The following is a 57671-nucleotide window of genomic DNA, read 5'->3' as shown; positions in this document are numbered from 1 at the left end:
AAAATCAGGAAACAAAAAAAGGAACAAATAGCATTATAATATCGTCTATAAGTATAGAAAATAAAAAAGGAGGGATTTTTAAGTGTACAAAAAACTAATGATTATTGTAATCTGCGCTATTGTGTTATCTGTATCCGTTGTTTTAGGTACATTTGCAGCCAGCACTATTAAAATTTTTATAAACGACAAAGAAATTACAACAGATGTACAGCCTCAAATTATTCAAGGAAGGGTTATGGTTCCTTTAAAATGGGTTGTTCAGGCATTAGGCGCAAATGTTAAGTGGGATAACGAAACCAGGACCGTTATAATCCAGATGGCAGATCAGGGCAGTATATTATTATCAGAATCTGATAGCGGAAAAAAGATCAGCCTTGCCAAAGGGCAAGTTCTTCACTTAAGCCTGCCTGGCAACCCGAGCACAGGATATTCATGGAGTTATGTAAAAGAACCGGACCAGCTTGTCTTAAAAGAAATAAATCACGAATATTTTTCCGATTCAACGCTCGTTGGCGCCGGCGGCACGGATAACTGGGAATTTAAAGCTATGGATAGCGGCTCCACGACATTATCCCTGATATACAGCCGTCCATGGGAAAGTGTTCAGCCAGAAAAAACTTTTCAGATTGAGGTAACCGTGCAATAGAAAAGCAATTAAAATAAAATTCTTTATCCTGTTTTAATCGTGACGCCTTCCTTAAACGCTAAAGGGAAGGCTTTTTCCATATGCCTTCCCTTTAGCAATAAAAACAGCTTCAACTTTTTAAGACTTGCAAATACCGGGGCACAGGCAACTAATAAGAAGCAGGATAAGGATAAGAAAGATCAACCAGATTAAACTTTCACAGCATTCCCCGGGAACCCCGAAAGCCATTTTAAAAGCCCCCTTTCGCCATTTTTGTATATAATATGGCGAAAGCTTGTTAAAAGTTACCACATTAATTTTAAAGTAATGGGGAAATTTCCACCCGGTGAACCTTTCCACATACCCTTAACATAATATTGCATTATAAAACATCAAGGAGTGATAGTATGTCCGTCAATTGCAGTGAAACAGGGACACAGCTGATCATCAACACCAACCTGCGCAGGCTCAATTATTGCAGAGGTGATAAGACTCCCTCAAATTATCCGATAGCAGTAGGTAAATCCTCAACACCAACTCCAAACGGAAATTATCAGGTAGTCAATAAAACAATCAACCCGGGGGGGGTGCTGGGAACAAGATGGTTGGGGCTTAGTATACCAAATGGTCCTTATGGAATTCACGGAACAAATAATCCGGCCTCTATCGGCCAGGCAATTTCTAACGGCTGCATCAGAATGCACAACAGCGACATAGAAACGATTTTTCCCGAAGTATCTATAGGGACACCTGTGATCATCGTTTCGAGCCAGGAAATAAGTAAAAGTGAAGCGCCTGTTCAAGAACAATCCGGCGGTAAAACTTATACGGTGCAGCCTGGGGACACACTATGGCAAATTTCTATTCGTTTTGGTGTCCCCCTTGAAAATATTATCAAGGCAAATCCGAATATAAATCCGGACCAGATTTATCCCGGACAGCAAATAAACATACCGTAGTTCTTAAAAAAATGTGCTACCCGCCTGTTGTTTCTAATATATAACTCCTTAGGAAGGTGAACAACGGGTGGGTAAAGTATTATTCATGGGTTTGATCGCGGGGTTGGGTACATGTTTGGGAGCGCTTATTATTCTTTCTTTTCACCGTATAAAATATTGGCAGCTTTCATTGATGCTGGGATTCGCTTCCGGAGCCATGCTGGCGTTAACCTTTTTGGATCTTATTCCTGCGGCGCTTTATCAGTCCGAGTTGAGCCTGTGCTTGAAAGGATGCGTTTTAAGCCTGATCGTTATGGGCTCGCTTGATTTTTTATTAAACCGCTCACTGCTGGCAGGCAGTTCAGGACACAGATACACACTTCTTGGTTACTTCATTGCCCTTGGAATTGCGCTCCATGATCTTCCTGAGGGATTTGCCATCGCTGCAGGCGCAGCCGAACCAATATCGCTGGGTACTCTGCTTACCCTGACAATAGGGCTCCACAACATACCGGAAGGCATGGCCATGAGCGCGCCTCTGCGAGTAGGCGGCATGGGGGCATTCAGGATCATGGCAATTAATTTTTTAATCAGCCTGGTTACACCGCTTGGTTCGGCTCTGGGAATGATTCTCATCAAGGCTTCACCCGCTTTTATTTCCCTGCTTTTAGCATTTGCCGCCGGTTCAATGCTTTACATTGTTATTTTAAAATTACTGCCCGAGGCTTTTAGGGGAAGGTGGCCGGCATCCTGCCTGGGTATCCTTCTGGGCATAATTCTGGTTATCTTTTTTAACCTATTTTTTTAACAGCAGCCATGCCCCGCCGGCTAATAATAAAGTTCCTGCAACTCTGTACCAGTTAAAAGGAAGGCGTTCCATACCAAGAAGACCCAGGTGATCTATAAAGCTCGCCGTAAGGACTTGTCCAAGGATGATAGCTGTCGTGGCCGGGGCGACTCCTACCTTGGGAATGCTCCGGGCAACAGCATAAATAATTAAGACACCCAGCACGCCCCCCAGGTATGTATACCAGGGTGAACGGATTAACTGGGCTGTAGAAATTTTTGTGCTCAAAGAGAACAGTACTATTCCGATAGTGCCCAATCCTACCAGATGCACGAAAAATGTTGTTTCCAGCAGCCCGATTACTTTGCTTAGAGCAGCGTTTAAAGACCCCTGGAAAGCCATCAGCATACCTGCAACTGCGGCTATTATTAAAGCAAGCAATTTCTCAGTCACAAAAACGCTCCTTTTTAAATCTTCAAATATCTTTTCCCGCACCTAAAAATATATGCGGTTGATCATGTACCAGCCGCATACTTAATTAAGGCATTGGCCTCTCTTGTTGATGAATCTTTACTTGCTGATGTTACCGCTTTAAAGGCTTGGTGTCTATATAGATGTGCTTTATCCCGCACCAAACCGTGAATCCCATGAAGGAATTGTGTTTCTCCTTTTTACTTCAGTTGTTTTACCGGCCTGCTGGCTCTCAACAACTGCTTTTGACTCCCCGGGCTTTGATTTTTGATCCTCGGTCTGGGGAGCACTTTTTAATAAGCCCCTCAGAAGCTTTAGCAGCAGTGCGGGGTCCATCTGATTGCCTGACTGTGGAGTAACCATGTTCAGTAATGCCGCAGGATTAAACGGAAGCCCGCCTTGAGCGCTTCCAGTATTCTCCTCGCCAGTTTTCTGCTGCACACCCCCGAGCATACTGCCGAGCATGCCAACCAAAGGATTAATCCCAGCCAACTGATTTGAAGCAGCCTGAGATGATTGTTTATTCAGTAAACTGACTATACCAAGCAGGTTTAAAAGGCTCAGCATCAGCATCGTATCAACCGGATTACCGGTATCCGGTTTCGACTGCAATTCAAGTATTTTATAAAGCGCATGTTCAAGGTTATGGTTGTTTATATTTCCTTCTGACATTCCGATACCTCCCTGACCATTATATTCAAAAGGGCTTCCAAAAGTTTTGACTTTTTCCTTTATATAAAAATGTCACAGGATACGCAACCGGTACGTAGTATACTAAAGGAACTTTTAGGTAAATAGATTTATCTTTCATTAAATTTTGCAGAAAGGAGGAATTTAGATTGCCCCAGATCTTACAACCAGACAACCCATACACATTGTTTTTAATTTTGATTCTGTTAATCCTGTCATCTATGCCTGAAACTGAAACTCATTTGATTTTCCTTAAATCTGTATTAGAAACTGCGCAGTTCTCAGCACGCACTTTTCAAACCGGCATGGGAGGCCTATACAGTTTAACCCAGCTTGCAGCCAAATGAGATAGCGGGGAAATTATCGAAATGGAGGTATATTTATTTTGGATAATCAAAGTGAAATTAATAATTTGCTCCTTGCTCCTGTACTGCTCATGATGTGCATAAAACCGGATACCGAAGAAAAGCTCGGTTACCTGGTCTCTTTAATTGATGCCGTGTTTTCTACCATTCAAACATTCCGCTCGGGGCTGGAAAACTTTCAAACCAGTATGACCAAAGCTTTTCCTGGTTCCAATGGTGATCAGCAAAATGATCAGCAAACTCCGGAAGCTTAACTGAAAGAAATGAACCGGCTCCAGATTTATCAGGCGGCGTCTATTTATGCCTGCCGGTGCTTTTAATGACGCCGCCTGGCTAAATCATTCCATTTTTAATCGAAGCCTTATCCTCCCTGCGGTTCAGTCTTTGTTTCGGGTTTGCCCGGCTTCTTTTGCCCCAGAATATTAACTATCCCCATGAGGTTTAAAAGGCTCATCAGAATAAGCAGGTTATTCTGATCTACACCTGAACCACCGCTTCTTTCCAAAATAGAAAACAGGGTGCTTTCCAGCCCGTAAGTTCCCTGCCCTTGATCCATATCTAGTCACCTCTACTTACAAATGTATTGCAGACAGCGCTGGAATATTTAAAAATCTCCTCCAAAAAAAAGAAAAGCTGCCTAAACAGCTTCTCCCATTATTCCCGTTGAAAGCAATTTGTCTTGTTATTTAAAACGAACAGCCGCCAAATCGACATCGTCGATCTTAACAGTACTGGCATTCCCGGTATTGGGCTGAAAGAGAAATTCGACAACTGCCGTGGTAGCATTACCCGGCGCTTCGGGAATGTTAATCATAAATTGCTGATAGGCAGTATCCGAGATAGCCGAGCACGGATAATTATTGCTGGCCCCGCCGACCGGCAGCCCGACTCTGTTAAAGAAACGCACCTGAGCAGTTAGCGTATAGTCGCTATTGCCGAACTTATCCTCTCTTGCCCAGAAAGACAGCTTATGAACCATTCCTGCGCGAATCGGAATTCTTACTGACTGGAACAAAGCGGCCTGCTGACTCGGAACCATACCTAGCTCGGCGGCGTAACTACCCGTATGAGCTATGGTAGTCCGACCGACATTTGACGCTCCCCAGAAGATGGGAACGTTTCCAGCCCATTGCTCCAGGCCGGGATCTTCCAGCAAGTTTCCTTCCGGACCTTCTTCAGGATTGGGACAGGTTTGGACATAAATTTGGCGATTTTCAACAATTTTTAGTCTGATTATAACTACCCCGGTCTGCTGTAACCTGCCGCCCCTGATCAGATCCCATTCTACATCAATCCGCGGCTTGAAAAATTTAATTTCTACTTCGTCCTCGTCAAGAACGGGTTGAGGACGTCTTAATTCCACCATTTTAGAAAAATGGATTTCCTCTTGGAGATGTTTGACAACGTCGTCTTTGTTAACATAGTAAATTTGCTTATGAAGAACACCGCTGACAATAACTTTCTTTACAACCGCTATACCGCCGACACAATGACTGAAATGGCCGTGCCACTCTTTCGGGATTACCATATTCCAGTTTCCTAGATGCTCATGAATAAAGACTGGATCCGTCTGCAGATTCATAACCCAGGCGTCAATGTGATCGACTTTCTTGCAGAGTTCGGGCAGATGAACTGCTTTGTCAATAAGTACCTGCGCTTCTTCATCAGCCAGTACTACCGGAGTAACAACCTTCATACAGGTTACCTGTTCCGGTTCTGTATACTCGTACTGCATAGGCATACACTAAAACCTCCTTATACAATTTATTTTTTATCCTTTTGCCGGGGGGGTACAAGGCACTTTAATAACCTGCCCCACCTTTAAATTCTCGGGGTTGACCCCCGGATTGGCCTGTATGATCGCATTTACCGTCGTCCCATACTTTTGAGCTATCGAATAGAATGTATCTCCCGATTTGATGGTATAGTCGATTATTTCTCCCGGTGGGCAAACCGGCGCCGGGACTTCAGTTTCGACTACAACATCCTTCTGCATAGTTTCAATGGCCTTGGCAGTCACTTTAATGACCAGTTCAATAGTAATATGACAGAGTTCATAACCGGCAGTAGCATACTCGCTGGTCACGGTAACATCGATGTCCATACCCTCTTCCACTCCCGGTATCTCAACAAAGGTATGGAAGGGGATTTTCCGGCGTATAACGTGTACAGGTTGTTCCGGAAGGCCGGCAACATAAGTTACTTCAACAAACACATCGCCCCGGATGATGACTTTATCCTTGAGTATTCTTGTTTCTCTCACTTCCGCTTTATCAACCGAGGTTTTTAAAACTTTTTCGATAACCGGTTCGGGTTCAGGAGTTGAAAAGGTATCCCGCAATACAACCTGGGTGCTGTCCTCGCCGACGACATGATCGATTTTCAGCCTTGCCATTTTGGCATGTGCTCCGGATATCTCAGTAATCACTTTAACTCGTTTTGTCTCAAAAGCCCTTGCTGTGAGCATTAAAACTACGTCTGCCGACAAACGGTCGGGAGTGTGCTGGTCAACATCTGCGCTTTCCACTAACACATCAACTCTTACATCCGAGTCTGAGCGAACACCGGGCACTTCAATAAAATCATTAAACGAGAAGGTCCTGTGCATTTCATGTACCGATTGTTCAGGCTCCATGGCAACGTATATGATGTTGATTTTTACATTACCGTCTACAATTATCTTGTTCTTCAGTACCCGTATGTTGGTAACTTCTGCAGTGGTCATAGTGTCAAGAATTTTCTCAGCCGAAGGTTTTTCCTCCGGAACATGGAACACATCACTGGCTACCACTTGCTTGGTCTTACTGGCAACAACGTGGTCAATCTTAATGGTCTCAGATTTGCAGGTAGCTCCGGCAGGACACTCGGTCAAAATATCAACATCCTGAACTTCGGTAACTTTGGCAAACACTGAAAGTACAGCGGCCACATCAAATACCCGGACATCATCACGGCTGGGAGCAATGTTTACATCCTCAATTTTAGCCCTTACCATCACTTCCATCCCCGGCTCCGCGTCGGGCACGTCAACAAAGGCTGTAAACGGTATCTTTGCGTGCATATGATGAACGGAATGTGCTGGCTCAAAGGTAATATAAACTACCTGTAAGATTATATTTCCTTCAACTATAACTTTGTCAGGCACTACTTCTGTTTTTTCGATATTTACCGTTTTATCCGTAGAAAGAATTTTGTCCACATCCGGCTTTGCTTCAGGTACGGTTACTTTGCCACGAACCACAACCTGCTGCGTTTCTTCGCTGACTACCTGGTGAACGCGCAGCTTTTCTGTGGTCTGTGCATTTTGCGCCATATGCATACTTCCCCCTTTCAAAAATAATCTATTAATATATATATGAGTTACAGAAATAAATGTGCGGTAAAGAAAACTTTGCTAAAAAAAATTAGAAAAAGATATCGGACCGGCTGGCGGTAAACTATGATAAAAGGACATTAACTTGTTCACAGGAGGGTTAAACAAAAAGATGCCGCTATTAAAAGCCGGCGCTTTTCTATATCAAGAAGGGTAAGGTAACACAGGGACGGAGCTGTCTGCAGTTTTAAGGGAATAAAAAAGCACCGCTTTTAACGACGCTTTTTTACTTAAAGTACAATATAATAACCCAAACCTAAAGATTCCATAAACCCGGGGTTAAAACTTTCAATGACAATATCTGAGGTTTTGACCAGCTTTAAAAACACTTCTTGCCCTTCCGACCTGGTTATATCAAGCACCAGGCCGCGTTTGCTGGTATTGTGGTAAAGATACTTCAAACTTCCTTCCCGATCGGGCTTGTCCTTGTAAAAAGGCCAAACAAACCTTGTCGGATCCCCTTCCGGGGGTTCGATGTGGATTACGTCAGCGCTCAGATCGGCAAACATCTTACCTGCGTATGCGCCATACTGGCTGGCAAACTCAAGTACCCTGATGTCTGCAAGTGAACCCATCTTTTCACCTTCCCTCTGATTTTTTTATTTTTTACAGCATACAGAAAAGGGGTCTGCTATTTCGGCAACCCCTTCTCTATACCCGTAATGGACTATGCGGTTAACGGCCGGGTCCAGCAGAGGATGGGCTGCCGCCACCTTCAGCAATCCCTTATCATTTTTGCCCGGCTCCGTAATTATTGTGGTAATCCGGGTCCTTAATCTTTATCATAAATAATTTGACTGACCGGTTAAGTCAAAACAGCTACAATAATTTTGTATTTTTAACAACAAAAAAGTAAGGTTTGGCATTATTTAATCCTGGCAAGCCTTAGATTATTGCCACAATCGTGCCTTCGCCGGATCAAATAAGGGAAGTCAATGCCTCAATTGCGATTTTGAGCCTTTATTCGAAGACGAGTGAACCCGAGGTTAAGCGAGGGAAGTGTTTGAGGCGCGTAAGCGCCGAGTTTTGACCGAGCCCGAGGGTGAACGAGTTCGTACAAGTATAAGAGGCGAACATGAGCACGTAGGCAGTTGACCTTTCTTAAAGGACTCAGGGGACACAGGAGTACCGTCCCCCTGTGTCTGGGAGTACCGTCCCCCTGTGTCTGTGGGCGATTAAAAAAGCGCCGCTTTTCACGGCGCTTTTTTTCTCTTTGATGTTTGTTTCTTTATCTGCCTTTATACTGCGGAGGTCTCTTTTCGGCAAAAGCTTTGCGGCCTTCCAGCCTGTCCTCGGTGTCACGCAGAATACCCCAGAGCATGTAGTCGTACATGATTGCTTGGTCAAGGGGCAGATCAGCGCCTACAATACATGCCTGCTTGGCTGCTTTAACCGACAGCGGAGCGTTGGCTGCAATCTGGGCGGCAATCTTCATCGCGTTTTCCATAAGGGCTTCCGGCTCAAACACATCGCTGATCAAGCCGATCCGGTAAGCTTCCTGGGCATTGATGCGCTCTGCGCCAAGGATCATCTTCATGGCCACAGCCTTGGGAACAGTCCTGATCAGGCGCTGCATCCCGCCAAGCCCGGGCAGGCTGGCCACTTTAACTTCGGTAAGGGCAAAAGAAGCCTTGGAGGAAGCTACTCTTAGATCACAGGCCAGAGCCATTTCCAGGCCGCCGCCGATGCAAAAGCCGTTGATGGCCGCTATAGTAGGTTTCCACATCTTTAAACCTGACAGATAGGTTTCCCAGTCGAAGTAGGTGGCGACGAAACTTTCATCCGCCATTTTGGCTGTCTTCTTGAGATCGGTCCCTGTACAGAAAGCCCGGTCACCTGTTCCGGTGATAACTACCACCCGGACGTCCGGGTCCTTTTTGATCTCAAAACAGGTCTCGCGCAGCTCTTCCCATCCTTCCAGCGGCAGAGCGTTCAAGGCATCGGGATTATTGAGGGTAAGAATACCTATATGGCCTTCCTTGGTGAAAACCAGAGTTCCAGTGCTCATAATTTTACCTCCTTATTCATTAATATTATTTACAAATATTATTTACAGCTATTATTTACAGCATTCCTACTATAGTTTCATAAGGCTTTTCACTTCTAATAATCTGTCTGGCCGTCAGCCAGCGGTGAATTTCGGAGGGGCCTTCCACAATACGCCAGACACGGCATAGACGGTAGATGTACTCAAGAACCATCTCTTTGCTCAAACCGAGCGCTCCGTGCATCTGGATCGCTTTATCAGAGACTCTCTGCAGCATCTCGGTACCGTATACCTTCGTCATCGCGCCCTCGACGCGCAGGTCCTTTTCACCGGAATCGTACTTGCTGGCCGCGTGGTAAACCATCAAGCGCGCAGCGTGTATTTCGACTGTCGAATCAGCAATCATCCCCTGGATAAACTGACGGTCCCCGATAGGCTTGCCGAAAGTCTCCCGGACTCTGGCCTGGGTAAGCATCAGTTCCATGCACCTGGTAGCGGCGCCGCAGCATCTTGCAGCCAGTTCAATTCTTCTCACGCCAAGACGGTTCTGCAGGGGAACAAAAGCCTGCCCCACTTCACCGAGCACCTTGCTGTCATCAAGAACCACATCTTCCAGAAGCAGCTCGTAAACAAGCATGTCGCCGATGCACGGTATGTTGCGCAAAATTGTGAAGCCAGGGGTGCCCTTGTCGACCAGGAAAGCGGTAAAACCGCCCCTCTGCTTCTTCACCTTGTCGGTTACAGCGATTATAATAAAGAAATCCGCCTTGGGGCCAAAGCTGATCCAGAGCTTGGTCCCGTTTAGAACCCATTTGTCTCCCTTGCGGTCCGCCCGCAGCTGGATGCCGGCGGCGTCGCTGCCGGCGTTGGCTTCGGTAAGGGCTAATGCGGAGGTCTTCTCACCACGCGAGTATGGGAGCAAGTAATCCTCATACTGTTCCGGCCTGCAGGCGTTGGCGAGGAAGTCCAGGTTTGGGGAATCCGGAGGAAGGAAGATCCAGCAGATGGACCTGGCCATTTCCTCTTCCACAAGCATTTTTGCCAGCATGCCCAAGCCCTGCCCGCCGTGCTCTTCCGGCACGTCTATACCCCAGAGGCCGAGGTCTTTGGCTTTGGCCAGGATCTTCTTCTCCTCTTCGGGGGGAATTGACGCTTTCGCTTCAAAGCCCCGTTCGGATTCTCGTTCGATTACAGTCATCTCCAGCGGCATTATTTCATTCTCGGTAAACTTGCGGACCATCTTTTTAAGCATCACGAATTCTTCGGGTAAGGTAAAATCCATTAAGCAAACAACCTCCTTAACTTACATCTTTTCAAAGACTAATTTCAAAGATTAATTAAGTACACCCTTTTCTTCCATTTCCTTAATTTCTTCATCGGTGTATTTTAAAAGATCGCGCAGAACCTGCTGGTTGTGCTGCCCGATCATGTTGGCAGGCGTAGTTGAAAGTACAGGCGCCTTGGACATTCTCATGGGACTATGATTATAAAGCGCCACGCCTGCTTCAGGATGCATCAGGTATGTCCAGAATCCCCTTTGCACAAGGTTGTAGTCTTCGGTGACGTCGCGGCAGCTGTGCACCACCCCGGCGCGGACACCCTCCTTGACAAGTTCGTCCATCAGTTGCCTGTGCCACTTGGCGGAGGTCCACTCTTCAATCTTGGCGTCCAGTTCGTCCTCGTTGGCCTTCCTGCCCTCATTCGTAGCAAACTTCGGATTGTTGGCCCACTCCGGGTTGCCCATAACTTTCTTCAGGGATTCCCATTCCTGGTCATTGTATACCGCAATGGCAATCCAGTTTCTTTCTCCTTTGCAGTTATATAAGTTATGGGGAGCTAATTCAAGGTGGCGGTTTCCCATCCTCTGCTGGATCCGCCCGTTTACCGCATAGTCCATTACGGGTATAGCTGATACCATATTAACCCCGGCCTGTGACTGGGCCAACTCAATGAACTGCCCCTCGCCGGTCTTTCTACGGTGCCTTAAAGCCGCCATAATAGCAAAGGTAAGGTGGCCGGGAACAGGAACGTGATCGGTATAGTTGGTGCCTGTTCCGGACGGTTTCTGATCGGGATGCCCGGTTAGGAAGGTAGCCCCGACAAGGGCGTTGATCAGCGCTCCGAAAGCCATGAAGTCCTTGTGCGGCCCGGTCCTTCCCTGCGGCGGCATTTCAATATAGATGATATCGGGCTTAATCTTCTTAACATCTTCATAGCTCAGCCCCCATCTGTCCATGACACCGAAGGAAAAATTGTTGATGACAATGTCACTTATTGTAAGAAGGCGTTTGACTACTTCAATAGCTTCGGGCTTGGATAAATCCAGGGAAAGGCCCAGCTTGTTGGCATTCCTCGGTGAAAAGTAGCCGCTTCTTTCGACTCCGGGCTTTCTGTCTTTAAACGGCGGCGTCATCCTTAAAATCTCCGGACGCTTGTGCGTTTCGATGTGAATTATCGTGGCGCCCATCATCCCAAGGTTCTGTGTAGTAATAGGACCCGCTCCCACCCAGGAGAAGTCGCAGACAACAATTCCGTCTAATATCGGCTTAGCCAATTACTACACCCCCTTCCTTTAGAGCACCGACCTGTTCGTCGGCATAGCCCAGTTCCTTTAAAATTTCTACTGTGTGCTGGCCGAACGTCGGCGCAGGCTTCAAGCCCCATTCCATTTTTTCCAGGTAATAGACCTCGCCGGGATAGGTAACTTCCCCGCCCAGGCTCTCATGGTAGAGCTTCTTGAAATAGTTCCGGTAGTTCAATTGTTCATTTTCATATACGTCCTTGGGATCGTTAACCGGGTAGCAGACAGTGCGCCTTTTCTGAGTTTCAATGTATATGTATGTTTTGTCAAACTGCTTGATAAACGGCTCGGCTTTTTCCCTGAAAATCTGTTTTGCTTCGTCTGTAGCCCTGTAGGCCCGGCCTCTGAAGTCTTCACTGCCGAAAATTTCCGCTAGGTCGGGACGCCCTTCGTCTTTCATCCACTGCCAGAACGGATCCCAGAGGTAACGGTTGTCACCCATGGAGAACATGGCGCTGACATATCCGTCCTTGCATTCGTAAACATTCCTGCCGGCCTCGATTTCCTCGGTCGCCCTGCGTTCGATCTTTTCAAGATCCCAGTACTGGCAGGCGTTCTCGCAGGCGGTAACCACTGCTTCCTGCATGGAAATTTCAACAACCTGACCTTCGCCGGTCGCTTCCGCATCGTAAAAAGCAGCCATAGCTCCGCTGGCGGCATAACAAAAGGCCATCATATAGGCCTGTTCACCATAGGCCAGGGCAGGCTTGTTGTTGCCGGTACCGGCTAAATACAGCCATCCGGCCAGCGCGCTTACAGTCAGGTTTGACCCCGGAAAATCTGCGTAGGGACCTTCCCGACCAAAAGGTGTGATCGAAACATAAACGATCTTGGGGTTTACTTTTTTTAAAATTTCATAACCCAGGCTCAGGGATTCCATAAACCCGGGGTTAAAAGCCTCAATAACAATGTCAGCGGTTTTGACAAGCTCTAAAAATACTTCCTGCCCTTCCGGTCTGGTTATATCAAGTACCATGCCGCGTTTGCTGGTATTGTGGTAAAGATACTTTAAACTTCCTTCCCGATCGGGCTTGTCCTTGTAAAAAGGCCAAACAAACCTTGTCGGATCCCCTTCCGGTGGTTCGATGTGGATCACGTCAGCGCCTAGATCGGCAAACATCTTACCTGCGTAGCCGCCATATGGGCTGGCGAACTCAAGTACCCTGATGTCTGATAGCGAACCCATATTACTCTTTCACCTCTAATAATTTGTTTTCTTCGAATATAGCACAGAAAAGGGGTCCGCTATATTGGCAACCCCTTTTCTGCAGCTTTTCAATTATTTGGATCAGCCTGCGTACAGGCTTCTGCCTCCACAGATATAAACTACCTGGCCGGTAATGTAGCTGGACCCGTCGGCGGCAAAGAAGATTACGCCGCGGGCGATGTCGTAAACACTACCTATTGTCTGTGTGGGCTGCGCCTTGGTCAGGCGTGCTCTGGTCTCCTCCGGCAGCGCCTGCCACAGTGGTGTGTTGGTCAGGCCGGGGGCAACGCAGTTAACTGTAATTCCCCGTTTGGCCATTTCCAGCGCCAGAGAACGGGTCAGACTGACCACTCCGCCTTTGGAAGCGGAGTAATTGGCCTGTCCGATGCCACCCAACCAGGCACGGGAGGAAATGTTGATAACCCGTCCGTAATTTTGCTCCCGCATGTACCCCATTGCAGCCTGTGTGCATAAAAACATTCCCTTTAAGTTAACAGCTAGGACGGCGTCCCAGTCTGATTCAGTCATTTTCAGGAACCCTTTGTCCTTGGCAATACCGGCGTTGTTAACCAGGATGTCGAGTCTGCCGAAGGTGTCAACGGCCTTTTTGAACATCGCGTCGACTTCATCTTTTTTGGTTATATCCCCGACAACACCGATGGCCTCACCGCCGGCCGCTTTAAGCTCGCCTACGACGCGGTCCACACTGGCCTGTACGATATCCAAAATAACTACCTTGGCGCCTTCATTGACCATTGCCTTGGCTATTCCTTCGCCTATTCCGCCTCCGGACCCGGTAATCAGCGCTACTCTGTCTTTTATTTGCATTTTCTACCCTCCTCGCTTTATACGGATAAAGAGCTCCACAGGCTTCTTCCACCGCAGATAAAGATAACCTGCCCGGTAACGTACCCGGCATCGTCATCCACAAAGAACAATACGCCCTGGGCTATATCAGAAGGATTCCCAATTGCGCCCATCGGCTGCGCCTTAACTAAGTTAGCGATTTGTTCTTCGGTCAAAGCATCGTAAAGCGGTGTTTTGATTAAGCCAGGGCATATGCAGTTGACATTGATCCCAAACCTGGCCAGCTCTAAAGCCAGAGTCCGGGTGAGACTGACCACCCCGCCTTTGGAAGCGGCGTAGTTTGCTTGACCGACCCCGCCCAGCCAGGCGCGGGAAGAAATATTAACGATCCGGCCAAATTTTTGCTCCCTCATGTAACCTATCGCGCCTTGGCAGCAGAAGAACTGCCCTTTAAGATTGATATCTAGTACAAAATCCCAGTCCGCTTCGGTCAACTTCAAAATGCCTTTGTCCCTTGACACTCCAGCATTGTTAACCAGAATATCGATCCGGCCGAAAGTCTCAACTGTCTTTTTGAACATCTCGTCGACCTGATCTTTTTTGGTAATGTCGATGTTCATGCCGATAGCTTCGCCGCCGGCTACCTTGATTTCTTCCACGACTCTGTCGATCTTGTCTTGCACTACATCGTTGATAACTATCTTGGCCCCATTTTGGGAAAGCCTTTTGGCTACGCCTTCACCAATTCCGCTTCCGGAGCCGGTAATAAGGGCGACCCTGTCTTTAACTTTGACACTCATTCGATCATCCCCTTACTAATTAGTTAGAATATGTATGGTGCAGGCTGCGTTATCCAGACCGTACACTCCACCGCCTGTTACGTGTGTTAATGCTGCTTTGCAGCCCGGTACCTGACGGTCTCCGGCTTCGCCGCGCAGCTGCCAGGTGGCCTCTACGATTTGAGCGGTTCCCGAGCATCCTGTCGGATGGCCGCAGGACAGCAAACCGCCCCTCGGGCTGAAGACTACCTTCCCGCCGTAATCGGACTGACCGCTCTTCAGGAAGGGTATAGCCTCCCCATGCCCGCAGAATCCCATGGCTTCCAGGTATAAGACTTCACCGATGACGAACGCGTCGTGGCATTCAACCATGCTAATGTCGTCGGGTCCAAGGCCTGCCTCTTCATAGGACTCCTTAGCGCCGCGGATGGTGATTTCCATTTCCGTAAAATCTCTGAATGAATTCTTGAAAATACCGGAAGTAATGTGGCTGGCCGCAATCTTGACCATCTTTTTGCCCAGTTTCTCAGCTACTTCCTTGGTCGCCACGACAACGGCGGCGCCGCCGTCGGCATTGGGGCAGCTCATTAAAAGGGTAAGCGGGTCGGAGACCATTCTGGCGTTGACGACCTCTTCTACAGTGATCGGGGTTCTGAAGGAAGAATAGGGGTTATTCATCGCGTGCCTGCGGTTCTTTACTGCAACAAGCGCCATATCCTCAAGCGTGGCGCCGAACTCATGCATGTAACGGCGGGTTCTCATTGCGTAAATGCCAGGCATGGTTGCTCCCTGCAAACCTTCCGGGTCTCTTGAATCAGGAGCGAAAGCAGTTCCGCCGGCCCTGACGGAAGAAAGATGCTCAACACCAACGGCCAGGGCTATATCGCATGTGCCATCGGCAACGTGCTCGGCCGCCTTGTTGACAGCCATGGCGCCGCTTGAGCAGGCGCTTTCAACGTTGATCATGGGAACGCCGCCGAGTCCGAGGGAGCAGGCAATCCGCTGTCCGATGCAGATGGCGCCTGACAGCCCGCCCATGTTCCCTACGACTACCGATCCTATCTCTTTAAAGTTGATTCCGGCGTCTTTTACCGCCGCAAATATAGCCTGTCTGCCTAATTCATCCAGAGGCATCGGAGCTTTTCTGAATAATTGGGTCATGCCCGCTCCAATTATATAAACATCTCTTGCTCTTGACATCTTTTGACCTCCCTTTAATTATTAGCTATGTTTGTTATTGACTTTTTGATATTGCATTAAAATTCTCTTAAATTTAAAATCCTCTTAAATCGGCTTAAACCTGTAGCTGATGGTCTCGTTTCCATCTTTATCCTTGCGGATAACTCCCGCTGTCACTTCAACATCCATATCGACATGGAGCGCTTTTTGAATCGTTTCAAGGTCGCCTGTAACATCAATCTGGGCGCAGACGCTCACACCCTCCGGGAAATTAACAAATCCATAAGCTAACGGGGCTTGAAGACCCGGCTGTGGGATAGCAACTATTGTATAGGTATAAAGTTTTCCTGTCTTGCTGAGCGGCATCGGCTCCAGCTTGTCTGACCAACAATTCGGGCAAAACGGCAACTTGGGGAACCATGCCGAACCACACGAGCATTTATAGGCAACTAAGTACGGCTTTTCCCCTCCCTCAGGGATTTTAAGGATATCCGGATGAAATACAACCTGTTCTGCCAAGAACTACTCCTCCCTTTTTTTTGTTTTTTTAGATAATTATTTAGTTAAACATAAGTTTAACAACTCAGTCATAGCTTGTCAAGCGCAGTTAACAGTCAACTAGAAATCACCGCTTGAAAATGATGGAGGCTGAAATACGGAGCTGTTCCCGGCACAACTCGCGCACACGTTTGAAGTAAGCCGCGTACTCCTCGCTGCAGTAGTCGGGATACGTCCAGGGCAAAGGTTTGAAACTGCCCTGCGAATGCGAATAAATCAAGGTGAGGTCGCCATAGATACCCCTGCCCAGGTAGACCCTGTGGGCGTGATCCTTGGTCGTGGCCAGGATCAGCCTTGCCGGGGTAATGTAACCAGGATCAATATTCACCCTGCGCCGGCCGTCAACTGCCAGCTTATCTTCGATATGGTTGGCAAGCAGTTTCATTTCGGGAAGACGGCCGGGATCGGCAAGTCCGGCAAAGCTTATAAACAAACGTTTGAGGTCACTGCCCAACTCTTGTTCGTAATACCTGGTGAAATTAAACTCCACCAGTTCACTTTGCTGGTCAACCGGCCCCCACTCTCTTTCCAGTTCAAATTTAACGGTTTCAAACAATGATACATCCCGGGAAAGTAGCCCTGCCAGGATTTTTACAGGCTGCACTTCCCTTACTTGACCCATCTAAGCGCCTCCTCGCCTAAAAATACCTTTTTTAATTTTTCCAAAAATTAATACCACTGTTTAATTAGGACGGACTTACATTATCAAGGAACCTGTTGCGGCGGCCCTTGGCGCGGGCTTAAATATTTCAGCGCCGTCCGGGACCATGGTTGTAGATATCGGCGGGGGCACAACTGACATCGCCGTTCTTTCCCTGAACGGAATCGTTTGCAGTAAAAGCCTGCGCGTAGGCGGCGATAAATTTGATGAGGCAATCGCCAGGTATATCCGTAAGCGCCTAAACCTGAATGTCGGAGAACGCACCAGCGAAAAAATCAAGATGGAAATAGGTATCGCCGATGAGGAATTAATCTCCAACAGGTATATGGAAGTACACGGAAGAAGTTTAATCAACGGCCTCCCAAGAGCGATGCTGGTATACGATTATCATACCCATGAAGCCATTCAGGAACCGCTGGAGGCAATAATAGAGGCTGTTAAAGAAGTTCTGGAGAACACACCGCCGGAACTGGCGGCGGATGTTGTTGAAAAAGGGATTACCTTAACAGGCGGCGGTTCCTTACTCAAAGGAATAGACACCCTCTTGAGCAGGCATACCGGAATCAAGGTTCTCATTGCCGGAGACCCGCTTTCATGTGTAGCTCTGGGCGCCGGTAAAGCATTGAGGATGCTGGACGTTTTATCAGCCAGCGGCAAAAAAAAAAGCGCCCTGTTCCCTTTATCCAAAAGTTAGTCCATAAACCTGTTTAACTCGTCCAGCAAGCTTTCCATCTCTTCATGGGAAAGCTCCATTTTACTTTCCAGTTTGGTCATCTGCTGATCAAAAAAAGAATTGTTTTTCCTTATTCTTTCTATTTTTCTGTCCTGAATCTCAATCTCGCGGTCAAGTACGCCAAGGTCCATGCCCAGTCCGAATCTCAAATTAAAGAATTCCAAAACGGCTTTGCTCGCCCTTGGATCAACCCTGTCAGCCAGATAAAAAGGCACATTTACCAGAAAACCAGCCGCCGGAAGATCCCTTTTTTCGGCTACCCACAAAAGAAACCCGTTCATCGAAGGCGTCCCGCGATAATCAAGATCCATTTTCAGATCATAGGCGGCGAGATCAGCCTTTAAACGCGGCGAATTGAATATAGCAACGACTTCTCGCGGACTTGTCGTATGGGGCATCATGGAAAGCATCCCGCCCACAGTGTAAACTCCCTGCACATTAAAACTTTTAGCAACATCAAGAGTAAGGTTTAAAAGCTGATAACCCTTTGCAGACGGAGAATTGCTCTTAAAAAAGATCAGGTCTTTTTCTTCGGAAGAAAAAAATCTGCTTTCCGGAAACATGCAAATGTTATCTTTTATATCAACCCCGCCTAAAGTGAAGAATCCGGTCGGTTCAATATCCGCAAATTCCCTGGCCGACAGGCGTTTACTGATAAAATCAACAACCTGCCAACCTGTTTCGCCGGCATCAGGGCTCCAGCCGGAAACTAAAACAGGCGCTTTGTGTTTGGGGAATGCTTTCACTTTAACCATGTTTTCCCCCCTCCCTGAAAAAATCTTCCACTTCCTTGATGATTTTTTCCGTTTCGTCCTCGGTTATCGGGCCGGGATCAGCCCGCTTGATGTAATTTACATATTTTAATTTATCCAGCTCACTCCGGATGGGCAGAGACAGTTCATTATAAAGATGATCTATCTCTTTTTCCACATTTTTTGAATATAGATCAATATTTGTCCGGTCAAATTCAACCTTCAAACTAAAGGATAAAACATCAAGAATTGATTTTGAGGCTTTCGGATATAAAATTATGTGCCCGGGGAAATGAGCTATATAAATAGGGATTTCACCAAGCAGGCAGATGCCGTCCAGGTTTCTTCTCTTCGCCACGCCGATTAATACGCCATTAAGCCCGGTAATATTCCCCCTTCCTTCCCGCCCTCCGATATCACTCATCGCGATTGTGTTCGGATAACTCCTGGCTTGTTCAATGAGTTCCTCTTTATTAGGAATGGCCCAAACCCTGGGCGTCGAGGTATGATGGACCGGCGCAACCGCCGCTCCCGCAGTATAAAGCATTTTACAACCGAATTCCTCTGCCGCGTCAATTACCAGGTTGGCTATCTCGTATATCTCATCTTCACCGGAAGGTTGGGATTCGCCCAGGAAAAAAATCAGTTCCCGTCCTGCTTTTTTATGGTAAAACTTGTTTGCTGGAAAATCCATTCCCTGGACAATACCGTCTCTAACCAGAATTTCTTTCGGATAGAAATGGCGCCAGGATTCAATTTCACCGATTTCTTCGGCTTCCAGCTTATTTTTTAAGTAATTCACCGCAATCAAACCGATGTTGCCAATCCCAGGCCAGGCGGCAATCATATAGGGATCGTTGACCTTGGGTCTTTTTGAAAACTTCAGTTTATCTGTAATCTTAATCCCTTCTTTCCCTGTTTAACTTTTTTTCGAAGTTAAGTTGCGGCCAACTATGATCCTTTTTATATCGCTTGTACCGTCAGCGGATATTAAAAGCTGGGCATCCCTGTAATATCTCTCTATGGGGTAGTCTTTTATACATCCGTAGGCCCCGTAAATGTCCATAGTCCTGCGTGTACAGCGCAGGGAAGCTTCAGTGGTAAAAAATTTGGTTGCCGCGGCCTGGGTATCCGACATTTTACTGCCCTGCTCGATAAGCCAGGCGGTATAATACGCCATCAGCCTGCTTGCTTCCAGTTCAGCGTATATTTCAGCGATCTTAAACTGGATTGGAGCAAGATTGCTGATCGCCTTCCCATAAAGTGTTCTTTCCTGCGCAAATTTTATGGCAGCCTCCAGGGAAGCCTGCATCAAGCCCAGTGCGGAACCTGCCATACCGGTCCTGCCGTAATTGCTTATTCCTCTTAGGGCTACAGCCAATCCCCTGCCTTTTTCGCCAAACAGATTTTGTTTCGGCGCCTGGCAGTTATCTAAAATTATTTCACCATTGTAACAACCAAATAATCCGATTTTTTTCTCAACCCGACCCGGACGGAAACCTTTCTCTCCCTTCTCAACCAGAAAAGCTCCGAACTTTTTTGTTTCCTCATGCTTTGCTACAATGATTACGACATCCGCAATATGAGAGTTGGTAATAAATACTTTACGCCCATCTATACTATAGTATTCACCCTTATCGGAAACCTTTGTGGACATGCCTTCCAGGTCCGATCCCCCGCTTGATTCCGTAAATGCCGGAGTTATTAAGATTTTACCCTGGGCAAGAGCCGGGAAATACCTATTCTTTTGTTCGCTGGTTCCCATCTCCATCATCATACCGACGCCAATCTGCAGCACCTGCAGGGACATTGCTATTGCCGCGGAAATCCGGGCAATCTCTTCCAGCATAATCACCCGGGCGACGTGACCCATTCCCGTACCCCCGTATTCAAGGGGTACAGTAACTCCAAAGAATCCCTGCTCTCCCATTTTCCTGACCAGTTCCGGGGGCGTCTGATCGTTTAGCTCCATTTCGTCAATCAGCGGAGCAATCTCTTCTTCCGCAAATTGCCGGACGGTTTTTTTGAGCATCTCCTGCTGCGTATTAAGACTAAAATCCAACTTTATGTCTTCCCCTCTTTCGTAGATCAACCAACTATCCTACTCTGAAAATTAGTTTACATTAGGGAGGTCAACTGTCTACGTGCTTAATAATCGCCTCTTATGCTTGTACGAACTCGTTCACCCTCGGGCTAAGGTTTTAACCCGGCGCTATGCGTCTCAAACAGTAACCTCGCTTATCCCCGGGTTCTCTCGTTCTTTGAATTAAGGCTCAAAATCGCACTTAAGACTTTGGCCTCCCTTGCTGATGAACTTTCTGCATGAATGTCTAATATTAGAAACGTTGTTTCTTTTTCAATGTGTTAATAAGTACAGGTACTACCTCACGGTAGTCTCCAACAATTCCATAGTCCGAACGGCTGAATACAGGCGCTCTGGAATCGCTGTTTACGGCAACGATTACTTTGGCATCCTGCACGCCTACCATGTGCAAAACATCTCCTGAAATACCGACGGCGATATAGAGATCGGGACGGATAGTGGAGCCGCTGTGCCCGATCATCTGGCTTTCCTCAATCCAGCCGTTGTCCAGCGCCGGACGGCTTCCGCCCAACGCTGCCTGCAAGACTCCTGTCAATTCGCGCAGCAGTTCCCATCCTTCACGGGAGTCAACACCAGCCCCGCCGGCGACGACAACGCGTGCGGAAGTCAAAAGCGAAGGCTGAATACTTTCCTCAACAAACTCGACCAGGTCAAACTTCGCCGGCGGCAATTCGGGCAAGATACTGACCACCCTGCCGTCGTGCTCCGGAAACCAGGCCTGCTGAAAAACCCCGGGGCGCACAGTAGCAATTTGCGGCCTCTGCTCGGGAGTAACGATTACAGCCATCATACGGCCGCCAAACGCAGGGACCGTCTGAAGCAGGGCGCCGTTTTCGGTAAGTTCAAGATCTACACAATCAGCCGTACACCCCGTTCCCGCCAGAGCCGCCACCGCAGGAGCAAGATCCCGGCCTATAGGAGTCGCTCCGAAAATTACCACCCCGGGTTTTCCTTTCCTGATCAGGTCTAAAATAACAGGCGCGTAAAAGTCGCTCCTGTATCGCCCTAAAAGAGGATGTTCCAGAAGGAATACGGTGTCTGCGCCGGCGCTGATCAATACAGAAGAAGCAGTGCTTACATTGTCCCCGATTAACAGAGCGGCGACACGAAGGCTGAACTTATCGGCAAGCATACGGGCTTTAGCAATCAGTTCCAGGCTGACCTGTTTGGGGGCGCCTTTATATTGCTCAATAAAAACCCAGAGACTTTCTTTTCCTTCAATATCACCAATCATTTAAACACACCTGCCACTCCCGGTTGTTTAAACAGTTCTTCAACCCTGTCTTCTATGGAACCCTCCAATATCCTGGCCAGCCGTTTGGCAGGGGGGAAAAATAATTCCTGCACTTTAGTCGGCGAACCTTCCAGCCCGCTTTCCGATTTCGAAAGGCTTAGTTCTGCCGATGATAAAATAATAATCTCCTTGCTGCATGAAGCCATAATATTGAATAAAGTGGGGATGCGCGGCTTGTTAATCTGTTGGGTAACCGAGATTACTACAGGGGATTTAAGACTGGTTACGTAATGACCATGACTTGCAGCCGTCTTGACTTGAAAATAATTTTGCTCCACGGCACTGATCGAAAAAGCTTCTGTGAGGTGAGCGGCTCCAAGATGGGCCGCCAGTTGGGGACCGACCTGGGCAGTTCCGCTGTCTATACTTGCGGAACCGCAAACAACCAGATCAAAGTCAGGCATTTCTTTTCTAATCCCCGCAGCCAGCACCTTTGAAGTGGCCAGTGTATCTGCGCCGGCAAAATTCCGGCCGCTCAATAAAAAAGCCCTGTCTGCTCCCATGGCCAGGGCCTCCCTCAGGTGTTCAAGGCAGGACGTGGGTCCCATCGAAAAAACTGCTACAGTACCTCCCTGGTCCTGTCTTATTTTCAAGGCTTCTTCCAGAGCATTTCTGTCCACAGGGTTGATAATCAGTTCAATACCCTCGCGTTGAAGGCTTCCGTCTTCACGGAAAGTTATTTGTGACCACTGTTCCGGAACCGGAACCATCTTGACACAGACCGCAACCTGCACCTAATCTCCCCACCCTCTAAGCATTTTTAAGTTTTTATAATTTATTTCTTCATCGCCAGGTTCCGCCCGGCAATTACCCTCATGATATCATTTGTGCCGTCGGCGGGGACAAGCAACTGGGCATCCCGGCAGTATCTCTCCAACGGATAATCTTTCATGCAGCCGTATGCCCCGTAAATATCCATCGCCTTGCGCGTGCACTGAAGGGCAGCCTCTGTAGAAAAAAACTTTGCGCTGGACACCTGGGTATCAGATTTTTTCTTATGATCAATCAGCCAGGCTGCATTATAAGCCAGGAAACGGCTGGCTTCAAGGTCGGCGTATATTTCGGCAATCTTAAACTGGATCGGGGCGAGGTTGCTGATCGGTTTGCCGTAAAGGACCCTTTCCTGGGCGAACTTAACGGAAGCTTCCAGCGAAGCCTGCATTAAGCCAAGGGCGATACCCACCATGCCCATTCTTCCATAATTATTGATTCCCTCCAATGCAATTGCCAGCCCCCGGCCTTTTTCACCAAAAAGGTTTTCTTTGGGAATCCGGCAGTTTTCCATAATCAGTTCCCCTGTAATGCAGCCGTGAAAACCGATCTTTCTTTCCACCCTGCCGCGGCGGAAACCTTCTGTCCCGTTTTTAATAAGAAAGGCGCTGAAGTCCCTTTTAGCTCCTCCTTCATTTTTCGCTACGATTACCGCCAACTCGGAAATATGGGAGTTCGTAATAAAGACCTTACGCCCGGTGAGGCTGTAATAGTCGCCTTCGTCTACAGCACGTGTGGAAAGCCCTTCCAGATCCGACCCCCCGCTGGACTCCGTGATCGCCGGCGCAATCAGTATTTTGCCCTGGGCCAGTAAAGGTGAATATTCGGCCTTCTGTGCCAGGCTTCCCAAATCAATGACCATACCGGCGCCCATCTGCATAACCTGCAGCGCCATAGCTATTCCCGCCGAGATCCGTCCGACCTCTTCAACCATGATCATCCGGGCTAAATGGCCCATGCCCGTACCGCCATACTCCACAGGGATGGTCACACCCATAAAGCCCTGCTCCCCCATTTTTCTGACCAGATCAGTCGGGGTATTGTCGGTTATTTCCATTTCATTAACTAACGGAGCAATTTCATCTTCAGCAAATTGTCTGACAGCCTTACGTAAAAGATCCTGCTGGACGGTAGGTTGAAAATCCATAAAGAACCCCCTCCTATGAAAGACACTGTTCTTTAAAAAAGGTAATCATTAATTTATTATTCGATTATTTTTTATTTTTTTCCTGCTCAAAGGAACCATTATGAGGAGAATTGTCTTACGATAAGACAGGCATTTTGACCGCCGAAGCCAAACGAGTTGGACATGGCGGTCCTTACCGGGGCCTTTTTAGCCCGGTTCGGGACATAATCTAGATCGCATTCGGGATCCGGTTCTTCGTAGTTTATCGTAGGAGGGACAATTCCTTCCCGGATTGCCTTGACGCAGGCAATAAGTTCGGTAATTCCGCCCGCGCCCACTAAATGCCCTGTGGCGCCCTTGCAGGAACTCACAGGAATCATACCCGCATGGGAACCAAAAACAGATTTGATGGACATTGTCTCAACCCGGTCTCCAAGAGGAGTCGAGGTTCCGTGAGCATTAATATAATCTATTTCTTCGGGCGCTACTTGAGCCTTCTCCAATGCCATCCGCATGCAGCGGATTTCCCCGAATCCGTCCGGGGCAGGAGCAGTGGTGTGGTAACCCTCACCCAGGTTTGCGTAACCTAAAACCTCTGCCTGTATGAAAGCGCCCCTTTGCAGAGCATGGTCCAGCGTTTCCATAACAACTGCTCCCGCTCCTTCACCTAAAACCAGTCCATCACGTTTAAAGTCAAAAGGCCGGCAGGCTTTTTCAGGTTCATCGTTGTGTACTGACACCGCTCTCGCAGCATATAGGCCGCCCATTACCACCGCGCAGAACAGGGATTCCGCGCCCACCGCAATAATTACATCAGCCTCGCCCTGTCCAAGGAGCATGGAAGCTAGGCCCGCCGCATCCCCTCCGGAGGCGCAGGCTGTGCTTACAGTAAGAGCCGGCCCTTTAAAACCATAAGTAATGGCGGCGTGAGTAGCGGCGATATTGCCAAGCATTCTGGGTATGAAATGCGGGCTCATCCGGACCGATCCCGTCCTGCTGATCTTATCCTGCGCTTCAGTTATGGCCGGAATACCGCCGAAAGCCGTACCCAGAATTATTCCTACACGGAAAGAATCCTCTTTCTCCATGTTAAGGCCGCTGTGCTCAAGAGCCATTTTGACAGAAGCGAGGCCAAAGCGCATAAAAGTCTCCGTTTCCCGCACCAGCTTTTTGGGCATAAAGTTCTCGGGTATAAAGTCCTTCACTTCGGCGCCTATCCGGCAGGGTAATCCGGATGTGTCAAACCGTGTAATCATCCCAACTCCGCATTTTCCGTTTTTAAGGTTTTCCCAGTATTCTTCCAAACCAATACCAATTGGTGTAACCGCCCCCATACCTGTAATTACCACTCTCTGTTTCAAAGACAATTCACCCCTTTGGCTTTGTTTTTATAGTTTTTTTATAGTTTATTCCGGATCGGCCTGATCTCTTTCCTTTAAAAGTTTCCCGGCATACTCGACAAGCTTGTATTTTTTTATCTTGCCGGCGGCCGTAAAAGGAAGTTCGCTGGCCTCAATAAAAAACACATAACGCGGTATTTTGAATTTTGCCATGTTCTTCTTACAGTAGCTGATAATTTCCCTCCTGGTGGCCTTTTCGCCAGGTTTGAGTTCTATAAAAGCGGCGCCCACGTCACCCGCCACGGGATATGGAATTCCAACAAGGTAAACCTGGTTGACCTTCGGGTAGGTGCTGAGCACTTCCTCAATTTCCTTTGGAACAACATTCTCACCGTGGGTCTTGTAAATTTCCTTACTCCGGCCGGTAAACTGAAAAAAACCGTCTTCGTGCCAGATGACCAGGTCGCCCGTCCTCAGCCAGCCGTCTTTATCTATTGTTTCCGCATTTATCCCGGGCCGTTTGTAGTAACCCCTGATGACCACGTTCCCCCGGCAGACAAGCTCGCCCTCCACACCTCGTGGAAGCTCCTTCAAACTTACCGGGTCAACTACCTTGAGCTGATGATTTTGCCAGCCAAACTCCGGCAGCCCGCTGCAGTTGGGCGCCATCATCCGGCCTATGCGTGTGGCAACCGATTTTTCCGACTCACCCGGGTAACTCACGGTAATCATACCACCGCCCTCGGTTAACCCGTAGCCAGTAGCCAGGTTATCCAGCTGCAGGACTTCCTTCGCTCTCCGCCACAGGGGCAGGGGCGCCGGGGTAGCGCCGCAGAGAACAGAGGTTAACTGTTCAAGATTAAATCTGTCCACTTCCGGATAATTAACTAGGGGAAGCAGCATTGACGGAACGCAGATTATTTCATTGGCGCCGTACTTCTCCATTAGTTCAAACGCCTGGCTGATCACGAACTGCGGGTGGGAAATCACAGCTCCGCCCACAAAACTGGCTGCTAAAATCACATAATTCCAGGCAAAAATATGGTAAAAGGGCAGCGCGGAATAAAAACGCGTTCCGTTCTTGGTTGCCCTGGTTACACAGGTGGCGTACACGCCGCGCAAACACATGTCGTGGCTGAGCATAGCCCCCTTGGGCAGCGCCGTCGTTCCGGACGTGTACATGATATCAAAGATATCGTCGGGATAGCAGTTAGCTTCCTGAGCCCTGCTCAATTCCTCATCCTGCACGAGGGCGGCAAGGTCGTATAAACTGTTGAAGCTAAGAAACCCCGGGTAGCTTTCTCCTATAGGCGAAAAACAGATTAAATTCCTAATCTTCGGAAAACGGGAAAAGAGAGGAGTACTTACTGTTTCATCTGATTCAAGAGCTTCGGGGAACAGACCTCTCATAATTTTGATATAATCCTGCCTGCCCAGACGGTCGTTAAACATAATTGCGACAGCATCGGAGTCTTCAAGGAAAAAAGAAATCTCCCTTTCCGTCAGCAGCATGTTTAAAGGCACTGCAACCGCTCCAATCCTGGACAGGGCAAGTTTGAAAATAATAAATTCCGGATAATTCCCAACCAGCATGGCCACATGATCCCTGGGCCTTAGGCCAAGAAAGAGCAGCCCTTTGGCCACCAGTTGGGAACTTTTCTGTATTTCGGCGTAAGTGTATTCCCGATCCGGAGTGCAGATAAAAATTCTGTCTGCAAACAATTCTGCTGCATGGTCAAAATGCCCGGCTATCGTCCTGCGCGTCCATTCCGGGTACTCATCAGTCAAGTAACGAATTCGCTGATCGAGATCCGCCATTGCTTTAACCGGCCCCTTTCATTGATTTATGAACGGCGCCTTTACCCCAGGGCTAATCTTTCAGCGCCGCAAGGCTGAGCTTTTCCCAGAGCGTGGGATATCTTTTCTTAAGATCAAAGGGTTTGATCTTGGCATCGACATAAGCATGAGCGGTCATACCCTCAGCGGCCAGAATTCCGTCCTCCTTTCTGAACACTCGGTACCTAAACTCCATCCTGGCGCGGGTTAAGCTGGATAGCCAGGTTTCCAAAATTATTTCCTGCTCTGGCTTAAGAGACTGCTTGTACAGGCAGAAAGCCTCCACAGTAACCAGTGAAATTCCCTGCTCGTGAAAACAGGCCAGGTAGGGCAGTCCTATTTTTTTAAACAGTTCGATCCGGCCGTAGGAAAACCAGTCGAAGTACTTTGCATAGTAAGTAATCCCTGCTGCGTCACAATCCCCCCAGCCAACTTCCATTTCTTTCTGACAGAATACTTTTTTAGCGTCCAAATTCATCATCCAATCCTCCGGCAGTGCAAATATCAAAGTAAGCTTTTTCAGGGCTCTTCCTTTTTTATATATTATAGGTTAGCATATTGGCAAAAAAAAGTAAAATACGAAGAAACCCGAAATATTAACCGGCAGGAAATTTTACCAAATAAATAGAATTATTTAATAGAAGATTAGAAGGGAGGATGAAAGAGGGGTTTTATTGTTATAGTAATATTATTCAAGATTACCAAATTTTAATTCTAAAAGGAGATGTTAATACATGGCTAAAGTTCAGTGGTTAGGACATGCCTGCTTTAAAATTACATCCGGCAGCGGCAAGATAATCATTATTGATCCCTGGCTGGAAGGAAACCCTGCGGCTGCCTGCGGCGTGAACGACATAACCGCGGCGAACCTGGTGCTGGTCACCCACGATCATTTCGACCACATAACCAACGCCGTCCAGATCGTCCAGAAGACCGGCGCTACGCTGATTGCGGCAGTTGAGACGGCAGGCAAGCTGAAGGCCGCCGGAGTGCCTGAGCAGCAGGTAATCTTCTATGGAATGGGTATGAACATTGGCGCCACGGCGGAGGTTGACGGTATTTCAGTAACCATGACTCAAGCTTTCCACTCGTCCGAGTCAGCCAGCCCGGTGGGGTACATAATCAGGCTGGAAAACGGCTGCACGATTTACCATGCGGGTGACACAGGCGTCTTCGCCTCCATGGTCACTCTCGGTGACCTTTACCCGATGGACCTGGCCCTGCTGCCCATCGGCGGAGTCTTTACGATGGACCCGAAGCAGGCAACTATGGCTGTTAAGCTTTTAGGCGCTAAAAAGGTTATTCCCATGCACTATAAAACTTTCCCCATTCTGGTTCAGGACGCCGGTATTTTTGCCGATATGGTCAAAAAAGAAGTTCCGGAAGCCGAAGTGGTCATACTCTCGCCTGGGCAGGAATACACCACATAGAAAATTTTATTTAAAACCTCTTTTTCTCCTTAGAAAGCCTTTCTCCGGAAGAAACCTGGAAGGAAGGCTTTTACTTCTTTAACTTCTCTTAAACTACATATTCCGGCATAAAATACAAATACTAGCTGAACAGGCATTTCTTTATCAGAAAGGAATATACCTTGTTCAGAATCCGCTGGAAAAGCCGGTCCTCCAAAAAAGGTAACCCAAAAAATACAGCGCAGCAAAGCACCGGCGGTCTGAGTAATCTCGGGCGGAACAGCGCGCAAAACCTGGCGCACCAAGAGCCGCTGCCGGAGATCAGTTCCTCCGTCATGCAGCCGGACTGGCTGAACCTGTCCCTGACAGGTTCTCTGCAAAAAGATATCCCTTCGCTCAAGGCGGTTTTTAAGAACTGCGACGACGTCATTTTTCACGAATTTAACCTGGGGCAAAACAGGGAAATCCGCCTTGCCCTCATTTGCGTGGACGCGCTCTCCAGCAGCGAACGCCTGAGCCGGGAGATCCTGATCCCGCTGAAAACAAAATTCGGGGAACCGGCAGCCGGCGACAAGATTACTATCGAACAAGCTTTTGAATATATTAAGAACAGCGGCGCCGCTGTTACTGAAACTGAAGAAACGGCCCAGGTGGAAACTATTGTTGATCATCTTCTTTCCGGAGAAGCCGTCCTGCTTGTGGAAGGCTCTTCAAAAGCCCTGATCTTGGATACCAGGGGTTATAAAACCAGGGATATCACCGATTCACCCTGGGACCGCTCTGTACGCGGCTCACGTGAGTCTTTCGTAGAGGACCTTTTTACCAACACCTCGCTCCTGCGGCGGAGAATCAAAAACCCTGCCTTAAAAGTCGAAACATCCAAAATAGGGAGAGTAAACAGAACCGATCTGGCCGTAGCCTACATTGAGGGCATAGTCGATCCGGACATTGTTGATGAGGTTAAAAAAAGGTTGTCCAGGATTGACATCGACGGGGCGCTGGAAGGAGGACAGATCGAGGAATTTATCGAAGACAGCCCCTACAGCCCCTTTCCGACTGTCTTTCACAGCGACCGGGTGGACAAGGTCGCCGCCAAGCTGATGGAAGGACGCGTGGCCATTATCCTTGACGGCACTCCCTCGATAATGACCGTCCCGGCTCTTTTTATTGAATACTTCCAGAACACCGAAGACTACTACCAGCGCTACATATTTTCCAGTGTGGTGAGAATCCTGCGCCTTTTCAACTTTTTCCTGAGCATCTCAGGTTCCGCTTTGTATATCGCGCTTTCAACATACCATCCCGAATTGATACCCACTTCGCTTCTGCTAAGCTTTACAGCCCAGAGGGAGGCGGTGCCCTTTCCCCTGTTTGTGGAAGTCTTTTTAATGGAAGTGACTTTTGAAATCCTGCGCGAGGCCGGCCTGCGCATGCCCCAGCCCCTGGGCCAGACGGTAAGCATAGTAGGCGCCGTCGTGCTCGGCGAGGCTAGCGTGCGTGCGGGAATAGTGTCTGCGGCAACGGTGATCATCATCGCGATCGCCGCGATTGCTTCCTTCTCTTTCCTGTACTCGTCGACGATTATCTTTCGGCTGATCCGCTTTCCTATGTTCATCAGCGCTTCGATACTGGGTCTGCCCGGTCTCGTGATCATGATTTTACTGATGATCTTCCACCTGACCAGCCTGCGCTCATTCGGAGTGCCTTACCTGTACCCGGTTGCGCCCCTGAGCGTTAACGCGCAGCAGGATACAATTATCCGCGTCCCCTGGTGGGCTATGCGGAAAAGGCCCTACCTTTTAACCGGCAATCTGCAGCGGGAGGCCCCCGGCCAGAAACCGCAGCCCCCGTCCAGCCCGCCCAGCCGGGAGGAATCTTAGAAGATGAAAACAGAAGTAATTGACCAAAGGCAGGCACTGGCGCTTCTGATAATCAACTTCATCTCCGAAGGCCTCCTTTTCGCCCCTTCCGCAACATTCCTGCTTGCCCGGCAGGACGCCTGGATGTCAAATATAATTGCGCTTGCCGGGGGGCTTTTAAGCGCCTGGCTCTGGGTAACCTTAAGCAGCCGCTTTCCCGGGAAAACGCTCTTCCAGGTGTTTCTGATCATCTTCGGCCGTTATTTCGGATTGATTGTGGCGGCTTATTATATCTGGGGATGGTTTAACTTTGCCTGCGACGCCCTGCGCGAGATTTCCGGTTTGATAACCGCCGGTTTCATGCCCAGAACTCCCATTGTTGCCTTTATTATAGTTTTTGCCCTCCTGAGTACTTACATCGCGCATAACAGGATAGAGAACATAGGCCGGGTTTCCCTAATGATAATCCCCTTTATTATTGGTATAGTTGTTATCCTGTTTATACTGTCTGCCAGCGAAATGAACCTGGTCAATTTAACCCCTGTTTTTGAAAACGGGATAGTCCCTGTTGTTAAAGGGTCCCTGGCGCCCATGTTCTGGTTTGTCCAAGTAATAGAAATTTCCGTCCTGCTCCCTTTCCTGGACAAGTCCAGGGGAGTCCTTTGGACATGCTCAAAAAGCCTTCTGATCAGCTTTTTTGTATTTGAACTGATTGCCTTCGGAATAATGGCCATCCTCGGTCCCAGCCTGTCGGCCCATACTCTGGCGCCCGTCCTGTACGGAGCGAGGATGATCCACCTGGCCGGTTTTCTGGAAAGGACGGAACTTTTAATCATGGTCGTCTGGATTGCCGGTTCAATTATAAAGATTGCCCTTTACCAGTGGACAGTCTCCCTGGGCGCTGCACAGCTGATCGGGATGAAAGACTACCAGAGCCTTGTCATACCGTTCGGCATATTGTTGATCTGCTTTTCTCTTTTGCTGCACCCCAGTATGGTGCACCTTTATAATTTTGCGGGTTACGTCTGGAGCGGGCCGTACGGGTTGGGATACCTTTTCTTAGGCCCTTTTATCTTTCTTCTCTGGGCTATGGTTACCGGGAAAGGGAGCAAGTCATGAAGAAGTTAATTATCTGTCTTCTGCTGTTTGCCCTGCTTTTTACCGGCGGGTGTTGGGATTTAAAAGAACTCAATTCCATAGCCACCGTCCTTGGCTGCGGCATCGACAAGGCGCCTGACGGTGATGTAATTTTGACCCTGGAGATGGCCATCCCCTCCGGCATCTGCCCGTTAAGCGGCGGGGCAGTGGGTTCCTCCGCCGGTACGGGTACTTACTACGTAGTCAGCGAGAAAGGAAGAACTATTCCCGAAGCCCAGAGCAAAATTAGCGAGCGGGTTTCCCGGACAATCTTCTGGGGGCACAACCTTGTAATCATTTTCGGAAAAACTGCAGCCGAGCAGGGTTTACGCGAAGTGCTAAATTTTCTTTACCGTAATTTTCAGCCCAGAGAGGCTTCTTGGGCATTGATCTCTAAAGGGGACGCGCGGGAAATCTTTGAAAAAGGCAGACCGGTACTGGAAAGGACCAATTCGCAAACCATAGACAAGCTGATGACTATCAACGGGATAGGCGTGGAAATTGTCCCCTTTCTCCGGGATATGTACAGGAGCGGCAGCAATCCGGCAACGCCGTCAATCACTCTGGTGAAAAAGGATCTGGTTGCGGGAGCGCAAAGCAGGGCGCTGCAGGAACCCGTCCCCGGCATAGAAGGCCTGGCTGTTTTTAAAAACGACAGGCTGAAGGGTTTTTTAAGCCCGGAAGAAACCAAAGGATTTGACTTTCTTCGCAACTTTCATACAAAGCCGAAAAGTTTAGTTTTTATTACACCCGGACTTGAAGAAAAAAAAGAAGTTTCCTTCCAGACGCTCAGGTGGACAACCCGGGCCGATCCCGTTCAGGAAGGAAACAACCTTAAAATCTTTATAGAAATCAATTTACTTGGCAATATCCTTGCCCAGAAGGGCCATGAAGATATCTACGATATGAAAGTCCTGAAAATAATCGAGGAAAAGGCTTCCGGGGAAGTTGAAAGACTTGTCCGGGCCGCTGTCGTAAAAGCGCAGGGAGAATACGAAACCGATATTTTCGGCTTCGGCGAAACCTACCGCAAAAAATACAGAAAAATGTGGCCAGAAGTAGGCCCCCGCTGGGACGAGGAGTTTGCCGGAGCCGAAATCCGCCTCAGCGTCAAGGTTACGGTGAGGAATACCGGGCTTGAAACATCAAGGCCGGTATTCGAAAAAGGAAAAGCAGGTGGTTAGCTATGACCATAAATATTATTTGGGCATTCTTTGCAGTCATTGCCATCGGCATTGCCTACTGGCTGCGGTCGCGCCCGCTGGTTAAAAACAAGCAGTGGAGGGATTTTACCGCCTTTTCCTTATTTATGCTTTTTGCCGCGGCGCTCAGCGTTGCCCTGATTATGGAGGCCAGCCTACCCAACCCGGCCGACCTGCTTTTTAGACTCTCCGGTTTCTATATCCGCTGGCTTCTTACAGGAATACCGGGTGAATGATCAATAATAGTTATCCTTTGTTTTTCATTCATTTATTTACCCCTAAAAATAAATATTCCGCAGGGCCGTCATCTTGTATGGCCAAGATGACGGCCCGCGGATAACACCGCTGCCTGATAAGGCCCGGCCGTTTATACTATCGGCCTGACATAAAATAGTATACCATGGACAAATTTCCCGCTGCAAGAAACAACGGTAAAATCTTAAATCCCCATCGCTTCCCGCACAAGGCTCATTGTTTCGGCAGCCTGAACTTTCGCTTTTTTATTTCCCTCCCTGATCACATCTTCAAGATAGCCTCTTCTGCCCATGATTTCAGACCGCCTTTCCCTAATCGGCGCCAGTCTTGACTCAATATTATCGGCCAGGGAACGCTTGCAGGCCACACAGCCGATTTTTCCGGCCAGGCAGTCTTCCTCTATTGAGACAATTTTATCAGTGCTGTAAAAACCGTGGTACTTGTAAACAGTACAGACCTCCGGGCGCCCGGGATCGGTTTTATGAATCCGGGCAGGATCGGTAATCATGCCGTTTACTTTCCCTTTCAACTCATCGACGGCTGCCGTCATGCCGATATCGTTGGCATAACTTTTGCTCATTTTCCTGCCGTCTATTCCGGGGAGAGTCGGTATCCTGGCCAATTTCGTCTGCGGCTCGGGGAAAACTGGCCTGTACAGATAATTAAACCGCCTGGCCACCTCCCTGGTAAATTCAACGTGGGGCGCCTGGTCCTCGCCAACGGGCACGGCATTGGCCCGGTACATTAGAATATCAGCCGCCTGCAGCAGGGGGTAACCTAAAAAGCCGTAGGTCATAATATCTTTACCCTGTTCTTTAAACTGGTTGATCTGATCTTTATAAGTAGGCACCCGTTCCAGCCAGCTAAGCGGCGTAAACATCGAAAACAACAGGTGGAGTTCGCAGTGCTCGGGGATGCTGGATTGCACGAAGAGCACGCTCTTTTCAGGATCGAGGCCCGCCGCCAGCCAGTCCGCAACCATCTCCTTTGTATTCTCCCGGATAAAACCGGTTTCATCAAAAGCGGTCGTCAGGGCATGTAAATCAGCGATAAAAAAGAAGCAGTCGTATTCATTCTGTAAATTAACCCAGTATTCCAGCACGTTTAAATGACCGATGTGCAGCCTGCCGGTCGGCCTCATCCCGCTTAAAATCCTTCCCTTGCTCTGCATTGATATCTCCTTTCCCAGTTTAAAATCTTTTTATTATTTTAAGATATTACTTGCGACAGTCCCTGCGCCAGTACGATTAACAAATTATACAACGGTATGATTATCGGCCTGATTATAAAACCGACCACCCCGGTAAACAGAAGCAGGATCAAAATCAGCGTTCCGTAATTTTCAATGGCGGAAAGCCATTCCTGCCGTCCTGGCAAAAGCCCGGCCAGTATTTTCGAACCATCCAGGGGCGGCACCGGGATAAGGTTGAAAATTGCCAGAACCAGATTGAGTAAAATAATCTTGTTGAAAATTTCATTGCCGTAAGGTATTTTCCAACCTCCCAGCCCAAGGAGAACTGCTCCCAATACGGCAATCAGCAGGTTTGTAGCAGGCCCTGCCAGTGAAACCAGCATCAAACTCCGGCGCATATCACCAACCAGGTTCAGGGGGTTGACCGGTACGGGCTTTGCCCAACCGAATCCAGCAATAAAAATCATGATCAGCCCGACTACATCAATGTGGGCAACCGGGTTTAAGGTCAGGCGTCCCATGTAGCGGGCCGTCCTGTCGCCGAGCCGGTCGGCAGCCCAGCCGTGGGCATACTCGTGAAAAGTAAGGCCGATTACGACTGCCGGAAGCAAAATTGCTATATCATAAAGAGTCGGAAAATTAAACATTACAACCCCCCTATTGATTCAGGTATTGCCGGACAAAAGCCTCTTCGTCCTCCCTGCTCTTTACCCTGCCCTCCAGGCGGGCCTGCCATACGGCGTCGATTGTACGGCGAAAGATTGGCCCGGGGCGGTATCCCAAACCCTTAATAAACTTCCCGTCTATGCTCGGACGGCTTTTGAGAACAAATTCCAGAAGGCTGCGCAATTGATCGCGCATTCTCTCCCCGGCCGCAAGAGCAACCAGCAGCGGATAAGCTTCACGGGGTATTTCCAAAATCAGCTTGGCGAGTTTGCCAACGTTTTCTTTATTGTAACTATTCCGGACCCCCGACAGAATAGCCGGGCAGCCGGTTATGGAGGCTACAACGTTTTCCGTCAGACGCTTTCTAAGATGATACCTTCCGCAAATGATCCGGGCAGTTTCCGGATCAAGCCTGTGCATAACGGCAATCAGATAGCAAAGCCATCTCTTGGAAGGAACGTAAATATCCCATTCCCGAAGTTTTTCCAGAGAATACCCTATATCTTTAAGGGCGGGTTCAACTTCCCGGTAGGGCACTTCAGGAAAAATAAATGGCCAGACCCCCAGGTTATCCAGGCGGGCCAGCATCTCACCCGATCGCTGTTCGGAAAAGATATGTTTTATTTCCTCCCAGACACGTTCCGAAGAGACCATTTTTAACACCTGTTGATCCACTGCTTCCACAAGGAACCTTAAAGTCTGGGATTCGATGAAAAAATTATAGCGCTGCTCGAACCTCACAGCTCTTAAAATGCGCGTTGGATCCTCAATGAAGCTCAAGTTGTACAGCACGCGGATCTGACCGCCCAGAAGATCCTGCCGTCCCCCGAAATAATCGACCAATTCTCCGAAGCGCTCCTGATCAAGATATATCGCCATGGCGTTAATTGTGAAATCGCGCCGGTAAAGGTCCTGGTGCAGTGTCGAGCTTTCCACTTTGGGCAGAGCGGCGGGATACTCGTAATATTCCACCCTTGCCGTTGCCACATCCACCTTAAAATCCTCGGAAAAGATTAGTTGGGCTGTCCCAAACTGCCTGTGCGCCCTGACCCGCACACCGTAAAATTCACCCAGCGCAGAGGCCAGCGCAATACCGTCCCCCTCAACAACCAGATCCACGTCAAGGTTTACGGTTTTAAGCAAAATATCGCGCACAATACCCCCGGCGGCATAAACCTGGCAGCCGAATCTGTCGCCGAGTTCGCCGGCCTTGTATAACAGTTCCCGGATAAAAGGGGGTAAAAACGCATCAAGGGTTCCCTTTACATTGGCCGGGTGAACCGGCAGGGACGAAGAATACATCACCTGATACCGGGACGGTATTTTCCCATGCAGGGTCTGCAGCACATCGGAACGCGAAACAATTCCAACCAAAAAACCACCTTCTACTACCGGGACCCTGCCGATGTCATGTTCAATCATCAATTCCCTTACTTCAGATACCGGCATATCCGGATGTACAGAAATCAACCTGTTTGTCATAAAACCTTTTACAGGAGCATGGCCGAGGCCATGGCGGATGGCTTTTTCAACATCACGCCGTGAAATGACACCCAGGAGCTGCTTTTCCCTTACTACCGGAAGGCCGCTGTGACCGTACCGGAGCATCACCTGTCCGGCCTCGCTGATCGGAGTGTTCGGACCGATAGTTTTAACCGGACTGGACATGATTCCGCGGCAGGTAAGAGGCGGGCGGACTTTCTCCCTCATAAAAGCCAGCAGCTTTTCCATAACCTCATTGATTTCAGAGCCTTTTAAAACAGCCGAGGCTGCCCCCGCATGGCCGCCCCCGCCCAGGCAGGCAAGTATTTCCCCTGCGTTAATCTGGAACACATTGCTTCTGGCGACTATATAAACGCGATCTTCCATTTTGACAACTGTAAAAATCGCATCGGGCTGTTCGATTTTTGAAAGTGTATGGGTCAGAATATCCAGGCCGACTATAAATTCAGGCGCCTCGGCATTGTAGGTTAAGATATTAAAACCGTTTATTTGATGGTGATCAGCCGATAGCAGCAGTTTCTTCAACAGGTTTTTTTGCTCCTGGGTGAACGGCCTGCCCAGGAAACCGGCTACTACTCCAAGATTGGCGCCCTTTTCCAATAAAAAAGCAACTGCCTGCACATCTCTGGCCGTAGTGCTAGTAAAAGTCAGCGCACCGGTATCCTCATATATGCCAAGGGCAAGAATCGTGGCTTCAAGCGCAGTGATTGGCACACCCTGCCCGCGTATTTTTTCGATCAGCAGGGTCGTTGTGGCGCCGACCATTTCAACCACTTCCAGATCTCCATGTAGGTCACCGTTTACCCAGGGGTGATGGTCGTAAATATGGATCTCAACTCCGGGTTTAAACGCATCGGCCAACTTGTCCAGCCGCCTGGGGTTCTTCGTGTCGACAATAATTACCCTGCTGACCTTCGAAAGATCTATATCCCTGACCGTGTAAAAATCCAGTATGTCCTTATGCAGAGAAATAAATTCTTCCACATTGGGTGAATGCTTGCCGGAAAAGACAGGCAGGGCCATAGGATAGATCTTTTGCGCCGCTACCATCGAAGCAAATGCGTCAAGGTCTGTCTTACTGTGCGTGGTTATAATTTCCAATCCGCGGGAACCTCACTATTTATTCGTTAACACAAGGGGACGGTTCTCTTGACAACAAAGGCATCATTAAAAAATACAGGGGGACGGTTCTCTCGTTCTTCTCTCGTTCTTTGAATGAAGGCTCAAAATCGCATTTAAGGCATTGTCCTCCCTTTACCTGGCGAATTTTCATCCTTTAGCCGGCGCTGCTTCGGCAGCATGGATATCTCACCATCTAATTATACACTATTCTTTGCATCTGGTAAAACCAGCCAATTATCCAATTATCTATTTAATTTTCTCATCCTGCCGAGGCAATGTTTTTCAACTGCCCGCCTTTTTTGACCAGCCTATCAGGCATCCGGTCATGGCTTATGATATCTTCATACGATTCCCTTTCCAGGATAAGGTCGGTAATCCCGTCATTAACCATCACCATAGCAGGCCTGGGGAGGCGGTTGTAATTCATGGACATGGCGTAATTATATGCTCCCGTGCAGCTAACTGCCATAATATCACCAGCCTCAACAATGGGAAGTTTTATATCCCAGATCAGCATGTCTCCCGATTCACAGCACTTCCCGGCTACTGACACCAGTTGAACTGGATCCTGTGTAATTTTATTAGCCAGGCAGGCCTCATAACGAGCCTGGTAAAGGGCCGGACGCGGGTTATCTCCCATCCCGCCGTCAACCGCAACATAAGTGCGTATCCCGGGTATTTCTTTGATTGCTCCAACTGTATAGAGAGTTGTCCCCGCCGGGCCGCAGATGGAACGACCGGGTTCTACTATTACCCTGGGAGTTGCCAGCCCTGACAGGCGGGCTTTTTCATCAATAATCCTCATTATGTTGTCAGCATATTCCCTTACCTGCGGCGGTCTATCCTCACCAGAATAAAAGATTCCAAGGCCTCCGCCAAGGTTAAGTTCCCTGGCCATCCAACCGGTATCTTTATAAACACTGGCACAAAAATCCATCATCACTGAAGCACTGTGATTATAAGAATCCAGCTCAAAGATTTGCGATCCGATGTGGCAATGCAGCCCCAAAAGGGTGATATTCTCCTTTGACAACGCTCTTTCTATAGCTGACAGGGCCTGGCCGTTTTCAATCACCAGACCGAACTTGCTGTCAATCTGCCCCGTTTTAATGTACTCGTGCGTGTGCGCCTCAATACCCGGCGTAAGACGCAGGATAACCTGTGCTTTGAGCTTATTCTCACCAGACAGATAATCTAAAAGTTCAAGTTCATATATATTGTCGACTACAAACCGGCCGACACCGGATTTAAGGGCAAACCTTATTTCTTCAGGCGATTTGTTGTTTCCGTGAAAATATACACGTCCCATTGGAAATCCTGCCTGAACAGCGGTGTACAGTTCTCCCCCGGAAACAAGATCAAGACCCAGACCCTCTTCCTCGACCATTCGGCAAACGCTTAAGGTGAGCAGGGCTTTTGCGGCATAAATAACGCCTGAGCCGTACTCCGCAGTAAAAGACCGGTAATAATCACGGCAGTTCTGCCTGAATAAACGCTCGTCAAGGACATACAGCGGTGTTCCGAACCTTTGTGCCAGTTCAACTGTATCGCATCCGCCAATTTCAAGCCGCCCCCGGCTGTTTATATTCATAGTCCCGTGAAATCTCATTAGAAATTCCTCCTGCAGCTATAACATGATTTACATAAATAAGCGGCCCGTTACAGGAAGGCCGCTAAAAAACTGATTAATCAAGCCTCCCTCCCACCTGAGATAGCGCTCCACCGGGCAATGAGGTTTGTTTGCCGCGGTAACAGTCCGGCGTCTTTTCGGCGCCGACCCAGCCCAAAAACCCCGGCAGCTTTCGGACTTCGGCGGGATGCCCTTTCTTTTTGCCCTAAACACATTGCCGGATATAAAAGACAAACTTACTCTTGCAGCCCGCTCCTCTACCTCACCCCTGGTGAAATGAGGCAATTTTATTTAAATTAGCTTAATTTTAGCATGACTGCAGCATCGCGTCAAGACAGAGGGATTGACAGACGGGTTTGATTCCTGTTTCCTGTATACTGTGAAAGATTACATACCTTGACAATGCCATTGTTATAGTTTATGCTTTTTATTAAGAACTTTTCTTAAAAAGCGAGGGCAAAAAATGATCAAGACAGATAATAATCAACCTGTTTATGTAATCAGTGTTGCTGCCAGATTAGCTCAGGTTCACCCCCGAACTCTGCGCATTTATGAGGAATTCGGCCTTCTTACTCCCTCCAGGACGGAGGGCAACATCCGTCTTTACTCTCAAAAAGATATTACTGTGGTCAGGCATATCCGGTATCTTACCCAAACCAGGTGCGTCAACCTGGCAGGAGTAAAAATTATCCTGAAAATAGAAGAGCGGTACGGCATAAACCTGGAGGATGAAGATTAAAAACACATTTATCAAGAAAAGCATATTAGTCTGTATAAATATACTACATATATGCTGTAAATATCCTTGACAATATTGTTGTTAAGTTTTATAATTTAAACATGGAATTCGAATGCAACAATCTGTCTCTTCATAATTAATATACATCCTGGCGAGGATAAGATTTAAAAAATAATCAAAAATATGATATAAGGGGGTTAAATAATGGCTAAAGCAGTAGGAATTGACCTTGGTACAACAAATTCAGTTGTGGCGGTTATGGAAGGCGGCAAACCCACGGTGATAGTTAACGCCGAAGGAAGCCGGACCACACCTTCAGTAGTAGCTTTTAAAGACGATGGTGAAAGGCTTGTCGGGCAGATAGCCAGGCGTCAGGCAGCCCTAAACCCGGAAAAAACACTGTTTTCAATCAAGCGTTTCATTGGACGGCGTTATTCGGAAGTCAGCGAGGAAAGAAACCTTGTAACTTATAAAGCAGTTTCAGGGCCGAACGACGCCGTACGCTTCCAAGTCGGCGATAAAAACTACGCGCCTGAGGAAATTTCAGCAATGATACTGAAAAAATTAGTTGACGACGCGTCAAAATACCTTGGTGAAAAAGTTGTCGACGCCGTAATTACCGTTCCGGCATATTTTAACGACGCCCAGCGTCAGTCAACCAAAGACGCGGGGAAAATAGCCGGTTTAAATGTGCTGAGAATAATCAACGAACCGACGGCAGCCTCTTTAGCATACGGAATGGATAAGAAAAATAACGAAATGGTCATGGTTTTCGACCTCGGTGGAGGTACCTTTGATGTTTCCATCCTTGAAGTCGGAGACGGTGTTTTTGAAGTTAAATCAACCAACGGCGACACTCATCTGGGCGGGGATAACTTCGACAAGGAAATAGTGAATTGGATGGCTGACGAATTCAAGAAGAATTACGGCATCGACTTGAGGTCCGACAAACAGGCCTTGCAGCGCCTTATCGAGGCCGCTGAGAAAGCCAAGACAGAGCTGTCCACAACGCTTGAAACAAATATCAGTCTTCCTTTTATCACTGCCGACGCCAGCGGACCCAAGCATCTGGACATGAAGCTTGCCAGGGCGAAATTCGACGATTTGACCCATTACCTGGTTGAACGCTGCCGGGGACCGGTTAAAACAGCCCTAGCCGACGCCAAACTCAGCGAGAAGGACATTGATGAAGTAATCCTGGTAGGCGGCTCGACGCGTATCCCGGCTGTACAGAAGCTTGTCCGCGAAATGACCGGGGGAAGGGAGCCGAATCAGGGCGTTAATCCTGATGAGGTAGTCGCCGTCGGCGCAGCCATACAGGCGGGTGTTTTAGTCGGTGAGGTAAAAGATGTCGTCCTGCTTGATGTTACACCTCTCTCCCTGGGGGTAGAAACACTGGGGGGAATAATGTCCAAGATTATCGAGCGAAACACGACCATTCCGACAAAGCGCAGCCAAATTTTCACCACCGCGGAGGACAGCCAGCCGGCTGTTGATATTCATGTTCTCCAGGGAGAAAGGGAAATGGCCAGGGACAACCGTTCGCTCGGACAGTTTAAATTGGACGGCATCCCTTTGGCGCCCCGGGGAATGCCGCAAATCGAAGTCACCTTCGACATAGACGCAAACGGCATACTCAAAGTCAATGCGAGGGATAAAGCAACGGCCAAAGAACAGACCATTACCATAACAGGTTCAACCAGCCTCGTCAAAGAGGAAATTGACCGCATGGTCAGAGATGCTGAAATGAATACCGAGGAAGATAAAAAGCGCAAGCAGGAAGTGGAAGTGCGTAATGAGGCGGACGGGTTGGCTTACCGTGTGGAACGGCAGCTGAAAGATTTTCAGGATAGTATCCCCGTTCATGAAAAGGCCCGTATCGAGCAGATACTTAATGATTTGAAAACTGCTTTAAAGGAAAATGCTCCGATTGAAAGGGTGCGTTCACTGCACGATGATCTCCAGCAGGCTGCCTACTCGCTGTCCGAAGCTGTCTATCAAAAAACACATGGAGAAAATGCCGCACCCGGTCCCGGCGGACCTCCTCCGGGAAGGCCAAAGCCTGATGATGTCGTAGACGCTGAATTTGAAGAAAAAAGCTAAAAAAGTTAAAAAGAAAAAAACCGTACGATCGCACAAAAAGGCGCGTTTCGTACGGTTTTTTTAATACAATTCCTATTCAGGAGCCTTTGGCAGATTGCTTAAAGCCCCTTTTAAATCTTCCTCCGGAAGCGGATAGTCAATTAGGTTACCGGACAGGAAATTGTCATAGGCGGCAAGATCAAGGTGACCATGCCCGCTCAGGTTGAACAGGATGGTCCTTGCCTCCCCTGCTTCCCTTGCCTCGATTGCCTCCACAATTGCCTGCTGAATTGCATGGGCGGACTCAGGAGCCGGAACTATGCCCTCACACTTAGCAAACTGAATTGCTCCCTTGAAAATCGAGGTTTGATCAAGAGCCCGGGCTTCGATTATCTTATCTGCCACCAACTGGGAAAGCAGCGGCGAACCCCCGTGATACCTCAAGCCCCCTGCATGAATGCCCGGCGGTATAAAGCCCGACCCCAAGGTATACATGTAAAGAAGCGGTGTAAAACCGGCAACATCACCGAAATCATAGGTGTGCAGTCCACGCGTAAGTGTCGGGCAGGCGGTGGGCTCAACAGCCACCATGCGTACTTTCGTTCCCTTGGTTATTTTGTCATAAGCAAAGGGGAAAGCAAAACCCCCAAAATTGCTTCCTCCGCCGACACACCCGATTACTACGTCCGGGTAATAACCAGCTTTGGCCATCTGTTCTTTAACCTCCAGACCAATCACGGTCTGGTGCAGCAGGACATGATTTAAAACGCTGCCCAGGGAATAATTGGTGTCTTCACGTCCGGCAGCCTCTTCAACGGCTTCACTGATAGCCAGGCCTAAACTGCCCGGTGTATCGGGATTCTCGGCAAGAACACGGCGGCCGGTATTTGTACGTTCGCTTGGACTCGCGTATACGCTCCCCCCGAAAATTTCCATAATTGAGCGGCGGTAAGGTTTTTGCTGGTAGCTGACTTTTACCATGTAAACGACGCACTCAAGGCCAAAAAAGCTGCAGGCCTGAGATAAAGCAGTACCCCACTGTCCGGCGCCTGTCTCGGTGGCCAGGCGTTTGATGCCTTCCTTCTTATTATAGTAGGCCTGGGCAAGCGCAGTATTCAGCTTATGGCTGCCCGCCGGACTTACTCCTTCATATTTGTAAAAGATGCGTGCGGGTGTATCCAGCGCTTTTTCGAGGTACCTTGCCCTGTGTAACGGAGAAGGACGCCACAAACGGTATAATTCCCTCACCTCATCAGGGATCTCAATCCACCTTTCCAATGTTGCTTCCTGCATAATCAGGCCCATTGGAAAAATCGGCTTTAGATCATCGGGTGTCAAAGGTTGTCCTGTCCCCGGGTGCAGCGGCGGTTTCGGCAAATTGGGCATGTCCGCCATGATATTATACCAGTGGGTTGGAATCTCATTCTCGGAAAGAAATACTTTCAGTTTCTCCATACTTTTAAAAGCTCCCCTCTTCTCAAGTAGACTATTGACCGATTAATATTATATTTTACTTTATAAAAAGATAATAAATCAAGAAAGTACAAAATAACATATTACTTTATTTAATCTGTAATTTCGGAAAAATATATCATTGACAAACCCTGGTTAAAAATATTATAATTAATTATACTCTCATAAGTCCTTCCTGGTTTTAAACTGTAGAGTATTTCAGTATAGTGTAATTCAGCCCGAACCAACAACTTATAACCTAATGACAGGATGTCTGTAATAAAGAGACGCCATCTTAAAAGTATTCAGGAGGTGGGGAAAATGCAAACGTCCCTGAATAGCAATCCTGTGGACAGCCTGGCAGTAATTTCTAACAGGGGCGCTTATACGTTCGCGGAGGAAAACGGCAAGCTGAAAACTACACGTTCCGTAAGCGGACTGGTATCAGCAGTTGAACCTGTATTGACCAGCAACAAGGGAATTTGGGTATCCTGGTGCGGAAGGCTGGACAACAACCGGAACAGTCAGGGTATCCTGGCAGCAATCCCAACTGACCAACCCCAGTACAATGTTCAGGAAATAATCTTAAATGAAAAGGACTACAACGCATATTACCACGGTTTTTCCAACAGTACTTTATGGCCCCTCGCCCATCAGATGATTGACAAGTGTGTTTTCGAAGGAGAATTCTGGCACGCCTACCGCAGGGTCAATTACAGATTTGCGCAAATAACAGTCCGCGTAACACAGCAGAATGATCTTTTTTGGGTACATGATTATCACCTTATGCTGGCGCCCAAACTGATCAGGCGCTACTATCCCCTGGCAAGAATAGCCTTCTTCTGGCACATTCCTTTCCCTCCGCTGGACGTTTTTCAGCTTTTGCCCTGGGGAAAACAGCTGCTGCAGGGTTTGCTTGGGAGTGATCTTGTAGCTTTTCATACGCGATCTTATGTAAACAACTTCCTTGCCTGCGTAGAACATTATTTCCCTGCTAAAATAAATCAGGAGAAGGGAACAATCAGGCTGCGCGACAGGAGAATAATGGTCAGGGATCTTCCTGTCGGCATTGACTGGCGCCGCTTTGAACAACTGGCTGCTAATCCGCTGGTCAGGCAGCGGGCACACGAAATCAGGAGCGCTATAGGTTCCGAATACCTGCTGCTCGGGATTGACAGACTGGATTATACAAAAGGCATCCCTGAAAAAATAAAAGCCCTGGGAGAATTTTTGAAAAAATATCCCAGGTACCGAAGCAAAGTGAGCCTGCTTCAGATAGGTGTACCCACCAGGAACGGCGCAGACACCTATGATCTGTACAGACAAAAGATCGCGCAGGTTGTCGGGGAAATTAACGGCCTCTATGATCAGGGCTACGGAGCAGTCCCGGTCAGGTACCTGAACCGTTCACTGGATGAAACTGAACTTGTAGCCCATTATCTGGCCGCTGATGTAATGATGGTTACTCCCGTGCGTGACGGGCTTAATCTCGTAGCGAAGGAATTTGTTGCTTCCCGAAATGACGGCAATGGAGTGCTTTTGCTCAGCACTTATGCCGGAGCAGCCGAACAATTGGAAGGCGCCCTGCTGGCCAACCCTTACGACTACGAACAGCTTGCAGTTAAAATCAAAAAGGCGCTGGAAATGTCTGCCGCGGAAAAACAAGAGCACTTAAGAATTTTAAAACAGTCGGTTGTGAATAAAGATATCCAATGGTGGTGGCAGACCAACCTGAAACTCATCGCTGTATCATCAATCAGGCCGGTTACGGAAGAAGGTATCTCATCCTCAAAAGCAGCCAGGTTATCTTAATACCTTTAATAATTTTCCTTCTGGACTGTCAAGCCGGTATCCAACCGGCTTTTTTGTTTGCCTCAACTACTCTGAGACACAGGAGAACCGTCCCCCTGTGTCTTTTTCCGCTTACTATTGCATGTTTGTCATGTCGATGATATAGTATTGGCAATAAAAAATTTATTTTTATAAAAATTCAAGAGGAGGTTATGCTTAAAAAGGTAAGGGAGCAGAGCTGTAAAGATAATAGAAACTGCTTTATTCCCAATTAAAAACTTTTCAAAGAGGGTTGGGGTTTTTGTGATGCGACAACCAATTGTCATCGATGATAGGAAGTCTGATCTCAGCAAGGAAGTGCTTCTGCACAGCGGTCAGGATGCTACTTTGTGCTATCAGTGCGGCAAATGCACTGCCGGTTGCCCGGTTGCTTTTGCAATGGATTTTACGCCAAACCAGATTATGAGAATGGTTCAGCTGGGATTGACAGATGATGTCCTGAATTCTCAGACTATACGCCTTTGCGCTTACTGCTCAACCTGCTCTGTCCGTTGTCCGCGCAACATCGGCGTGGCGGACGTAATGGACAGCCTGCGCATAATGGCCGCCGAAAGAAACATTTCCGGCACGGGCAGAAGCCGCAAGGTAAATATTTTCAACCAGGCCTTCTTAGATACTTTAAGCAGGTTTGGCCGGTCGCATGATGTCTTAGCCATGGTTTTATTTAATTTAAGAAGTCGTCAGCCTTTTCTCAACGCGAAACTTGGTTTAAAACTATTTAACAACGGAAAAATAAAGATTAAGCCGAACAGATTCAAAGGAGTTAGTGAAGTCAAGGAAATTTTTCAACGAATCAATAGATTAAAGAAAGGGGCTTAAGGGTAGTGAAAATTGCCTATTACCCCGGCTGCGCCTACGAAACCAGCGCCAGAGATTACGAAGCTTCAGCAAAGATTGTCTGCAAAAATTTAGGCATAGATTTGGTCGAGATACCTGACTGGAGCTGCTGCGGGGCTACCGCCGCGCACAGCACTGACCACCTCCTGGCCGTGTCCCTGGCGGCACGGAACCTGGCCCTTGTAGAAAAAATGGGCTTCGATACTGTCACAGCCTCCTGTTCGGCCTGTTACCAGAGGCTGGCCCTTGCTCAGGCAGAACTGGCGCAGGACAAAAAATTACTCGAACAGGTGAATGAAATAACAGGTTACGATTATAAGGCAGCGGTAAAGGTGAATTCGATCCTGGAAGTCATTGCGGGTTTGGATGAGGAAAGCATCAAGGCCAAGGTTACCAAGTCTATGAAAGATTTTCGTATTGCGACCTATTACGGGTGTCTGCTGGTCCGGCCGTCAAAAGTAAAGATTGACGACCCGGAAAACCCGACGATCATGGACAGGCTTATGCAAGCAACCGGAGCCCAGGTAGTGGACTGGTCCCATAAAACGGAATGCTGCGGGGCGTCCCTGTCGGTCACCAACAACGATATCGTCACTGCTCTGGTATCCAGAATCATCAAGGCCGCCAATGCAGCGGATGCCAACTGTATTGTTACCCCCTGCGCATTTTGCCACATGAACCTGGACTATTACCAGTCTTTTACTGCTCAAACAAAGGGCGCCTTAAAAGAGATGCCCATTTTTTATTTTACCCAGATCCTGGGGTTGGCTATGGGCTTCAGCAAAAAGGATATGGGTGTCGAATACAACATTACCGATACATCTGAATTAGTTAAAAAGGTTGTCTGAAGAAATACCTGAGAAGTGGTTAAAATTGTATTACAACGAGGAGCGATAATATGCAACGCATTGGTGTTTTTATCTGCTGGTGCGGTTCGAATATAGGAGGTGTTGTGGACGTACCCGCGGTAGCCCGGGAAGCTGCCAAGTTCCACGGGGTGGTCTACAGCGCCGAATATAAGTACATGTGCTCGGAGCCTGGCCAGGAGATGATCGTTTCCGCAATCAAGGAACACCGTCTGACCGGGGTGGTCGTCGCTTCCTGCTCTCCCACCCTGCATGAAATCACCTTCCGTAAGAATATTGCCCGTGCAGGCTTAAACCCCTATATGCTGGAAATGGCGAATATCCGTGAGCAATGCTCATGGGTACACCAGCACGAACCGGAAAAAGCCACCCAAAAAGCTATTGAACTGGTGCGCAGGGCGGTTGCCAAGGCTGGAAAACTGGAGCCGCTTTTTGAGAGCGCTATCCCGGTAACCAAAAGAGCGCTGATCATCGGCGGGGGTATTGCCGGTATCCAGGCTGCCCTTGATATTGCCGACGCCGGCAACGAAGTAATTATAGTAGAAAGAGAACCAACCATCGGAGGCAAGATGGTCTTACTGGATAAAACCTTCCCCACTCTTGACTGTTCGGCCTGTATCAGCACACCTAAAATGGTGAGCGCTGCCCAGCACCCCAACATCAAGATTTATACCTATGCGGAAGTGGAAGAGGTAAAGGGTTATATAGGAAATTTCTCCGTGGTGGTTAAACAAAAAGCGCGTTCTGTGAACAGCAAGTGCACAGGGTGCGGTATCTGCTGGGCAAAATGCCCCACTAAAAATATACCCAATGAATTTGACCTGGGAATGAGCATGCGCAAAGCTATCTATGTCCCCTTTCCCCAGGCGGTGCCCAACCGGCCGGTTATTGACCGTGAACGCTGCCGGCAGTTTGTCAAAGGCAAATGCGGCGTCTGCCAGAAGTTTTGCCCTACAGGCGCAATTGACTATGAACAAGGGGATGAGTTCGTTACCGAAAACGTCGGCGCAATCCTTGCGGCGACCGGCTATGATTTAATTGACTGGACCAAGATATATGGTGAATACGGATATGGAAAATATCCCGATGTAGTTACCGGCCTGCATTTTGAGCGGATGGTGAACGCCTCCGGCCCGACCGGCGGCAAAATCCTGCGCCCCTCTGACGGCGAACAGCCTAAAACGGTTGTCTTTGTTAAATGTGTGGGTTCGCGTGACGAGGCCAAGGGCAGGGAATACTGCTCCAGGGCCTGCTGCATGTACACAGCCAAACACGCCCACCAGGTTCTGGAGAAAATCCCCGGATCACAGGTGGTTATCTTTTATATAGACGTTCGCTGCGCAGGCAAGGCATACGAGGAGTTCTATTTAAAAACCTTACACGAAGGGGCCATCTACACCAGAGGAAGAGTATCCAAGATCTATCCTGAGGGCAACCATCTGATTGTCAAAGGGGCCGATACTCTTCTGGGCAGGCCGGTTGAAGTCGTTGCCGACATGGTCGTACTGGCTACGGCAATGATACCTTCCGCGGGTTCCGCTGATGTTGCCCGGACAGTTGGATTTACAGTCGACAAAGACGGATTTTTCCAGGAAGCCCATCCGAAACTCCGGCCGGTGGAAACAAATACCGGCGGTGTATTTCTGGCCGGCGCCTGCCAGGGACCGAAGGATATTCCCGACACGGTTGCCCAGGCCAGCGGCGCCGCAGCTAAAATAATCGGGCTGCTTTCACATTCCGAGATAGCCGGGGAACCAACTATCGCCCGTGTAAATGAGGCAATATGCTCGGGCTGCCTGGCCTGCCAAGGGATTTGCCCCTACCGTGCTATCGAACCCAAGGAAATTGTGGAAAGGCTGCCCGGCAAACAGGTAACACGTGTGGTAGCTTCCGTCAACAGCGGCTTGTGCCAGGGATGCGGCGCCTGCACGGTTGCCTGCCGTCCGGGAGCGCTCAACTTAAAAGGCTTTACCAACGAACAATTACTATCTGAGGTGGATGCGTTATGTCAATAGAAAACGAGTCCCAGGAAAATTGGCAGCCTAAGATTGTCGGAATTTGCTGCAGATGGTGCACCTATGCGGGAGCGGATCTGGCCGGCATAAGCCGGATGAATTACCCGACGACAGTACGGGTAATCAGAGTTCCCTGCTCCGGACGGGTTAATCCGCAGTTTATTATCCGTGCGCTTCAACAAGGGGCTGATGGCGTCTTTGTCAGTGGGTGCCACCCCGGCGACTGCCACTATTCTAGCGGCAATTACCATGCCAGAAGGCGTCTGCAGGTTTTGAAAAAGCTTCTGGAATTTGTAGGCCTGGAGCCGGAACGTTTTCAGTTTTACTGGATTAGCGGCTCCGAAGGAGCAAAATTTGCTGAAACTATGAAAAAAATAGACGAGCAAATTAAAAAACTTGGTCCAAATAAAAAACTCAAAAGATCTAACGTCTTTAAACAAGGAGATAGACCGGCATGAAAGGGATAGAGGAGCAAATCAGAGCAACCTCCAGCCAGCTGCTGGCCGCCGGGGATGTACAAATGGTCATCGGCTACGGGGCTGGAAGCGATAATACAAAAACCATGCCAGTATTCATCAAACGCGCCGAAGACGTCGGCAAACTGGTTTTCAACCCCTTTTGCGTGTCGAATCTGGCAAATTATTTGCTGCAATGGAATAACTTTGACGGGAAAATAGCAATAGTAGTCAAAGGCTGCGACTCCCGTTCAATAATCCGGCTCTTGCAGGATAAACAGATCGAACGGGAAAAAATAATCGTTCTGGGTGTAAACTGTCCCGGGCAATTAAAATCGGGACAAGCTGAGGCAAAAATGCCCGTAGATGCTATTGTTTCCGAAGCAACAGCGGACAATTCCGGTTTCAAGCTGCAAACCAGCGGCGGCCTGATTACCTTCAGCCTGGATGAAGGGCTCCTGGAAAAATGCCGCCAGTGCGAGTCCAGCCGTCCGGTAATTTCAGATCACCTGTTCGGAGAAAAAGGTTTTGAAGCTGACAAGGCCGACCTCCAGTTCAACGACGTAGCGGCCCTGGAAGACGCCCCGCTTGAAGAAAAAAGCAGGTACTGGGACAAATACTTTGAACGGTGCCTGCGTTGCTATGCCTGCCGCAACTCCTGTCCGGCCTGCAGCTGCCGGGAGTGTGTTTTTGATATGGTTGAACCGGACTGGGTGGCAAAAACGGTGAATCTTTCCGACAACACCGCTTTTCATTTGATCAGGGCTTTTCATGTAGCCGGCCGCTGCACCGATTGCGGAGAATGCGAGAGGGTCTGCCCCGCGGAAATACCCCTGCGGGTATTAAACAGGAAAATAATCAAGGACATCAAGGAACTGTTCGGGGCGCCCATGCCCGGCAGCGATCTTGAAGCCCTCCCGGCGCTGAGCTTTTACTCTCTCGACGATCCGGAAAGTCAAAATTAGGGGGTGATTTTGTGGCAGTTTGCAAAAAAATAACCAAGGATAACCTGGTCCAATTCTTGCAGGAACTAACCAAAGACCGTATCCTGATTGCCCCCGTCCGGGAACATGAACTTGTTTCCTTCAGCCCCGTGGCGGACGCCGGACAAATTGACTTTGCTTTTCAGAACTCGTTTGTGCCGCCCAAAAGCTGGTTTTTCCCGCAAACAGAACAGATCTTTTCCTTCCGCCTGGAGGAAGGCAAGTACGAGCTGTCAACACCTTCTTTGCCCGGCGAAGCTGTGCTTTTTGGCGTACATCCATGCGATCTTAAATCTATTTTGGCCCTGGATCCGGTTTTTGACGGTAAATTTGATGATAACTATTATTGCGACAGAAGGAAGAATACAATAATTATAGGGCTTGGCTGCCAGTCCGTGGGCAGAAATTGCTTCTGCTTTAAAGTTGGCGGCGGTCCCCTGGAATCAAACGGATCAGATATTTTCCTGATCCCAACCGGGGGAGATTTCCTGGCAGAGGGCCTGACCGATAAGGGAACTGAATTAATCAACAAATATTCACGGTTTTTCTCAGACAGCAGCGCAGAACAGATTGACAAGGAAAAACGTGAAGGCACAGACCGGCTGCTTAAACAACCGACAGGCTTAAAAGGCGATTTCAATCTAGCAAAGGTAAAAGCTTTCTTGGATGCAAATTACGAGATTCCGTACTGGGAGGAGCTTTCATACCGCTGCCTGGGCTGCGGGATCTGCACCTACCTTTGCCCGACATGCCATTGTTTTGATATTAATGATTACGCAAGAAGCGGCCTTGAAGGAGAAAGAATTCGCTGCTGGGATTCCTGCCAGTTTAAAGATTTCACATTGATGGCAGGCGGCCATAACCCGCGTCCAAGCAAAAAGGAACGGGTACGGAACCGCTTTTTGCACAAATTCAAATACCACGAAGACAGATACGGCCTTTTTGGCTGTGTGGGCTGCGGGCGTTGTGTTCAAAAGTGCCCGGTAAACATTGATCCCCGTAAAATCATTCTTGACTTGCAGGAGGTGGCCGGGAATGAGTAATTGTCAAAACCCCATCCTGCCGCGCATGGCGTATATTACTAATATCATTGATGAAACGAGCGATACAAAAACTTTTAAGGTTGAATTCGAAGGCGGCGGTAAAGGGGATTTTCTGCATGAACCCGGGCAATGCGCCATGCTCTCTATACCTGGCGTAGGAGAGGCCATGATTTCGATTACCTCCTCCCCGACTTATAAAGATTTTCTGGAATTTACCATTAAAAGGGTCGGGCGCCTGACCAACGTAATTCATCAGCTTGAGGTAGGCGATCAGATCGGTATACGGGGGCCGTACGGAAACAATTTTCCTTACAAACTCTTAGAGGGAAAAGACATCCTGTTTATCGCGGGAGGTTTTGCGCTGGCGCCTCTGCGTTCGCTGATCAACTATGTCCTTGACGATGAACACCGCAAGGATTACGGCAAGGTGGATATAATCTACGGCGCCCGTTCGGTGGACGACCTGTGTTTTAAAAGAGAACTGTTCGAAAACTGGCCCAAAAGGCAGGATACACAAATTCATACAACCATTGACAGAGCCGAAGAGGGTTGGGACGGACACGTCGCCTTTGTTCCTACTTACCTGGAAGAGCTGCAGCCGTCGCCTGAAAACAAGTATGCCCTGACCTGCGGGCCGCCGATAATGATCAAGTTCGTCCTGCAAAATCTTCAGAAATTGGGCTACCAGGATGATCATGTAATCACAACTCTGGAAATGAGAATGAAGTGCGGCATCGGGAAATGCGGCAGGTGCAATATAGGCAGCAAATACGTCTGCCTGGACGGACCCGTCTTTTTCCTGGATCAGTTGAAACAGCTTCCCCAGGAGTATTAATAAAATCAATAAAATTAAAGATTTTTAAATTAAGGCAGTCTGAACTCAAGGCTGCTTTATTTTTTACTGTTGATCACATTAATAAAATATACTTATTAAAAACATATATTCTATTAATATATTCTTTTTGCCATTGGCAGTGTTTAAATGTACAATGAATCATTAACGCTTGTTCAATCTATCGTATACCGGAGGGAGTTGTAATTAATGAAGGAAAAGGTACGGGAAGCATTAAATAAAGTCAGACCTCTTCTCCAAAGAGATGGCGGAGATGTTGAGCTTGTTGACGTTAATTCTGAAGGCGTAGTACAAGTCAGGTTAAAGGGAGCCTGTGGAGGTTGTCCGGCTGCTGCTATGACCCTGAAAAACGGAATAGAGCAAGTTCTGAAACAAGAAATTCCCGAAGTAAAAAGTGTTGTTGCAGTTTAGGTTAGTCTTTTTGGAAATATCTACGTTATAGAATAAACCGGCTGCATCTTAGGCAGACGGTTTATTCTATTCTTTTACGCAGATCAGCAGATCCTTGGCAGCGGAGCGCCGGCAAGCATATTTAATTTTCTTATGCCGCCAAGCGCAGTTTTGAGACAGACATCCCCCCTGCCCGGTCTTATTTCTCCAATGATGCAGGCTTCTTTTGCATCACAGTCATTCTTCAGATAACTTAAGACGCTTTCCGCCTCACGGGCTTCCACAATAGTTAAAAACTTCCCTTCGTTGGCCAGATAAAGGGGATCCAACCCCAGGAGTTCTGCAATCCCTTTGACAGTTTTTCCGACGGGAAGACTAGTTTCATCAAACCAGATGTCCATGCCGGAAGCCAGAGCAATTTCCTTGGCTGTAGTCGCCAGGCCGCCTCTGGTTAAATCGCGCATAAATTTTATGCCCTGAAAGCGTTTTATAAGTGGCTCAATTATCTTGTTTAAGGGAGCACAGTCGCTGAAAACCTGGTTCTCCAGGCCAAGGGACTCCCGCTGAAGCATAATGGCCAGACCATGTTCTCCCAACGGACCGTTAACCAGGACCGCGTCGCCGGGCTTGATCCGGAAGTAAGCCAGATTTGTCTCCGGCAGTACGTATCCTATGCCGGTAGTCGTTATATAAACTTTATCCGCCTGTCCCCTGCCGACTACCTTGGTATCCCCTGTAATAATCTGCACATCAGCCTCTTTACAGGCCAGGGACATTGATTCGATTATCCTTTCCAGCTCAGACAGCGCAAAACCTTCTTCGAGAATGAAAGAAGCAGCCAAATAGGAAGGTTTAGCCCCACTGACGGCAAGATCATTGACTGTACCGCAAACAGCCAGTTTGCCGAGATCACCGCCGGGAAAAAAGATCGGATCGACAACAAAAGAATCTGTCGTTACCGCCATCCGCCCCGGTTGAACCAGAAAACAGGCTGCGTCGGTCAGGCTTTCCAGAATCTCATTTTTAAAAAACGGCAAAAAGTATTTTTCCAACAACCGGTGGGTCAGCAGCCCTCCATCCCCGTGGCTGAGCAGCACTATGTCGTATTTATCCTGCAAAAACCTTCACCCTCTACTTTCCAATCTTATCTATATTAACTTAACTCGTATTGATAATAGGCTGCGCAGGCGCCCTCGGAAGAAACCATACACGGTCCCACCGGCCATAACGGAGTACATCTTTTGGCAAACAGGGGACAATCCCCGGGATTAATTTTCCCCTTCAAGACATCCCCGCATGCACAGCCAAAATTGCTTTGCGGTGAAACCGCATCAGTCTCAACAGGAAACCTGAGGCTGGCGTCATAATCCACATAATCCTGATTTATTTTCAGACCGCTGCCCTCTACAATGCCGAAGCCGCGCCAGCAGACGTCCGCAGGGCTGAAAACCTGGTTCATTATTTCCCTGGCCTTCTTGTTTCCTTCCTCCTGAACAAGCCTTGCATATCCGTTAACCGTCCGGGCTTGCCGCTGAATAATCTGTTTCAACAAAAGGCAGATTGCTTCCAAGACATCCACAGACTCAAACCCGGCAATTACAGCCGGTTTGTTATAATCGGCCGAAATAAAGTCAAAAGCCTTCCTGCCTGTTATAGTACATACATGGCCCGGCAGGATAAAACCATCCACACCAAGTTCGGGATCGTTAAGAAGCACACTCATTACCGGAGGAACAACCTTGTGTACGGAGAAAACAGAATAGTTGGGCAGGCCTTGCTTTCTCGCCTGCCTGATGCTCAGGGCGATAGCCGGCGTAGTTGTTTCAAAACCGATTCCCAAAAAAACAACCTGTTCTCCCGGGTATTTTTCTGCAAAATCAACTGCTTCCAATGGAGAGTAAAAGATTTCCACCTTTGCCTGCCGCGCCCGCTCCTGTTCCAGAGACGAGTCTGTCCCGGGAACGCGCAGCATATCACCGAAAGTTGCAATTACAACGCCGGGCTGACGCGATAAGAGAATTATCCTGTCAATGTCACTTTGATCGGTTACACAGACAGGACACCCGGGGCCGCTCTTCAGTACAAGGAAATCCTTTAACAGACTCCGGATGCCGCTCCTTGAGATAGCTACCGTATGCGTGCCGCAAATTTCCATTAAAACCGGCGGCCGTCCCAACTCGCAGGCTGCCTTTTCGGCAAGGCCGGTCAGTTCTTGTAAAATCCTTTTACCAATTTCGGGATCATTCCTGTTAATCAAAATAAACCTCCTCTAAAAGCTTTAAGGTTTCCTGCGCGTAATCAGCGTCGTTAATTTTTCCTATCGCGCAGCCTGCGTGCACCATCAGGTACTCACCCGGAATTACTTCCTCGTCTATTAAAAGAATGCTGACCTTTTTTTGAACTCCGAAACTTTCAACAACCGCCCAGTTCTCTATCTTGTCAACTGCTATCACCTGACCGGGAATACCTAAACACACTTTTCCTGCCACCTCCAGTTTGCAATCATAACCTGTCCCAATGCAATTCCTCCATCGTTTGCCGGCGCCTGGCTGTGAGTCAGAACCTGATAGCCGCGTGTCTTTAACACCCTTTTGACAGCCTGCAGAAGATATGAATTCTGCCAGGTCCCTCCGCTTAAAACTACTTTTTTCAGTCCAGTTATTGCAGCGGTTCTTTCCGTAAGTTCACAGATGATATAGACCATGGTCTGGTGAAATTTGGTCGAAATAATTTCAGCAGGCACACCGGAAAATTTATCTTTTAGAATTTCTTCCATCATACTGCCTGGGAAAACGATGCCATCGCTAATCTCATAAGAATATGGCTGAAAATAGATGCCTTCTTCGGGTTGCAGGGCTACCTCTCCCAGCTCAATTGCGGCCTGTCCCTCATAGGTGTTCTCCAGGCAAATCCCTGTGAGAGCGGATACCGCGTCAAAAAGCCTTCCGCAACCGGAGGACAAAGGCGAATTAAAACCTTTGACAACCATTTTTTCAATTATATCTACTTTTTTATCTTTAAAAAGGATTGCGGCATACTTTTTTCCTCTTTCCTGAAGAAAGGTTATCAGATAGGCTACCGCTGTCCGCCAGGGCTGCCGGATGGCCATTTCCCCACCGGGCAGTGGAACATAAGCAAGATGATACCGGCGTTTGAAGCCGGAATAATTACCGGTCATGGCTTCAAATCCCCAAAGGTTGCCATCGGGGCCGTACCCGGTCCCGTCCAAAATAATCCCGATGACTTCCTCGTTTTCCATTTCGTTGTCAGCCATGCAGCTGGCCAAATGAGCATGATGGTGCTGGATTTGTTCATATGCCGGAGCGTAAATTTTAAGGGCTACCTGCGCTGAGTGGTAACCCGGATGACTATCGTAGGCAACAATCTCAGGATTGACTCCAATGAGTTTTTGAAAGTTGGAGAGGCTGGCAAAAAGGTTCTCTTCGCCTTCCACGCTGTCGATTTCACCAATGTACTGGCTCATAAAAGCCTGCTCTTTCTTAAGCAGGCAAAAGCTGTTCTTCATCTCTCCGCCTACGCCGAGGATAACCGGGGCTTTGCTCCCCCGCCGGACAGATAAATAGCCCGGAACATATCCGCGCGACCGGCGGTAAATTTGTTCTTCCCCGTCAATAACCCTGACCAGTGAATCATCACACCTGTTGACTATTTCCCGGTCATGCGCCAGGAAAAAATCCGCAATTTCATGAAGTTCGGAAAACGCCCTGCTGTTTTCCTTAACCAGAGGAAGACTGCTGTAATTGCCGCTGGTCATTACCAGAACGTCGAAAGGCCCGTTTAACAAAAGATGGTGCAAAGGTGTATAGGGCAGCATAAAACCCAGTGTTTTAAGACCGGGAGCAAGCTCCCCCGGAAGCATGCAGGATATCTTCTTCCTTAAAATAACTATTGGCGCCTGAGGCGAACTAAGCAGTTCGGCCTCTCGTTGAGTGGTCAGACAATATCTCTGAACGGTTTCCAAATCTCTGCCCATTACCGCAAACGGCTTTGCATCCCTGCCTTTTCGCCTGCGCAAAACCTTTACGGCCTCGGTGTTTTTCGCGTTGCAGATCAGGTGAAAACCGCCCAACCCCTTCAGAGCCAGAATTTTACCCTCTTTCAGGATGTCCCAGCAGAGCTCCAGCCATCCCTTCGGGCCGTCAATTTTCACTCCCTGACGGTCAACAACCTCCACCCGGGGCCCGCATTTCGGACAGGCTATGGGCTGGGCATGGAACCTGCGGTCGACAGGATCGGAATATTCACGGGCGCACTCGTCGCACATCTTGAATACAGCCATCGAAGTTTTTGGCCTGTCGTAGGGGACCTCGTTGATTACAGTAAAACGGGGCCCGCAATTGGTGCAGTTTGTAAAAGGATACTGGTAATGCCTGTCCTGCGGGTCAAATATTTCTTTTATACATTCAGGGCATGCAGCCACATCCGGAGGTATTAAAGCTTCTTTATCATTCCCGGGCGCACTTTTGAGTATTTCAAAGGACTTGTACCCGCATGGAGGCAGCTCGATTTCCTGATAATTGCTGATCTTGGCCAGACGGGGAGTGTTTTCTTTCAGCTCTTTTAAAAAGTTGCGGATGTCCTGCTCCTCACCTTCAGCCTCTATAACCAGTCCTTCTCCTGAATTCAGAACACTTCCCTTAATACCCATAGTAAGCGCGAGGTTATAGACAAAGGGGCGAAAACCAACCCCCTGGACAACGCCTTTGATAAGAAGGCGGTAATGGGTAATTCTTTTTGTCTTAAAATCCGTCCTTCCGTCCAAGTCCACTCGCCCCCTTTTTCGAAAATTCGCCGGAAATATTATATTTCCTCCTTAAACTGTACTGCCTTCACTTCCCGGATGTTATTATTTTTACGTGAATATATATTTTATTATAAATATGCCTTCATAGACAACCTGTTTATTTTGGCAGCGTTGTTTAATCACGTTCCAGCTGTTACTATTCACAGCCCAAAAAATATACATGCAGAACAAGGCTAATTTCTAGCCTTTTTCTGCAGCATTAAGAATTTCTTTCAGTTTTAAAGGATCCCCTCTGCAAAGTCGAAGCATTGCATAGAATTCATTAATTCCGTTCCTGTAACACGTTTCAAGAGAGGATTTGATATTGGCATAGAATGATGTAGTTTTAACATTTTGCACCT

At 48.3% G+C, this 57671-nt stretch carries 55 protein-coding genes; 22 read left to right on the top strand and 33 right to left on the bottom strand.

Annotated elements, in window-relative coordinates; genetic code table 11:
- Positions 1–82: 82 nt before the first annotated feature.
- The 3 genes from DEH07_06400 to DEH07_06390 all read left to right on the top strand — a co-directional run bounded on the left by DEH07_06400 (position 83) and on the right by DEH07_06390 (position 2371).
- The gene (locus DEH07_06400; GenBank protein ID HBY04166.1) at positions 83–646 is read left to right on the top strand and encodes a hypothetical protein; all 564 of its coding nucleotides are present in this window, start codon (positions 83–85) and stop codon (positions 644–646) included.
- Between the two features lie 386 nt (positions 647–1032).
- Positions 1033–1584 carry a hypothetical protein gene (locus DEH07_06395; GenBank protein ID HBY04165.1) on the top strand — a complete coding sequence of 184 codons (552 nt, stop codon included), beginning with the start codon at positions 1033–1035 and terminating at the stop codon, positions 1582–1584.
- A 67-nt stretch (positions 1585–1651) separates the two neighbouring features.
- Positions 1652–2371 (top strand): ZIP family metal transporter, encoded by a 720-nt coding sequence (locus DEH07_06390; GenBank protein ID HBY04164.1) that lies wholly within the window; start codon positions 1652–1654, stop codon positions 2369–2371.
- Here the strand turns inward: DEH07_06390 and DEH07_06385 are convergent.
- Together DEH07_06385 and DEH07_06380 are read right to left on the bottom strand one after the other, a co-directional pair.
- Positions 2360–2803: a hypothetical protein gene (locus DEH07_06385; GenBank protein HBY04163.1), complete on the bottom strand. Its 444-nt coding sequence runs from the start codon at positions 2801–2803 to the stop codon at positions 2360–2362. The genes DEH07_06390 and DEH07_06385 overlap by 12 nt on opposite strands.
- A 168-nt stretch (positions 2804–2971) precedes the next feature.
- Positions 2972–3493, bottom strand: a complete 522-nt coding sequence (locus DEH07_06380; protein ID HBY04162.1) for a hypothetical protein — start codon at positions 3491–3493, stop codon at positions 2972–2974.
- Positions 3494–3660: 167 nt separating this feature from the next.
- Between DEH07_06380 and DEH07_06375 the strand changes: the two genes are divergently transcribed.
- Together DEH07_06375 and DEH07_06370 are read left to right on the top strand one after the other, a co-directional pair.
- Positions 3661–3858: a hypothetical protein gene (locus tag DEH07_06375; GenBank protein ID HBY04161.1), complete on the top strand. Its 198-nt coding sequence runs from the start codon at positions 3661–3663 to the stop codon at positions 3856–3858.
- Between the two features lie 38 nt (positions 3859–3896).
- Positions 3897–4130: a hypothetical protein gene (locus DEH07_06370; GenBank protein HBY04160.1), complete on the top strand. Its 234-nt coding sequence runs from the start codon at positions 3897–3899 to the stop codon at positions 4128–4130.
- 107 nt (positions 4131–4237) lie between these two features.
- Here DEH07_06370 and DEH07_06365 read toward each other — a convergent pair whose 3' ends face one another.
- The 13 genes from DEH07_06365 to DEH07_06305 form a co-directional block, all read right to left on the bottom strand.
- Positions 4238–4432, bottom strand: coding sequence for a hypothetical protein (locus DEH07_06365; protein ID HBY04159.1), 195 nt, complete (start codon positions 4430–4432; stop codon positions 4238–4240).
- Between the two features lie 126 nt (positions 4433–4558).
- Positions 4559–5617 carry a hypothetical protein gene (locus DEH07_06360; protein HBY04158.1) on the bottom strand — a complete coding sequence of 353 codons (1059 nt, stop codon included), beginning with the start codon at positions 5615–5617 and terminating at the stop codon, positions 4559–4561.
- A 30-nt stretch (positions 5618–5647) separates the two neighbouring features.
- Positions 5648–7189, bottom strand: a complete 1542-nt coding sequence (locus DEH07_06355) for a peptidoglycan-binding protein (protein ID HBY04157.1) — start codon at positions 7187–7189, stop codon at positions 5648–5650.
- Positions 7190–7479: 290 nt separating this feature from the next.
- Positions 7480–7824, bottom strand: coding sequence for a hypothetical protein (locus DEH07_06350; GenBank protein HBY04156.1), 345 nt, complete (start codon positions 7822–7824; stop codon positions 7480–7482).
- A gap of 653 nt (positions 7825–8477) precedes the next feature.
- Entirely contained in the window at positions 8478–9257 is a 780-nt protein-coding gene (locus DEH07_06345) for an enoyl-CoA hydratase (GenBank protein HBY04155.1), read from the bottom strand.
- 55 nt (positions 9258–9312) lie between these two features.
- Positions 9313–10518: a benzylsuccinyl-CoA dehydrogenase gene (locus DEH07_06340; GenBank protein HBY04154.1), complete on the bottom strand. Its 1206-nt coding sequence runs from the start codon at positions 10516–10518 to the stop codon at positions 9313–9315.
- Between the two features lie 51 nt (positions 10519–10569).
- Entirely contained in the window at positions 10570–11790 is a 1221-nt protein-coding gene (locus DEH07_06335; protein HBY04153.1) for a succinyl-CoA--benzylsuccinate CoA-transferase, read from the bottom strand.
- A complete protein-coding gene (locus DEH07_06330) occupies positions 11783–13003 on the bottom strand; it encodes an acyl-CoA hydratase (protein ID HBY04152.1) in 1221 nt (406 codons plus the stop codon). Before DEH07_06330 ends, DEH07_06335 begins: the two co-directional genes overlap by 8 nt.
- A 102-nt stretch (positions 13004–13105) precedes the next feature.
- Positions 13106–13852 (bottom strand): beta-ketoacyl-ACP reductase, encoded by a 747-nt coding sequence (locus tag DEH07_06325; protein ID HBY04151.1) that lies wholly within the window; start codon positions 13850–13852, stop codon positions 13106–13108.
- A gap of 17 nt (positions 13853–13869) precedes the next feature.
- The gene (locus DEH07_06320; protein HBY04150.1) at positions 13870–14631 is read right to left on the bottom strand and encodes a beta-ketoacyl-ACP reductase; all 762 of its coding nucleotides are present in this window, start codon (positions 14629–14631) and stop codon (positions 13870–13872) included.
- 15 nt (positions 14632–14646) lie between these two features.
- Positions 14647–15810 (bottom strand): propanoyl-CoA acyltransferase, encoded by a 1164-nt coding sequence (locus DEH07_06315; protein ID HBY04149.1) that lies wholly within the window; start codon positions 15808–15810, stop codon positions 14647–14649.
- 84 nt (positions 15811–15894) lie between these two features.
- Entirely contained in the window at positions 15895–16308 is a 414-nt protein-coding gene (locus DEH07_06310) for a hypothetical protein (GenBank protein HBY04148.1), read from the bottom strand.
- 106 nt (positions 16309–16414) lie between these two features.
- The gene (locus DEH07_06305; GenBank protein HBY04147.1) at positions 16415–16969 is read right to left on the bottom strand and encodes a DUF4416 domain-containing protein; all 555 of its coding nucleotides are present in this window, start codon (positions 16967–16969) and stop codon (positions 16415–16417) included.
- 79 nt (positions 16970–17048) lie between these two features.
- On the opposite strand from DEH07_06305, the gene DEH07_06300 reads away from it, so the two are divergent.
- Positions 17049–17702 (top strand): hypothetical protein, encoded by a 654-nt coding sequence (locus tag DEH07_06300; GenBank protein HBY04146.1) that lies wholly within the window; start codon positions 17049–17051, stop codon positions 17700–17702.
- Here the strand turns inward: DEH07_06300 and DEH07_06295 are convergent.
- From DEH07_06295 to DEH07_06255, 9 genes are all read right to left on the bottom strand, one after another.
- Complete coding sequence (locus DEH07_06295; GenBank protein HBY04145.1) at positions 17699–18496, bottom strand: hypothetical protein; 798 nt, start codon at positions 18494–18496, stop codon at positions 17699–17701. The two genes, DEH07_06300 and DEH07_06295, sit on opposite strands and share 4 nt — an antisense overlap.
- Positions 18489–19340 carry a hypothetical protein gene (locus tag DEH07_06290; GenBank protein ID HBY04144.1) on the bottom strand — a complete coding sequence of 284 codons (852 nt, stop codon included), beginning with the start codon at positions 19338–19340 and terminating at the stop codon, positions 18489–18491. Before DEH07_06290 ends, DEH07_06295 begins: the two co-directional genes overlap by 8 nt.
- Before the next feature lie 72 nt (positions 19341–19412).
- Positions 19413–20555 carry a hypothetical protein gene (locus tag DEH07_06285; GenBank protein ID HBY04143.1) on the bottom strand — a complete coding sequence of 381 codons (1143 nt, stop codon included), beginning with the start codon at positions 20553–20555 and terminating at the stop codon, positions 19413–19415.
- A 274-nt stretch (positions 20556–20829) separates the two neighbouring features.
- Complete coding sequence (locus DEH07_06280; GenBank protein ID HBY04142.1) at positions 20830–21831, bottom strand: electron transfer flavoprotein subunit alpha; 1002 nt, start codon at positions 21829–21831, stop codon at positions 20830–20832.
- Entirely contained in the window at positions 21828–22625 is a 798-nt protein-coding gene (locus DEH07_06275) for an electron transfer flavoprotein subunit beta (protein ID HBY04141.1), read from the bottom strand. The genes DEH07_06280 and DEH07_06275 overlap by 4 nt, the downstream gene beginning before the upstream one ends.
- Before the next feature lie 41 nt (positions 22626–22666).
- Positions 22667–23809, bottom strand: a complete 1143-nt coding sequence (locus tag DEH07_06270; GenBank protein ID HBY04140.1) for an acyl-CoA dehydrogenase — start codon at positions 23807–23809, stop codon at positions 22667–22669.
- 98 nt (positions 23810–23907) lie between these two features.
- Positions 23908–25149, bottom strand: a complete 1242-nt coding sequence (fabF, locus tag DEH07_06265; protein HBY04139.1) for a beta-ketoacyl-[acyl-carrier-protein] synthase II — start codon at positions 25147–25149, stop codon at positions 23908–23910.
- Between the two features lie 45 nt (positions 25150–25194).
- Positions 25195–26946, bottom strand: a complete 1752-nt coding sequence (locus tag DEH07_06260; GenBank protein HBY04138.1) for an AMP-dependent synthetase — start codon at positions 26944–26946, stop codon at positions 25195–25197.
- Positions 26947–26998: 52 nt separating this feature from the next.
- The gene (locus DEH07_06255; GenBank protein HBY04137.1) at positions 26999–27445 is read right to left on the bottom strand and encodes a 4-hydroxybenzoyl-CoA thioesterase; all 447 of its coding nucleotides are present in this window, start codon (positions 27443–27445) and stop codon (positions 26999–27001) included.
- Between the two features lie 253 nt (positions 27446–27698).
- On the opposite strand from DEH07_06255, the gene DEH07_06250 reads away from it, so the two are divergent.
- The 5 genes from DEH07_06250 (at position 27699) to DEH07_06230 (ending at position 32807) form a co-directional block, all read left to right on the top strand.
- Positions 27699–28394 carry a metal-dependent hydrolase gene (locus DEH07_06250; protein HBY04136.1) on the top strand — a complete coding sequence of 232 codons (696 nt, stop codon included), beginning with the start codon at positions 27699–27701 and terminating at the stop codon, positions 28392–28394.
- Positions 28395–28555: 161 nt separating this feature from the next.
- Positions 28556–30253 (top strand): spore germination protein, encoded by a 1698-nt coding sequence (locus tag DEH07_06245; protein ID HBY04135.1) that lies wholly within the window; start codon positions 28556–28558, stop codon positions 30251–30253.
- Positions 30254–30256: 3 nt separating this feature from the next.
- Positions 30257–31351 carry a hypothetical protein gene (locus tag DEH07_06240; protein ID HBY04134.1) on the top strand — a complete coding sequence of 365 codons (1095 nt, stop codon included), beginning with the start codon at positions 30257–30259 and terminating at the stop codon, positions 31349–31351.
- Entirely contained in the window at positions 31348–32553 is a 1206-nt protein-coding gene (locus DEH07_06235) for a hypothetical protein (protein HBY04133.1), read from the top strand. Before DEH07_06240 ends, DEH07_06235 begins: the two co-directional genes overlap by 4 nt.
- A gap of 2 nt (positions 32554–32555) precedes the next feature.
- Complete coding sequence (locus DEH07_06230; GenBank protein HBY04132.1) at positions 32556–32807, top strand: hypothetical protein; 252 nt, start codon at positions 32556–32558, stop codon at positions 32805–32807.
- Between the two features lie 203 nt (positions 32808–33010).
- Here the strand turns inward: DEH07_06230 and trpS are convergent, their stop codons facing one another.
- The 4 genes from trpS to lysA form a co-directional block, all read right to left on the bottom strand.
- Positions 33011–33997 carry a tryptophan--tRNA ligase gene (gene trpS / locus DEH07_06225; GenBank protein ID HBY04131.1) on the bottom strand — a complete coding sequence of 329 codons (987 nt, stop codon included), beginning with the start codon at positions 33995–33997 and terminating at the stop codon, positions 33011–33013.
- 38 nt (positions 33998–34035) lie between these two features.
- The gene (locus DEH07_06220) at positions 34036–34665 is read right to left on the bottom strand and encodes a site-2 protease family protein (GenBank protein ID HBY04130.1); all 630 of its coding nucleotides are present in this window, start codon (positions 34663–34665) and stop codon (positions 34036–34038) included.
- Between the two features lie 10 nt (positions 34666–34675).
- Positions 34676–37288, bottom strand: coding sequence for a polynucleotide adenylyltransferase (locus DEH07_06215; GenBank protein HBY04129.1), 2613 nt, complete (start codon positions 37286–37288; stop codon positions 34676–34678).
- A 280-nt stretch (positions 37289–37568) separates the two neighbouring features.
- Positions 37569–38918: a diaminopimelate decarboxylase gene (lysA, locus tag DEH07_06210; GenBank protein ID HBY04128.1), complete on the bottom strand. Its 1350-nt coding sequence runs from the start codon at positions 38916–38918 to the stop codon at positions 37569–37571.
- A gap of 484 nt (positions 38919–39402) precedes the next feature.
- Here lysA and DEH07_06205 point away from each other — a divergent pair, with 484 nt between their 5' ends.
- Positions 39403–39678 (top strand): MerR family DNA-binding transcriptional regulator, encoded by a 276-nt coding sequence (locus tag DEH07_06205; protein ID HBY04127.1) that lies wholly within the window; start codon positions 39403–39405, stop codon positions 39676–39678.
- Between the two features lie 204 nt (positions 39679–39882).
- Entirely contained in the window at positions 39883–41781 is a 1899-nt protein-coding gene (locus DEH07_06200) for a molecular chaperone DnaK (GenBank protein ID HBY04126.1), read from the top strand.
- Positions 41782–41853: 72 nt separating this feature from the next.
- On the opposite strand, the gene DEH07_06195 is transcribed toward DEH07_06200, so the two are convergent.
- Positions 41854–43215: a TrpB-like pyridoxal phosphate-dependent enzyme gene (locus tag DEH07_06195; GenBank protein HBY04125.1), complete on the bottom strand. Its 1362-nt coding sequence runs from the start codon at positions 43213–43215 to the stop codon at positions 41854–41856.
- A 267-nt stretch (positions 43216–43482) separates the two neighbouring features.
- Between DEH07_06195 and DEH07_06190 the strand changes: the two genes are divergently transcribed.
- The 9 genes from DEH07_06190 (at position 43483) to DEH07_06150 (ending at position 52526) form a co-directional block, all read left to right on the top strand.
- Complete coding sequence (locus DEH07_06190; protein ID HBY04124.1) at positions 43483–45024, top strand: trehalose-6-phosphate synthase; 1542 nt, start codon at positions 43483–43485, stop codon at positions 45022–45024.
- 285 nt (positions 45025–45309) lie between these two features.
- A complete protein-coding gene (locus tag DEH07_06185) occupies positions 45310–45882 on the top strand; it encodes a heterodisulfide reductase subunit C (GenBank protein HBY04123.1) in 573 nt (190 codons plus the stop codon).
- Between the two features lie 5 nt (positions 45883–45887).
- Positions 45888–46748 (top strand): heterodisulfide reductase subunit B, encoded by an 861-nt coding sequence (locus tag DEH07_06180; protein ID HBY04122.1) that lies wholly within the window; start codon positions 45888–45890, stop codon positions 46746–46748.
- A gap of 50 nt (positions 46749–46798) precedes the next feature.
- On the top strand, positions 46799–48781 hold the full coding sequence (locus DEH07_06175; GenBank protein ID HBY04121.1) for a disulfide reductase: 1983 nt from the start codon (positions 46799–46801) through the stop codon (positions 48779–48781).
- On the top strand, positions 48772–49239 hold the full coding sequence (locus tag DEH07_06170) for a hydrogenase iron-sulfur subunit (GenBank protein ID HBY04120.1): 468 nt from the start codon (positions 48772–48774) through the stop codon (positions 49237–49239). The genes DEH07_06175 and DEH07_06170 overlap by 10 nt, the downstream gene beginning before the upstream one ends.
- Positions 49236–50201: a dehydrogenase gene (locus DEH07_06165; GenBank protein ID HBY04119.1), complete on the top strand. Its 966-nt coding sequence runs from the start codon at positions 49236–49238 to the stop codon at positions 50199–50201. Before DEH07_06170 ends, DEH07_06165 begins: the two co-directional genes overlap by 4 nt.
- A gap of 11 nt (positions 50202–50212) precedes the next feature.
- On the top strand, positions 50213–51262 hold the full coding sequence (locus DEH07_06160) for a sulfite reductase (GenBank protein HBY04118.1): 1050 nt from the start codon (positions 50213–50215) through the stop codon (positions 51260–51262).
- Positions 51255–52097: a hydrogenase gene (locus DEH07_06155; protein ID HBY04117.1), complete on the top strand. Its 843-nt coding sequence runs from the start codon at positions 51255–51257 to the stop codon at positions 52095–52097. Before DEH07_06160 ends, DEH07_06155 begins: the two co-directional genes overlap by 8 nt.
- Positions 52098–52304: 207 nt before the next feature.
- On the top strand, positions 52305–52526 hold the full coding sequence (locus tag DEH07_06150; protein ID HBY04116.1) for a hypothetical protein: 222 nt from the start codon (positions 52305–52307) through the stop codon (positions 52524–52526).
- Positions 52527–52609: 83 nt separating this feature from the next.
- On the opposite strand, the gene hypE is transcribed toward DEH07_06150, so the two are convergent.
- The 4 genes from hypE to hypF are packed head-to-tail and all read right to left on the bottom strand — an operon-like array spanning position 52610 to position 57288.
- The gene (hypE, locus tag DEH07_06145; GenBank protein ID HBY04115.1) at positions 52610–53623 is read right to left on the bottom strand and encodes a hydrogenase expression/formation protein HypE; all 1014 of its coding nucleotides are present in this window, start codon (positions 53621–53623) and stop codon (positions 52610–52612) included.
- 35 nt (positions 53624–53658) lie between these two features.
- A complete protein-coding gene (locus DEH07_06140; GenBank protein HBY04114.1) occupies positions 53659–54765 on the bottom strand; it encodes a hydrogenase formation protein HypD in 1107 nt (368 codons plus the stop codon).
- Positions 54755–54982, bottom strand: a complete 228-nt coding sequence (locus DEH07_06135) for a HypC/HybG/HupF family hydrogenase formation chaperone (protein HBY04113.1) — start codon at positions 54980–54982, stop codon at positions 54755–54757. The genes DEH07_06140 and DEH07_06135 overlap by 11 nt, the downstream gene beginning before the upstream one ends.
- Complete coding sequence (gene hypF, locus DEH07_06130; GenBank protein HBY04112.1) at positions 54973–57288, bottom strand: carbamoyltransferase HypF; 2316 nt, start codon at positions 57286–57288, stop codon at positions 54973–54975. Before hypF ends, DEH07_06135 begins: the two co-directional genes overlap by 10 nt.
- Positions 57289–57671 lie beyond the last annotated feature (383 nt).

The sequence above is a fragment of the Desulfotomaculum sp. genome (assembly GCA_003513005.1).
Classification (GTDB): domain Bacteria; phylum Bacillota; class Desulfotomaculia; order Desulfotomaculales; family Nap2-2B; genus 46-80.
This window is presented reverse-complemented; position numbering and strand designations above follow the sequence as displayed.

Bases quoted from the DNA above. Each gene is read 5' to 3' on its own strand.
- DEH07_06340 (HBY04154.1), bottom strand. From the start codon at position 10,518: ATGGATTTTACCTTACCCGAAGAATTCGTGATGCTTAAAAAGATGGTC.
- DEH07_06200 (HBY04126.1), top strand. From the start codon at position 39,883: ATGGCTAAAGCAGTAGGAATTGACCTTGGTACAACAAATTCAGTTGTG.
- DEH07_06175 (HBY04121.1), top strand. From the start codon at position 46,799: ATGCAACGCATTGGTGTTTTTATCTGCTGGTGCGGTTCGAATATAGGA.
- DEH07_06155 (HBY04117.1), top strand. From the start codon at position 51,255: ATGAGTAATTGTCAAAACCCCATCCTGCCGCGCATGGCGTATATTACT.
- DEH07_06240 (HBY04134.1), top strand. From the start codon at position 30,257: ATGAAAACAGAAGTAATTGACCAAAGGCAGGCACTGGCGCTTCTGATA.
- DEH07_06365 (HBY04159.1), bottom strand. From the start codon at position 4,432: ATGGATCAAGGGCAGGGAACTTACGGGCTGGAAAGCACCCTGTTTTCT.
- trpS (HBY04131.1), bottom strand. From the start codon at position 33,997: ATGCAGAGCAAGGGAAGGATTTTAAGCGGGATGAGGCCGACCGGCAGG.
- DEH07_06185 (HBY04123.1), top strand. From the start codon at position 45,310: ATGCGACAACCAATTGTCATCGATGATAGGAAGTCTGATCTCAGCAAG.
- DEH07_06220 (HBY04130.1), bottom strand. From the start codon at position 34,665: ATGTTTAATTTTCCGACTCTTTATGATATAGCAATTTTGCTTCCGGCA.
- DEH07_06190 (HBY04124.1), top strand. From the start codon at position 43,483: ATGTCTGTAATAAAGAGACGCCATCTTAAAAGTATTCAGGAGGTGGGG.
- DEH07_06270 (HBY04140.1), bottom strand. From the start codon at position 23,809: ATGGATTTTCAACCTACCGTCCAGCAGGATCTTTTACGTAAGGCTGTC.
- DEH07_06165 (HBY04119.1), top strand. From the start codon at position 49,236: ATGAAAGGGATAGAGGAGCAAATCAGAGCAACCTCCAGCCAGCTGCTG.
- DEH07_06235 (HBY04133.1), top strand. From the start codon at position 31,348: ATGAAGAAGTTAATTATCTGTCTTCTGCTGTTTGCCCTGCTTTTTACC.
- DEH07_06320 (HBY04150.1), bottom strand. From the start codon at position 14,631: ATGAGTGTCAAAGTTAAAGACAGGGTCGCCCTTATTACCGGCTCCGGA.
- DEH07_06325 (HBY04151.1), bottom strand. From the start codon at position 13,852: ATGCAAATAAAAGACAGAGTAGCGCTGATTACCGGGTCCGGAGGCGGA.
- DEH07_06150 (HBY04116.1), top strand. From the start codon at position 52,305: ATGAAGGAAAAGGTACGGGAAGCATTAAATAAAGTCAGACCTCTTCTC.
- DEH07_06295 (HBY04145.1), bottom strand. From the start codon at position 18,496: ATGGTTAAAGTGAAAGCATTCCCCAAACACAAAGCGCCTGTTTTAGTT.
- DEH07_06170 (HBY04120.1), top strand. From the start codon at position 48,772: ATGTCAATAGAAAACGAGTCCCAGGAAAATTGGCAGCCTAAGATTGTC.
- DEH07_06205 (HBY04127.1), top strand. From the start codon at position 39,403: ATGATCAAGACAGATAATAATCAACCTGTTTATGTAATCAGTGTTGCT.
- DEH07_06195 (HBY04125.1), bottom strand. From the start codon at position 43,215: ATGGAGAAACTGAAAGTATTTCTTTCCGAGAATGAGATTCCAACCCAC.
- DEH07_06290 (HBY04144.1), bottom strand. From the start codon at position 19,340: ATGATTGCCGCCTGGCCTGGGATTGGCAACATCGGTTTGATTGCGGTG.
- DEH07_06330 (HBY04152.1), bottom strand. From the start codon at position 13,003: ATGGGTTCGCTATCAGACATCAGGGTACTTGAGTTCGCCAGCCCATAT.
- lysA (HBY04128.1), bottom strand. From the start codon at position 38,918: ATGAGATTTCACGGGACTATGAATATAAACAGCCGGGGGCGGCTTGAA.
- DEH07_06305 (HBY04147.1), bottom strand. From the start codon at position 16,969: ATGGGTCAAGTAAGGGAAGTGCAGCCTGTAAAAATCCTGGCAGGGCTA.
- DEH07_06230 (HBY04132.1), top strand. From the start codon at position 32,556: ATGACCATAAATATTATTTGGGCATTCTTTGCAGTCATTGCCATCGGC.
- DEH07_06345 (HBY04155.1), bottom strand. From the start codon at position 9,257: ATGAGCACTGGAACTCTGGTTTTCACCAAGGAAGGCCATATAGGTATT.
- DEH07_06250 (HBY04136.1), top strand. From the start codon at position 27,699: ATGGCTAAAGTTCAGTGGTTAGGACATGCCTGCTTTAAAATTACATCC.
- DEH07_06355 (HBY04157.1), bottom strand. From the start codon at position 7,189: ATGGCGCAAAATGCACAGACCACAGAAAAGCTGCGCGTTCACCAGGTA.
- DEH07_06315 (HBY04149.1), bottom strand. From the start codon at position 15,810: ATGTCAAGAGCAAGAGATGTTTATATAATTGGAGCGGGCATGACCCAA.
- DEH07_06395 (HBY04165.1), top strand. From the start codon at position 1,033: ATGTCCGTCAATTGCAGTGAAACAGGGACACAGCTGATCATCAACACC.
- DEH07_06280 (HBY04142.1), bottom strand. From the start codon at position 21,831: ATGATTGGTGATATTGAAGGAAAAGAAAGTCTCTGGGTTTTTATTGAG.
- DEH07_06255 (HBY04137.1), bottom strand. From the start codon at position 27,445: ATGATGAATTTGGACGCTAAAAAAGTATTCTGTCAGAAAGAAATGGAA.
- DEH07_06350 (HBY04156.1), bottom strand. From the start codon at position 7,824: ATGGGTTCACTTGCAGACATCAGGGTACTTGAGTTTGCCAGCCAGTAT.
- DEH07_06360 (HBY04158.1), bottom strand. From the start codon at position 5,617: ATGCCTATGCAGTACGAGTATACAGAACCGGAACAGGTAACCTGTATG.
- DEH07_06380 (HBY04162.1), bottom strand. From the start codon at position 3,493: ATGTCAGAAGGAAATATAAACAACCATAACCTTGAACATGCGCTTTAT.
- DEH07_06260 (HBY04138.1), bottom strand. From the start codon at position 26,946: ATGGCGGATCTCGATCAGCGAATTCGTTACTTGACTGATGAGTACCCG.